General features: G+C 51.3%; 67 protein-coding genes and 1 tRNA gene (1 of these 68 cut by a window edge). 6 read left to right on the plus strand and 62 right to left on the minus strand.

The genetic code is table 11. The features are described 5' to 3' along the window. A partial coding sequence (locus BLQ59_RS09755) for an IS3 family transposase (protein ID WP_143005334.1) occupies nt 1–242 on the plus strand: 242 nt, incomplete at its 5' end. A gap of 101 nt (nt 243–343) precedes the next feature. Here the strand turns inward: BLQ59_RS09755 and BLQ59_RS09760 are convergent. From BLQ59_RS09760 to BLQ59_RS09780, 5 genes are all read right to left on the minus strand, one after another. Next, nucleotides 344–4,600, minus strand: a complete 4,257-nt coding sequence (locus BLQ59_RS09760; RefSeq protein WP_074572758.1) for a 2-hydroxyacyl-CoA dehydratase — start codon at nt 4,598–4,600, stop codon at nt 344–346. A gap of 186 nt (nt 4,601–4,786) precedes the next feature. After that, nucleotides 4,787–5,761 carry an alpha/beta hydrolase gene (locus tag BLQ59_RS09765; RefSeq protein WP_074572759.1) on the minus strand — a complete coding sequence of 325 codons (975 nt, stop codon included), beginning with the start codon at nt 5,759–5,761 and terminating at the stop codon, nt 4,787–4,789. 203 nt (nt 5,762–5,964) lie between these two features. Beyond that, nucleotides 5,965–7,632 (minus strand): 2-isopropylmalate synthase, encoded by a 1,668-nt coding sequence (locus BLQ59_RS09770; protein WP_074572791.1) that lies wholly within the window; start codon nt 7,630–7,632, stop codon nt 5,965–5,967. 166 nt (nt 7,633–7,798) lie between these two features. After that, nucleotides 7,799–10,984: an efflux RND transporter permease subunit gene (locus BLQ59_RS09775; protein ID WP_074572760.1), complete on the minus strand. Its 3,186-nt coding sequence runs from the start codon at nt 10,982–10,984 to the stop codon at nt 7,799–7,801. A 12-nt stretch (nt 10,985–10,996) separates the two neighbouring features. Continuing rightward, nucleotides 10,997–12,211, minus strand: a complete 1,215-nt coding sequence (locus BLQ59_RS09780) for an efflux RND transporter periplasmic adaptor subunit (protein WP_081342534.1) — start codon at nt 12,209–12,211, stop codon at nt 10,997–10,999. 183 nt (nt 12,212–12,394) lie between these two features. On the opposite strand from BLQ59_RS09780, the gene BLQ59_RS09785 reads away from it, so the two are divergent. Beyond that, entirely contained in the window at nt 12,395–12,829 is a 435-nt protein-coding gene (locus BLQ59_RS09785; RefSeq protein WP_074572761.1) for a MarR family winged helix-turn-helix transcriptional regulator, read from the plus strand. 124 nt (nt 12,830–12,953) lie between these two features. Here BLQ59_RS09785 and BLQ59_RS09790 read toward each other — a convergent pair whose 3' ends face one another. The 10 genes from BLQ59_RS09790 to fapR all read right to left on the minus strand — a co-directional run bounded on the left by BLQ59_RS09790 (nt 12,954) and on the right by fapR (nt 21,401). After that, nucleotides 12,954–13,760 carry an MBL fold metallo-hydrolase gene (locus BLQ59_RS09790; RefSeq protein WP_074572762.1) on the minus strand — a complete coding sequence of 269 codons (807 nt, stop codon included), beginning with the start codon at nt 13,758–13,760 and terminating at the stop codon, nt 12,954–12,956. 12 nt (nt 13,761–13,772) lie between these two features. Then, nucleotides 13,773–14,495: a ribonuclease III gene (rnc, locus tag BLQ59_RS09795; RefSeq protein WP_074572763.1), complete on the minus strand. Its 723-nt coding sequence runs from the start codon at nt 14,493–14,495 to the stop codon at nt 13,773–13,775. Between the two features lie 14 nt (nt 14,496–14,509). Then, the gene (fabF, locus tag BLQ59_RS09800) at nt 14,510–15,754 is read right to left on the minus strand and encodes a beta-ketoacyl-ACP synthase II (RefSeq protein WP_074572764.1); all 1,245 of its coding nucleotides are present in this window, start codon (nt 15,752–15,754) and stop codon (nt 14,510–14,512) included. Between the two features lie 42 nt (nt 15,755–15,796). After that, nucleotides 15,797–16,741: an NAD(P)H-dependent flavin oxidoreductase gene (locus tag BLQ59_RS09805; protein WP_074572765.1), complete on the minus strand. Its 945-nt coding sequence runs from the start codon at nt 16,739–16,741 to the stop codon at nt 15,797–15,799. 89 nt (nt 16,742–16,830) lie between these two features. After that, complete coding sequence (locus tag BLQ59_RS09810) at nt 16,831–17,058, minus strand: acyl carrier protein (RefSeq protein WP_014423880.1); 228 nt, start codon at nt 17,056–17,058, stop codon at nt 16,831–16,833. A gap of 41 nt (nt 17,059–17,099) precedes the next feature. Next, on the minus strand, nt 17,100–17,843 hold the full coding sequence (gene fabG, locus BLQ59_RS09815) for a 3-oxoacyl-[acyl-carrier-protein] reductase (protein WP_074572766.1): 744 nt from the start codon (nt 17,841–17,843) through the stop codon (nt 17,100–17,102). Nucleotide 17,844: 1 nt separating this feature from the next. Further along, nucleotides 17,845–18,789: an ACP S-malonyltransferase gene (gene fabD / locus BLQ59_RS09820; protein ID WP_074572767.1), complete on the minus strand. Its 945-nt coding sequence runs from the start codon at nt 18,787–18,789 to the stop codon at nt 17,845–17,847. Nucleotides 18,790–18,804: 15 nt separating this feature from the next. Further along, nucleotides 18,805–19,752 carry an enoyl-[acyl-carrier-protein] reductase FabK gene (gene fabK / locus BLQ59_RS09825; RefSeq protein ID WP_074572768.1) on the minus strand — a complete coding sequence of 316 codons (948 nt, stop codon included), beginning with the start codon at nt 19,750–19,752 and terminating at the stop codon, nt 18,805–18,807. A gap of 53 nt (nt 19,753–19,805) precedes the next feature. Further along, entirely contained in the window at nt 19,806–20,825 is a 1,020-nt protein-coding gene (gene plsX / locus BLQ59_RS09830) for a phosphate acyltransferase PlsX (protein ID WP_074572769.1), read from the minus strand. Between the two features lie 15 nt (nt 20,826–20,840). Next, nucleotides 20,841–21,401 carry a transcription factor FapR gene (gene fapR / locus BLQ59_RS09835; protein ID WP_074572770.1) on the minus strand — a complete coding sequence of 187 codons (561 nt, stop codon included), beginning with the start codon at nt 21,399–21,401 and terminating at the stop codon, nt 20,841–20,843. 522 nt (nt 21,402–21,923) lie between these two features. Between fapR and BLQ59_RS09840 the strand changes: the two genes are divergently transcribed. Continuing rightward, complete coding sequence (locus BLQ59_RS09840) at nt 21,924–23,432, plus strand: IMP dehydrogenase (protein WP_074572771.1); 1,509 nt, start codon at nt 21,924–21,926, stop codon at nt 23,430–23,432. A 201-nt stretch (nt 23,433–23,633) separates the two neighbouring features. Here BLQ59_RS09840 and BLQ59_RS09845 read toward each other — a convergent pair whose 3' ends face one another. From BLQ59_RS09845 to BLQ59_RS09865, 5 genes are all read right to left on the minus strand, one after another. Beyond that, nucleotides 23,634–24,476: a metal ABC transporter permease gene (locus tag BLQ59_RS09845; protein WP_074572772.1), complete on the minus strand. Its 843-nt coding sequence runs from the start codon at nt 24,474–24,476 to the stop codon at nt 23,634–23,636. Next, nucleotides 24,473–25,261 (minus strand): metal ABC transporter ATP-binding protein, encoded by a 789-nt coding sequence (locus BLQ59_RS09850; protein ID WP_074572773.1) that lies wholly within the window; start codon nt 25,259–25,261, stop codon nt 24,473–24,475. Before BLQ59_RS09850 ends, BLQ59_RS09845 begins: the two co-directional genes overlap by 4 nt. Before the next feature lie 15 nt (nt 25,262–25,276). Then, complete coding sequence (locus BLQ59_RS09855; RefSeq protein ID WP_074572774.1) at nt 25,277–26,014, minus strand: ABC transporter permease; 738 nt, start codon at nt 26,012–26,014, stop codon at nt 25,277–25,279. Nucleotide 26,015: 1 nt separating this feature from the next. Then, nucleotides 26,016–26,888 carry an ABC transporter ATP-binding protein gene (locus tag BLQ59_RS09860; RefSeq protein ID WP_074572775.1) on the minus strand — a complete coding sequence of 291 codons (873 nt, stop codon included), beginning with the start codon at nt 26,886–26,888 and terminating at the stop codon, nt 26,016–26,018. A 143-nt stretch (nt 26,889–27,031) separates the two neighbouring features. After that, complete coding sequence (locus tag BLQ59_RS09865) at nt 27,032–28,360, minus strand: WG repeat-containing protein (RefSeq protein ID WP_074572776.1); 1,329 nt, start codon at nt 28,358–28,360, stop codon at nt 27,032–27,034. A 165-nt stretch (nt 28,361–28,525) separates the two neighbouring features. On the opposite strand from BLQ59_RS09865, the gene BLQ59_RS09870 reads away from it, so the two are divergent. After that, nucleotides 28,526–29,035, plus strand: a complete 510-nt coding sequence (locus tag BLQ59_RS09870; RefSeq protein WP_074572777.1) for a DNA-deoxyinosine glycosylase — start codon at nt 28,526–28,528, stop codon at nt 29,033–29,035. On the opposite strand, the gene BLQ59_RS09875 is transcribed toward BLQ59_RS09870, so the two are convergent. Together BLQ59_RS09875 and BLQ59_RS09880 are read right to left on the minus strand one after the other, a co-directional pair. Continuing rightward, nucleotides 29,032–29,418 (minus strand): desulfoferrodoxin family protein, encoded by a 387-nt coding sequence (locus tag BLQ59_RS09875; protein WP_074572778.1) that lies wholly within the window; start codon nt 29,416–29,418, stop codon nt 29,032–29,034. The genes BLQ59_RS09870 and BLQ59_RS09875 overlap by 4 nt on opposite strands. An 85-nt stretch (nt 29,419–29,503) precedes the next feature. Beyond that, nucleotides 29,504–30,064: a methylated-DNA--[protein]-cysteine S-methyltransferase gene (locus tag BLQ59_RS09880; RefSeq protein WP_371118284.1), complete on the minus strand. Its 561-nt coding sequence runs from the start codon at nt 30,062–30,064 to the stop codon at nt 29,504–29,506. Between the two features lie 70 nt (nt 30,065–30,134). Between BLQ59_RS09880 and BLQ59_RS09885 the strand changes: the two genes are divergently transcribed. Continuing rightward, on the plus strand, nt 30,135–30,710 hold the full coding sequence (locus tag BLQ59_RS09885) for a BsuPI-related putative proteinase inhibitor (RefSeq protein ID WP_074572779.1): 576 nt from the start codon (nt 30,135–30,137) through the stop codon (nt 30,708–30,710). 243 nt (nt 30,711–30,953) lie between these two features. On the opposite strand, the gene BLQ59_RS09890 is transcribed toward BLQ59_RS09885, so the two are convergent. From BLQ59_RS09890 to htpG, 40 genes are all read right to left on the minus strand, one after another. Beyond that, complete coding sequence (locus BLQ59_RS09890; RefSeq protein ID WP_074572780.1) at nt 30,954–31,178, minus strand: HEPN domain-containing protein; 225 nt, start codon at nt 31,176–31,178, stop codon at nt 30,954–30,956. Continuing rightward, nucleotides 31,168–31,482, minus strand: coding sequence for a nucleotidyltransferase domain-containing protein (locus BLQ59_RS09895; RefSeq protein ID WP_074572781.1), 315 nt, complete (start codon nt 31,480–31,482; stop codon nt 31,168–31,170). Before BLQ59_RS09895 ends, BLQ59_RS09890 begins: the two co-directional genes overlap by 11 nt. A gap of 135 nt (nt 31,483–31,617) precedes the next feature. Next, a complete protein-coding gene (rplQ, locus tag BLQ59_RS09900; protein WP_014423862.1) occupies nt 31,618–31,956 on the minus strand; it encodes a 50S ribosomal protein L17 in 339 nt (112 codons plus the stop codon). A 14-nt stretch (nt 31,957–31,970) separates the two neighbouring features. After that, a complete protein-coding gene (locus BLQ59_RS09905) occupies nt 31,971–32,930 on the minus strand; it encodes a DNA-directed RNA polymerase subunit alpha (protein WP_014423861.1) in 960 nt (319 codons plus the stop codon). A 58-nt stretch (nt 32,931–32,988) separates the two neighbouring features. Beyond that, nucleotides 32,989–33,582, minus strand: a complete 594-nt coding sequence (gene rpsD / locus BLQ59_RS09910) for a 30S ribosomal protein S4 (RefSeq protein ID WP_074572782.1) — start codon at nt 33,580–33,582, stop codon at nt 32,989–32,991. Nucleotides 33,583–33,602: 20 nt separating this feature from the next. Next, nucleotides 33,603–33,995 (minus strand): 30S ribosomal protein S11, encoded by a 393-nt coding sequence (gene rpsK, locus BLQ59_RS09915; protein WP_014423859.1) that lies wholly within the window; start codon nt 33,993–33,995, stop codon nt 33,603–33,605. Nucleotides 33,996–34,009: 14 nt separating this feature from the next. Next, a complete protein-coding gene (rpsM, locus tag BLQ59_RS09920; protein WP_014423858.1) occupies nt 34,010–34,378 on the minus strand; it encodes a 30S ribosomal protein S13 in 369 nt (122 codons plus the stop codon). 26 nt (nt 34,379–34,404) lie between these two features. Next, nucleotides 34,405–34,518, minus strand: a complete 114-nt coding sequence (rpmJ, locus tag BLQ59_RS09925) for a 50S ribosomal protein L36 (RefSeq protein WP_014423857.1) — start codon at nt 34,516–34,518, stop codon at nt 34,405–34,407. A 148-nt stretch (nt 34,519–34,666) separates the two neighbouring features. Next, nucleotides 34,667–34,885 (minus strand): translation initiation factor IF-1, encoded by a 219-nt coding sequence (infA, locus tag BLQ59_RS09930; RefSeq protein ID WP_009645081.1) that lies wholly within the window; start codon nt 34,883–34,885, stop codon nt 34,667–34,669. 191 nt (nt 34,886–35,076) lie between these two features. Further along, on the minus strand, nt 35,077–35,721 hold the full coding sequence (locus BLQ59_RS09935; protein WP_074572783.1) for an adenylate kinase: 645 nt from the start codon (nt 35,719–35,721) through the stop codon (nt 35,077–35,079). A 16-nt stretch (nt 35,722–35,737) separates the two neighbouring features. Continuing rightward, a complete protein-coding gene (gene secY / locus BLQ59_RS09940) occupies nt 35,738–36,994 on the minus strand; it encodes a preprotein translocase subunit SecY (RefSeq protein ID WP_014423855.1) in 1,257 nt (418 codons plus the stop codon). A 1-nt stretch (nt 36,995) separates the two neighbouring features. Further along, nucleotides 36,996–37,445 (minus strand): 50S ribosomal protein L15, encoded by a 450-nt coding sequence (gene rplO, locus BLQ59_RS09945; RefSeq protein ID WP_014423854.1) that lies wholly within the window; start codon nt 37,443–37,445, stop codon nt 36,996–36,998. 24 nt (nt 37,446–37,469) lie between these two features. Then, nucleotides 37,470–37,655, minus strand: coding sequence for a 50S ribosomal protein L30 (gene rpmD / locus BLQ59_RS09950; RefSeq protein ID WP_014423853.1), 186 nt, complete (start codon nt 37,653–37,655; stop codon nt 37,470–37,472). Between the two features lie 13 nt (nt 37,656–37,668). Next, nucleotides 37,669–38,175, minus strand: coding sequence for a 30S ribosomal protein S5 (gene rpsE / locus BLQ59_RS09955; RefSeq protein ID WP_014423852.1), 507 nt, complete (start codon nt 38,173–38,175; stop codon nt 37,669–37,671). A gap of 27 nt (nt 38,176–38,202) precedes the next feature. Continuing rightward, complete coding sequence (gene rplR / locus BLQ59_RS09960; RefSeq protein ID WP_014423851.1) at nt 38,203–38,562, minus strand: 50S ribosomal protein L18; 360 nt, start codon at nt 38,560–38,562, stop codon at nt 38,203–38,205. Nucleotides 38,563–38,592: 30 nt separating this feature from the next. Next, the gene (gene rplF, locus BLQ59_RS09965) at nt 38,593–39,144 is read right to left on the minus strand and encodes a 50S ribosomal protein L6 (protein ID WP_074572784.1); all 552 of its coding nucleotides are present in this window, start codon (nt 39,142–39,144) and stop codon (nt 38,593–38,595) included. Between the two features lie 26 nt (nt 39,145–39,170). Then, on the minus strand, nt 39,171–39,569 hold the full coding sequence (gene rpsH / locus BLQ59_RS09970) for a 30S ribosomal protein S8 (RefSeq protein WP_014423849.1): 399 nt from the start codon (nt 39,567–39,569) through the stop codon (nt 39,171–39,173). 34 nt (nt 39,570–39,603) lie between these two features. Then, the gene (locus BLQ59_RS09975; protein WP_014423848.1) at nt 39,604–39,789 is read right to left on the minus strand and encodes a type Z 30S ribosomal protein S14; all 186 of its coding nucleotides are present in this window, start codon (nt 39,787–39,789) and stop codon (nt 39,604–39,606) included. 14 nt (nt 39,790–39,803) lie between these two features. Next, entirely contained in the window at nt 39,804–40,343 is a 540-nt protein-coding gene (rplE, locus tag BLQ59_RS09980; protein ID WP_014423847.1) for a 50S ribosomal protein L5, read from the minus strand. Between the two features lie 20 nt (nt 40,344–40,363). After that, the gene (rplX, locus tag BLQ59_RS09985) at nt 40,364–40,681 is read right to left on the minus strand and encodes a 50S ribosomal protein L24 (protein WP_173435952.1); all 318 of its coding nucleotides are present in this window, start codon (nt 40,679–40,681) and stop codon (nt 40,364–40,366) included. 33 nt (nt 40,682–40,714) lie between these two features. Next, nucleotides 40,715–41,083 (minus strand): 50S ribosomal protein L14, encoded by a 369-nt coding sequence (rplN, locus tag BLQ59_RS09990; RefSeq protein ID WP_014423845.1) that lies wholly within the window; start codon nt 41,081–41,083, stop codon nt 40,715–40,717. A gap of 29 nt (nt 41,084–41,112) precedes the next feature. Then, nucleotides 41,113–41,370: a 30S ribosomal protein S17 gene (gene rpsQ, locus BLQ59_RS09995; RefSeq protein WP_026767085.1), complete on the minus strand. Its 258-nt coding sequence runs from the start codon at nt 41,368–41,370 to the stop codon at nt 41,113–41,115. Between the two features lie 36 nt (nt 41,371–41,406). After that, nucleotides 41,407–41,601: a 50S ribosomal protein L29 gene (gene rpmC, locus BLQ59_RS10000; RefSeq protein ID WP_014423843.1), complete on the minus strand. Its 195-nt coding sequence runs from the start codon at nt 41,599–41,601 to the stop codon at nt 41,407–41,409. Further along, the gene (gene rplP, locus BLQ59_RS10005; RefSeq protein WP_014423842.1) at nt 41,591–42,034 is read right to left on the minus strand and encodes a 50S ribosomal protein L16; all 444 of its coding nucleotides are present in this window, start codon (nt 42,032–42,034) and stop codon (nt 41,591–41,593) included. Before rplP ends, rpmC begins: the two co-directional genes overlap by 11 nt. Continuing rightward, nucleotides 42,034–42,702, minus strand: a complete 669-nt coding sequence (gene rpsC / locus BLQ59_RS10010) for a 30S ribosomal protein S3 (protein ID WP_014423841.1) — start codon at nt 42,700–42,702, stop codon at nt 42,034–42,036. The genes rplP and rpsC overlap by 1 nt, the downstream gene beginning before the upstream one ends. Nucleotides 42,703–42,718: 16 nt before the next feature. After that, entirely contained in the window at nt 42,719–43,054 is a 336-nt protein-coding gene (rplV, locus tag BLQ59_RS10015; protein ID WP_014423840.1) for a 50S ribosomal protein L22, read from the minus strand. A 21-nt stretch (nt 43,055–43,075) separates the two neighbouring features. Further along, on the minus strand, nt 43,076–43,357 hold the full coding sequence (rpsS, locus tag BLQ59_RS10020) for a 30S ribosomal protein S19 (protein ID WP_014423839.1): 282 nt from the start codon (nt 43,355–43,357) through the stop codon (nt 43,076–43,078). 52 nt (nt 43,358–43,409) lie between these two features. Then, nucleotides 43,410–44,237: a 50S ribosomal protein L2 gene (gene rplB / locus BLQ59_RS10025; protein WP_014423838.1), complete on the minus strand. Its 828-nt coding sequence runs from the start codon at nt 44,235–44,237 to the stop codon at nt 43,410–43,412. 23 nt (nt 44,238–44,260) lie between these two features. Continuing rightward, entirely contained in the window at nt 44,261–44,542 is a 282-nt protein-coding gene (gene rplW, locus BLQ59_RS10030; RefSeq protein ID WP_014423837.1) for a 50S ribosomal protein L23, read from the minus strand. Further along, nucleotides 44,542–45,165 carry a 50S ribosomal protein L4 gene (gene rplD / locus BLQ59_RS10035; protein ID WP_014423836.1) on the minus strand — a complete coding sequence of 208 codons (624 nt, stop codon included), beginning with the start codon at nt 45,163–45,165 and terminating at the stop codon, nt 44,542–44,544. Before rplD ends, rplW begins: the two co-directional genes overlap by 1 nt. Before the next feature lie 23 nt (nt 45,166–45,188). Further along, nucleotides 45,189–45,833, minus strand: coding sequence for a 50S ribosomal protein L3 (rplC, locus tag BLQ59_RS10040; protein ID WP_014423835.1), 645 nt, complete (start codon nt 45,831–45,833; stop codon nt 45,189–45,191). An 18-nt stretch (nt 45,834–45,851) separates the two neighbouring features. Further along, entirely contained in the window at nt 45,852–46,163 is a 312-nt protein-coding gene (rpsJ, locus tag BLQ59_RS10045; RefSeq protein WP_014423834.1) for a 30S ribosomal protein S10, read from the minus strand. Between the two features lie 177 nt (nt 46,164–46,340). Further along, complete coding sequence (tuf, locus tag BLQ59_RS10050) at nt 46,341–47,528, minus strand: elongation factor Tu (protein WP_014423833.1); 1,188 nt, start codon at nt 47,526–47,528, stop codon at nt 46,341–46,343. 17 nt (nt 47,529–47,545) lie between these two features. Next, complete coding sequence (gene fusA, locus BLQ59_RS10055) at nt 47,546–49,624, minus strand: elongation factor G (protein ID WP_074572785.1); 2,079 nt, start codon at nt 49,622–49,624, stop codon at nt 47,546–47,548. Nucleotides 49,625–49,658: 34 nt separating this feature from the next. Next, nucleotides 49,659–50,129 carry a 30S ribosomal protein S7 gene (gene rpsG / locus BLQ59_RS10060; RefSeq protein ID WP_014423831.1) on the minus strand — a complete coding sequence of 157 codons (471 nt, stop codon included), beginning with the start codon at nt 50,127–50,129 and terminating at the stop codon, nt 49,659–49,661. A 41-nt stretch (nt 50,130–50,170) separates the two neighbouring features. Further along, the gene (gene rpsL, locus BLQ59_RS10065; protein ID WP_014423830.1) at nt 50,171–50,548 is read right to left on the minus strand and encodes a 30S ribosomal protein S12; all 378 of its coding nucleotides are present in this window, start codon (nt 50,546–50,548) and stop codon (nt 50,171–50,173) included. An 83-nt stretch (nt 50,549–50,631) separates the two neighbouring features. Then, nucleotides 50,632–50,880, minus strand: coding sequence for a ribosomal L7Ae/L30e/S12e/Gadd45 family protein (locus BLQ59_RS10070; protein WP_014423829.1), 249 nt, complete (start codon nt 50,878–50,880; stop codon nt 50,632–50,634). 232 nt (nt 50,881–51,112) lie between these two features. Then, a complete protein-coding gene (gene glmS / locus BLQ59_RS10075) occupies nt 51,113–52,942 on the minus strand; it encodes a glutamine--fructose-6-phosphate transaminase (isomerizing) (RefSeq protein WP_074572786.1) in 1,830 nt (609 codons plus the stop codon). A gap of 359 nt (nt 52,943–53,301) precedes the next feature. Then, a tRNA-Leu gene (locus tag BLQ59_RS10080) sits at nt 53,302–53,386 on the minus strand. 53 nt (nt 53,387–53,439) lie between these two features. Further along, on the minus strand, nt 53,440–55,404 hold the full coding sequence (gene htpG, locus BLQ59_RS10085) for a molecular chaperone HtpG (protein WP_074572787.1): 1,965 nt from the start codon (nt 55,402–55,404) through the stop codon (nt 53,440–53,442). 194 nt (nt 55,405–55,598) lie between these two features. Here htpG and BLQ59_RS10090 point away from each other — a divergent pair, with 194 nt between their 5' ends. Next, nucleotides 55,599–56,269 carry the 5' portion of an AbrB family transcriptional regulator gene (locus tag BLQ59_RS10090; protein ID WP_074572788.1) on the plus strand. Its footprint extends 355 nt past the window's final position, so the window shows 671 of its 1,026 coding nt (coding positions 1–671); the start codon lies at nt 55,599–55,601; the stop codon falls past the right edge of the window.

A 56,269-nucleotide genomic window follows, 5' to 3' on the forward strand; every position in this document is an offset into this window, starting at 1 on the left:
TGCAAAAACAGGGCATGACACAAAGTATGTCCCGTGTAGCCCACTGCATTGACAATGGGCCTATGGAAGGATTTTGGGGTATTCTCAAGCGTGAAATGTACTATGGCAGGCGTTTTACCAGCAAAAGTAGCCTCATGAATTCAATTAAAGCCTACATCCATTATTACAACAACAGGCGTGTGCAACGTAATCTCGGAATCCTAACGCCGATAGAGAAACACAGCTTGTATTTAGCCGCATAAAAAGACCGGCAGACGAATCTGCCGGCCAAAGAAATTTTATATTTTTTTATTGTCCTCTTGACGGGTAGCAGTTCAATTTTTGACTGGTCAATCTGCATTTCCTAGTGACTTGCCACCACGTTGTTATTATCTTTTTTCTCCTGCTTAGGCCCGCGTTCCTTGGCTACGGCCAGCATGAGTTTGATGCGGTTGAGCTGGTTGACTTCACTGGAACCGGCATCGCAGTCGATAGCAGTGATGTTGGCTCCCTTGTAGGCGTTGCGCAATTCGTGCATGACGCCTTTGCCCGTGATATGGTTGGGCAGGCAGCCGAAGGGCTGCAGGCAGACCACATTGGGCACGCCTTCGTCGATAAGCTTGACCATCTCGCCGGTCAGGAACCAGCCTTCGCCAGCCATATTGCCCAGGCTTACATGGCGGGAAGCCAGTTTCGCCGTGTCATAAATAGATTGGGGCGGCAGGAAGTGTTTGCTTTCCCGCAGAGCTTTCTTCATGGGACGGCGGAAGAATTCAATCATCTTGATGAACATCTTGCCGAATACCTCTTCCTTGTAGGAGCCCGCCAGCAGATTCCGCTTGGCAATGGCATCATAGGCAGAATAAAGGAAGAAGTCCACAAAGTCCGGCATAACCACTTCGGCCCCTTCGTCCATGAGTACCTTCTCGATATGGTTGTTGGCCACAGGATGATACTTCACGAGGATTTCCCCCACGATGCCCACCTTGGGCTTCCAGAGGTCTTCCTGCACGGGCAGATGGTCGAATTCCCTGACCATGGCCTTGATATTGTTGCGGAAGCGGAAGTAATTGCCCCGCACGATTTCTTCCTTGGCCCGTTCCATCCACTTGTCAAAGAGTTCCTTGGTAGAACCTTTGGTGATCTCATAAGGCATGGTGCGGTTGCGCACATTCATCAGTGTATCACCATATACTGCTGCCTTGATGGCATCCACCAGCATGCTGCGGCCCATATGGAAGGAATCCGTTTCCTCCTTGAGGCCGTGGACGGCGAATACCGGCACCTGTGGAAAACCAGCATGCTTCAATGCCTGCCGCAGGACGCTGAGATAGTTCGTGGCCCGGCAGGCACCGCAGGTCTGGAACAGCATGATGCTGGTATGGTCGGGGTCGCAAAGGCCATCCTTCAAGGCGGAAATCAGCTGGCCGATAACCACGATAGCGGGATAGCACATATCGTTATGCACATACCGCAGGCCTGTATCAATGGCATGCTTATCCGGCATAGGCGGAATCACAGCCTTGAGACCATGCTTTCTGAGTACGGTCTGAAAAAGTTCAAAATGAATAGGGGCCATCTGCGGTGCAAGTACCGTATGGGTTTTCTTGCAATCCTCCGTGAAATGCGGGCGCTCAATCTCCGCCACAGCCCGATAGGCCACAGGCTTCTTGCGGGCCAACGCAGCCATCAGGGAACGCAGGCGGATACGGGCTGCGCCGAGGTTGGATACTTCATCGAGCTTGATCATGGTGTAGATGCGCTGATGTTTCTCCAGGATATCCTTGACCTGCTCCGTGGTCAGGGCATCGAGGCCGCAGCCAAAGGAGCTGAACTGAATCAGGGTAAGGTTCGGATGCTCCGCCACGAACTGCGCCGCATGATACAGGCGGGCATGATAGCTCCACTGATTGACCACCTGCAAGCGCTGGGCCTTGACCGGCAGATGATAGACCGCATCTTCCGACAGGATAGGCAGCTTGTAGGACTGAATCATCTCGGGAATGCCATGGTTGATTTCCGGGTCCACATGATAGGGACGCCCCACCAGCATGATAGCCTGCTGGCCGGTGCGTTCGATATGCTCCAGAATCTTCTTGCCGTATTCCCGCACATCATCCCGGTAATGGGCGATTTCCACATAACCTGCTTCCACCGCGCCAGCGATTTCCTGCCTGCTGATGCCTTCTTTTTTGCCCAATTCTTCATACAGGCGGGCAATCAGGCGCTTCTTATCGTGAATGGGAACAAAGGGCTGGATGAAGTCAATGTTTTCCTGCCGCAGCACATCCATATTGCCCCGGATATTTTCAGCATAGGACGCCACAATCGGGCAGTTGAAATGATTGTCCGAATCATGCACCTCGTCCTCCATATTGTAAGGAGCACAGGGATAGAATATCTTCTTGATGCCCTTCTCTACCAAATCCATGATATGACCATGGGTAATCTTGGCAGGATAGCAAAGGGAATCCGAGGGCACGGTGGCCATGCCCTTATAATACATCTTTGCACTGGATTTACCCGACAGTTCCACCCGATACCCCAGGAAGGTCAGGAACGTGAACCAGAAGGGATAATCCTCATACATATTGAGCACGCGCGGGATGCCGATGGTGCCCCGGCTCGGATGTTCCAACGGCCGGTAGTATTTGAAGACTCGCTTGTACTTATAGGCATAGATATTGGGTGTCTCTTCCTCGGTCTGCTTCTGGCCGCCAATGCCCCGCTCACAGCGGTTGCCCGTGAAGTATTTGCCCCCATCGGGGAATTTCTGCATGGTGATCAGGCAGCTGTTGCCGCAGCCCTTGCAACGGTAAGAGCTGGTGTCCACATGGAATTCCTGCAATTTGTCAAAGGGCAGGATAGCCGATCGCTCCTGACCGCTTTCCAACGCCAGGATAGCAGCACCATAAGCCCCCATAAGGCCGGCGATATCGGGACGGATAACCTCCCTGTCCAGCAGCTTTTCCATACAGCGCAGCACGGCATCATTATAGAACGTGCCCCCCTGCACAACGATATGGTCGCCGAGTTCCCGCACATCCTTGAGCTGCATGACCTTGAACAGCGCATTCTTGATGACAGAAAAGGCGATACCAGCGGAGATATCCGCCACCTCAGCGCCTTCCTTCTGGGCCTGCTTGACCTTGGAATTCATGAACACCGTACAGCGGGTGCCCAAATCCACCGGTGCCTTGGACTTCAATGCCTTCTTGGCAAACTCTGCCGGTGTCATGGACAGGCCCTCGGCAAAGTTCTGGATAAAGGAACCGCAGCCCGCCGAGCAGGCTTCGTTCAGCGTGATATTGCCGATACTGCCGTCCTTGACGAAGAAGCACTTCATATCCTGACCGCCGATATCCAGCACGAAGGTAACCTCCGGACAGAATTCCTGCGCCGCCCGCAGATGGGCAAAGGTCTCTACCTCGCCGCCGTCCGCATGGAGCGCAGCCTTGACAATGGCCTCGCCATACCCCGTGGTCATGGTGCTGGCAATATAGGCAGAGTCCGGCATAGCCTGATAGAGGGCCTGCATCTCCCGCACCACGGTGGAGAGCGGCGATCCCTGATTGCTGCCATAGGAGGTATAAAGAATCTCCTTGTCTTTGCCAATAGCAGTTATCTTGGTGGTGGTGGAACCTGCATCAATGCCCACATAGACCGGGCCCTGATAATTCTGGAAATCCCCCCGCTTTACCTTATCCCTGTCGTGACGGGCCTTGAATTCCGCGTATTCCGCCTCGCTGGCAAACAGGGTAAAATCCGCTTTACGGGTTTCGCCAGCCGCCGCAGCCTTGGCCTGAGCAATGCCCTGTTCCAGACGGGCCACGTCGATTTCCTGCGCTTCCTCAGACAGAGCCGCACCCATGGCCACGAAATAATTGCCATAATCCACGCTGACCACATGGCCATTATCTAATTTGAGTGTTTCGATAAAACGTTTGCGCAATTCGGGCAAAAAATGCAACGGGCCGCCCAAGAATGCCACATGCCCATCAATCGGACGCCCCTGCGCCAGATTGCCAATGGTCTGGTTGACCACGGCCTGGAAGATGGACAGGGCAATATCGGCCTTTTCCGCACCATCGTTCATCAAAGCCTGGATATCCGTCTTGGCAAAAACGCCGCAGCGGGAAGCAATGGTATAGATCTGCCTGCCTTTCGCCGCCAGCTCGTTAAGGCCAGTGGCATCTGTCGAAAGCAGGGAAGCCATATGGTCGATAAAAGAACCGGTGCCCCCGGCACATACGCCATTCATGCGCTGTTCCGGCGCCTCGCCGAAGTAGGTGATCTTGGCATCCTCGCCGCCCAATTCCACCACGGTATCCGTCTGCGGAATGAGATTCTTCACCGCCGCCGCACAGGCAATAACCTCTTGCACAAAGGGCAGGCCAATACGCTGTGCAATGCCCATGCCGGCTGAACCCGTAAGCGCAAAGGTGAATTTCTTCTCGCCTACCAAGGACTTCAACTGCGTCAGGTTCTCCTGCAACGCATTGCCAATTTCTGAAAAATGCCGGGCATAGTTCTTGTAGAGAATATTCTTCTCATGATCCAGCACTACCAGTTTGATGGTCGTGGAGCCCACATCTATACCCACATTCAAAAGGGACTTCATAGTTTCACCACCTGAGATATTTACATAAAGCTAGATGAAAAAACCTCCGATTTTTCATCAGCCCTTGCACGAAATCTAAACGATTCTGCGCCTTACAGGCTGGACTCGCAAAGATTTCGTAGTAGAGAACCTCTTTTTCAGGTTCCTTTCATATTATATAAAATTCAATCCTTTGGTGCAAGGAAATTAATCACTTTGCATATAAGGAGCCGTGAACTCCCGTACCGTCTTGAAATACAACTCCTCATCCTTCTGACAGGCCACGCCGTGTACGGCATCGTGAATCAGCAGCAAACTCTTATCCGGGGCTTTAGCATCCCGATAGAGCTGTTCCGCCATAGCCGGCGGCACCAAGGCGTCTTTCGTCCCATGGATAAACAGGATGGGTACCTTCGCATGCATCACCGCCACTTCGGGCACGGCCTGATTCAGGCTGAAGCCCGCCACCTGTTGGCAGCGCCAGTCCAGGAGATTCATAGCCGGGAACGCCGGCAGACCTAAAGATTCGTGGATCTGATGCACGAGCAGGTCAAAAGCGCTAGTATAGCCGCTTTCCTCCACGCAAGCTGCTACGTTAGCAGGCAAGTCATCATCATCGCAGGCCATCATTACCGTGGCGGCCCCCATGGATACACCATGCATGATGATCTTGGCCTGGGGATAGTAGAGCGCAATACGCTTAGCCCAATCCACCATATCCTGACTTTCCTTATAGCCCATGGTCAGATAGCGTCCCTCACTCTTCCCTGCCGCCCGCAGATCCGGCGTCAGCACATGATAGCCCATGCGCAGGTAATACGTGGCAATGTAATAGGAATTCTCCTGTGTACCGCCGTAACCATGGACCACAATGGCCCACTTCTTTCCTCCATTATCTTCATCGGGATAAAAATGCGTGGCCTTGAGGATGAGATTATCCCGGGATGTCAGCGTCCATTCTTCATTGGTATAATCCGGCTTATCATAGTGACGCGCCTCCGGCGGCATCAACAGGGCAAAGGCCCGCGGCGGCTCCTGTGGATTTTCCACCGTACCACGTTCCAGCCCAAAATGCACCGCATAATTGCCGACAAAATATCCTGTTCCCAAAACAAAGGCCGTAACCAGCAGCACCGTGGTCACCAGCGCAGTCAGGATACAGGATAAAACTGTTTTATGCATGGAATCACCTTTCAAAATCAAACTCAAATCAGACAAATATGATTTTATTGTAACATTGTTACGAGCTTTTTTCCATAGGGCATGAGGGTACGAAAACAGCCCGGGGACAGATACTGTTTTTCCAGAGCGTTTGGCGCTTGCGTCTCAGCGTTGGAAAAATAGTATCCGTCCCCGGGCATCTTCATATATCGAACTAAACCGTATTACTTGCCTGCCTGCATCCGATTGATGGCACTGAAGAGTGCCTGAATGGACGCGGTGATGATATCCGTATCCATGCCGGCCCCCCAATGAGTTGTGCCAGCTTCATCTTTGATGCCGATATAGGCAATAGCCTTGGAATGCTGGCCTATTTCGAGTGCATGCTCACTGTAGGTGAGGTCCTTGTACTTCACGCCCAGATTCTTCTGCAGGGCGTTGGAAACAGCATCCAGCCGGCCATTGCCCTTGGCGACGAAAGTCTCCGGCTGGCCGTTGATCTTGAGGTCAACTGTACCGGAACGAGTGCCGTCCGGTTCTTTCTTGAGCAGGAAGTCCACGAGCTCATAAGGCTCGGCGATATTGACATACTCATTCTGGAAAATCTGATAGATCTCATCCGGCATAAGCTCCTTGTGCTTGTGGTCGGAAACAGACTTGACGCGGTAGCCGAAATCCTCACGCATCTTCTTGGGCATATCGATGCCGTATTTCTGCTCCATGATGAAGCCCACGCCGCCCTTGCCGGACTGGCTGTTGATGCGGATGACATCGCCATCGTACTCGCGGCCGACATCCTGTGGATCGATATAGAGATACGGCAAGGTCCATTTGTCCGGGTTCTTCTCGTCCTTCCACTTCATGCCCTTGGCAATCGCATCCTGATGGGAACCAGAGAAAGCGGCAAAGACAAGCTTGCCCGCATAGGGCTGGCGGTAGCTGACCTGCATGCGCGTCAGGCGCTCATATGTATCTACAAGGTCCGACATATGCGAAAAGTCCAGCCCCGGATCGACGCCTAATGCAAACATATTCATGCCCACAGTCACGATATCCACATTGCCCGTGCGCTCGCCATTGCCAAACAGCGTGCCTTCGACGCGGTCAGCACCGGCCAGCAGGCCCATTTCTGTATCGGCTACGCCACAACCGCGGTCATTGTGGGGATGGAGGGACAGCACCACATTGTCACGGTATTTCAGATGCTTGTTCATATAGGCAATCTGCATGGCATAGACATGGGGCATGGACATTTCCACGGTTACCGGCAGGTTGATGATGGCCTTGCGGTCAGCAGTCGGCTGCCATACATCCAGCACAGCATTGCAGACTTCAAGCGCATATTCCGGTTCCGTACCCGTGAAGGATTCCGGCGAATACTCGAAACGGTAGTTCTCGCCCGCTTCTTCCGTGAGCTCTTTGAGGAGTTTGGCACCTTCTACGGCAATCTGCTTGATCTCCTCCTTGGACTTGCGGAACACCTGCTCACGCTGTGCCACGGAGGTTGAATTATAGACATGTACGATGGCATTCTTGACGCCCTTGAGGGCTTCGAAAGTCTTGCGGATGATATGTTCGCGGGCCTGCGTCAGCACCTGGATGGTCACGTCGTCCGGAATCAGGTCATCTTCCACCAGACGGCGCAGGAATTCATATTCCGTTTCCGAAGCAGCCGGGAAACCAACTTCGATTTCCTTGAAGCCCACCTTCAGCAGCATCTTGTAGAATTCCAATTTTTCATCCAGATTCATGGGAATGATCAGGGCCTGATTGCCGTCCCGCATATCCACACTGCACCAGACTGGTGCCTTGTCGGGAGCATCTTTCTTCGCCCATTCCAGATCGATTTCCGGCGGCATGAAATAACCTTTGCTGTACTTCTGATAATTCATCATCGGCTTTCCCCTCCATATCAAAAAAAATCCCTTCGCCTCCCAGGCAGGGAGACGAAAGGATTTACTCTATCAGCTTACAAAATTTACGCGTTTCCCTGTGTCGTATACTACGATAACACACAGCGCATATTTTGGCAAGCATTTTGTATATTTTTGTAAACCATTACATGTAATCGGCGGAAGTTTTCTTCTTCTGCTGTTTGAACATGCCGAGTTTCGCCGCAATCCATTCCATGGCGACGAAGAACACCGGAATCAGGAAGATACCGAGAGCCGTAGCAAAGAGCATACCGCCCACTACCGCCACGCCCATGCCGTTACGGGCTGCCGCACCGGCACCACTGGCAATCGCCAACGGCAGACAGCCGATGATGAAGGCAAACGACGTCATGAGGATTGGGCGCAGACGCAGGCCAGCCGCTTCGATAGCCGCTTTGACCGGCTCCATGCCACGGTCCACACGAACCTTGGCGAACTCGACAATCAGGATGGCGTTCTTGGCTGCCAAACCGATGATCATGATGACACCAATCTGCATGTAAACGCTGTTCTGGAGGCCGGCATTCTGATGGCCGCACATAGCTTCCAGCATGGACAAGCCATATTCAGAAATCAGTGCGCCCATGATGCCTGTCGGCACCGTCAGCAGTACCGCAAACGGTACGCTCCAGCTTTCATAGAGAGCTGCCAGACACAGGAATACGAATACTAACGCGAGCGCCAGCACCTGGAAGGTGGAACTTGTCGCCTTGGCCTCTTCACGGCTCTGTCCGGACCATTCAATGTTGAAGCCGTTGGGCGCATTCTGCTCCACTACTTCCTTGATGGCAGCCATGGCCTGGCCGGAGGAATAACCTTCCCCGGCATTGCCCTGAATGTTGATAGCCCGGGCACCATTGAAACGGGAAATAGAGGTTGGGCCGGAACTTACGCGGGGTTTCAGCAGCGTATCCAGCGGTACCATGGTACCGGAGGAGCTCTTGACATAAACGAACTTCATGCCATCCGCTTCACTGCGATAGTTCATATCCGACTGCAGCATGACCTTGTAGGTACGACCGAACTGATTGAAGTCGTTGACCTGCGCGCCGCCAAAATTCACCTGCATGGCCGTGAATACGTCAGACATGCTGACGCCCAGTTGCTTGATCTTTTCGCGATCAATATCGTACTCATAGGTCGGTGCCGTCATCTTGAAGGTTGTACGCACGCCCTTGAGTTCCGGACGCTGGTTGGCTGCAGCGATGATCTTGCCCGTGATATCAGCCAGTTCCTGGTCTGTATGGCCGGACATATCCTGCAGCTGCAAGCTCCAGCCGCCGACAGATCCCAGACCGGGCAGAGCCGGTGGGTTCATGGCAATAACCGTCGCTTCCGGCGCAAGTTTGGCGCCAATGCCGAACATAGCACCTACGGCTGCACTAACCGACTCATCACCGCCGGGACGCTGCGACCAGTCCTTCATGCCCAGGACCACCAAACCAGCGCTGGGCTTGGAACCGCCACCCAGGATATCAAAGCCCGTGATGGCCATGACATTTTCCACGCCTTTGACGCCCTTGGCCGCAGTGGCCACCTTGTCAATGGTCTGCTGGGTGACGTTCATGGACGTACCCTCCGGCAGCTGCACTGCCGCAAAGAGATAGCCCTGATCTTCATCTGGAACGAATGTCGATGGCAGTACCTTGTAAAGCGCACCAGAGATGATGCAGACAATTACCATAAAGAGGATTGCCAGACGCGTGCGGCGTATGAACTTCGCTACCACGCCCATATAGCCGCGCTTCGTACGCTCAAACCAGGCATTGAATTTCACGAAGAACTGTCCCAGAACACCTTCATCATCCTTGGCCTCATGGCGCTTCAGGATCATAGCACAGAGTGCCGGCGTCAACGTCAAAGCGACGAAGGCAGAAAGTGCCATGGATACGGCAATAGTCAAAGCGAACTGACGATAAAGGATACCAGTCATGCCACCTAAGAAGGCTACCGGCACAAACACGGCTGCCAGTACGAAGGCGATAGCCACAACCGGGCCCTGTACTTCAGCCATGGCACGTTCCGTGGCATCAATCGGCGTCAGGCCTTCTTCCATATGCTTCTCGACGTTCTCGATAACCACGATAGCATCATCGACGACGAGGCCGATTGCGAGTACCATGGCGAAAAGCGTCAAGGTGTTAATGGAGAATCCCAGCAATACGAAGGCCGCCATGGTTCCAATCAGCGATACCGGCACAGCCAGCAACGGAATCAGCGTTGCCCGCCAGTTCTGGAGGAACAAGAAGATAACGAGTACCACCAGCAGGAGTGCTTCGGCAAAGGTTTCCAGCACTTCCTTGATGGAAGCATTGATATAGTTCGTGGAATCGAAGATCTGTGCCATTTCCAGTTTGGGCGGCAGAGTCGGTCTTGCCTTGTCCAGAACGGCACGGACACCGGCTACTGTCTGCATGGCATTGGCATCACTGGTGAGGTTGATACCGAAACCGACAGACGGATAGCCGTTGAATTTCGAGATGATGGCACTGGATTTTTCACCGGTTTCCACCCGGGCCACATCTTTCAGGCGGACAAACTTGCCATTATCCGAACGCAGTACGATGTTACCGAACTCTTCCGGCGTCACGAGACGGCCGGCAATCTTGCCCGTGTACTGCTTTTCCTGACCGTTGGCTACTGGCATAGCACCGACCGTACCAGCAGGTGCCTGTACGTTCTGTTCCTTGATGGCCGAAGTAACATCTGCAATCGTCAAGCCTAATTCTGCCAGCTTGTCCGGATTGAGCCAGACGCGCATGGCATAGTCAGAACCGAAGATCTGCACATCGCCGACACCAGACACACGCTTGAGTTCATCCAGCAGATAGATATCGGCGTAGTTTTTCATAAAAGCTCGGTCATAGCTGCCATCCGGTGAGTAGATGGAAAGCATGTAGGCCATGTCGTTGGAAGATTTTTTCGTGGTAACACCAACACTCTGCACGTCACTGGGCAAGCTGGCATTGGCTATGGCCACGTTGTTCTGGACTTTTACGGAGTCCATATCGCCATCCGTTCCTGTCTCGAAGACCACAGACAGGCTGTAACGGCCGCTGTCGTCCGAGTTGGAACTCATATAATCCATACCCTGAGTACCATTGACCTGCTGCTCGATGATCTGCGCCACAGTATCGTTGATAACCGAGGCATTAGCACCCGTGTATGAGGTGCTGACCGAAACCGTCGGCGGAGAAATCTGCGGATACTGCGCAATTGGCAGCTGGAAAGCAGCCAGCACACCAACGATAACGATGATGATCGAGATAACAATGGCAAATATCGGGCGGTGAATAAAGAACTTAGACAAATCGCCGCCTCCTTATTGTTCCGATTTATCCGAAGAACCAGCAATCGCGTTGGAATTGAACTTGGTCATATCCGAAATCAGGGAGAAGCCCATATCCTCAGCTGTTACCATCGTAACATTGAGGGGAACACCTTCCTGCAGGTTAGACAGGCCTTCCACAACCACCATATCTGCAGCCGTCAAACCATCTTTGATGACATAGTAGCTGCCGACCTTTTCACCGAGCTGCACCGTACGGGCTTCGGATTTGCCATCGCCATTGACGACCATGACAAAGGACTTGCCCAGGAGCTGCTGCACAGCACGCTGCGGCACGAGGATGGCATTAGGAATGGTCTGGCCAGAGAGCTTGACTCGGGCAAACATGCCAGGAATCAGCATGCCATTCGGATTGTCAAAAATGGCCTTCATGGTCAGCGTACCCGTATTTTCCGACAGGGAACGGTCCGATTCCACGATTTCCCCTTCCAAAGGATATTGGGTGCCATCGGACAGGGTAATGGTCACCACCGGCTTTGTCTGGCTGCCTCCCTGTACTGCGGCATTCATATAGCTCAGATAATCCGTCTCTGACACATTGAACTTGGCATAGACCGGGCTTGCCGAACCGATGGTCACCAGATTGGTGGAACCGGCACTGGCAAAAGTACCTACGGCCACATCATCCACGGCCAGCTTGCCGCTCATCGGTGCATAAATCGTGGTATCAGCCAAATCCTGTTGCGCTTTGATCAGCATCGCATGATTAGCATCAGCAGCAGCCTGATAGGCGTTTACATTAGCCAGCTGATTGTCATAGGTCTGACGGGAAATCGCATTGGACTGCACGAGCTGCTGATAGCGCCCCAAATCATTCTGTGCATTGCTTAGCGTGGCCTGTGCCTGCGCCAGGTTAGCCTGCGCCTGCCATACAGCAGAAGTATACTGGCGGTCATCAATGCGGTAAAGCGGCTGGCCGGCTTCCACCCATTGACCGCCCTGCACATATTTTTCCACCACATTGCCGGACACCTTGGACTGTACTTTGACTTCGTCCTTCCCCACGATCTGGCCGGCAAATTCACTGGTCAGCGGCGTATCCTGCTGCATGACCTGCATAACTTTGACCTGCGCGCCCTGCATCTGAGCCTGCTGCTGCTTATTACCACAGCCAGCCACTACGAAGCTTGCAGAGATTGCCAGGGATACGCCCAACAGCAAAGCTTTTGTCTTCTTGTTTTTCGGCAAAAACAATTTATGAACCTCCTTTTTCTACATAAACAGAAAGTAAGAGAGCATACTGCTCCCCTCCCATGTCTATGATAACATTTCATTCCTAATCCCAACGGAATAGTAAATAAATGTTTACTATTTATGATATATATAGTATATTATAGTTAAGCAAAAGTCAAGAAATAAAGGAGTTTTATCATGGAAGCCCAAGACAAACCACGTTTATCTCAGCAATTTGTGGAGATCATGGTGCTCTTGCATAATAATTTCGGCCGGCAGACGCAGGTGCCGCTGCCGCTCAATCAATTCGGGGTGCTCTGCACATTGATGGATACCGCTGGCATGACCATCACGGATATCAGCCGCCAGCTCAACATCTCCAAGCAGCAGATGACCAATATCATCGATAAGTTGGTTTGCGCTGATTATGTGAGCAAGGAGCCGGATGCCAAAGACCGCCGCCGCATCGTGATTACCATCAATCCCAAAGGACAGAAACTGCTGGAAGACCATATGGAGCTGTTCCGGCAAAGGTTCGACCATCACGCCCAGAACCTGACGGAAAATGAGCGGCAGGAACTGGCACAGATCCTGCGCCGTTACTATGATCTGATCAATAAGATGTTTACTTAAAAACGTACTATATATACACTAAGCCCGTGGGGCTGGTGATGTTTTTCCATAGCTTTTGACAAGCTTGTCTATGGCGAAGGAAAAATATTACCAGCCCCACGGGCGTCTTATTATCACGAATTATTTATAGCTCGATTACGTCAAGGTCATCCGGCACAAAGATATTGCCATGGTAATATTCTTTCGCCTCGGCGGTGTAATCCGCTTTGCGCGTGGCAATATGCTTGTCTTCTGTATGATAGAGCACGAGATTCTTCACGGCTAGTTCTTCTGCCAGTTCGCTGGCTTCTTTCACCGTACTGTGATTTTTCTCGTAAGGTTTGAAAATATCCCTGTCCTTGTACTGACAAAAGGCCTCGGCCAGCAGCCAATCAGCATTCTCGGCATAGGAACGGGCATGTTCATTGTAAGGCTCATCACCTAAGCAGGTAAATTTCAAGCCATCTGCAAACTGCAGTGCATAACCAAATTGCTTGGCCTTCGTGGACATGATATCGAAAGCCGTAAGCTTGAACTGGGGCAGGTCAATACTCTCACCATCCTTGACTTCCTGCAGGATGATATTTGTGCCCACCCGGGCAAAATCCTTTTTCTTCAAAGTCATTTCCGACATTTTTTCGAGCATATCCTTGACCACATCGTGGCAGTAGATATGAAAAGTCCCCTCATACTTGCCCTTATTCATCAAGTCAGCTACCTTGCGGATAATCCAGACTACCCCCAGAACGTGATCCGTATGACCATGGGTTACGAACATATGGTGGCACTTGTTGTAGTCGAAGTTCGTTACTTCGAGCTGGCGCAGGATGCCGTTGCCGCCGCCGGCGTCGGTAAGGAACAGGCTGCCGTCCTCCAACTCCAGAAAGAAACAGGTGTTAAAGCATTTCGTGGCCATGGCAAAGCCAGTGCCTAAGATAACCAGTTTGCGCATAACAATCTCTCCTTATTTCTTGTTTGTCAACTTTTCTAAAGCCTGACGGGCAGCTTTTTGTTCGGCCTCTTTTTTGCTTCTGCCGGTGCCTGTGCCCATGACTTTACCGGTAACAAGTACGTTGAACGTAAAGGTCTTGTCATGGTCAGGGCCGGATGTGCCGACAAGCTCATAGCTCACGGTCTGCTGGGCTTCCTGATAGACGACTTCCTGCAGGATGGTCTTATAGTCCTTGAGGATTGCCCCCTGCTCTACCTGCTTGAACAGCGGCATCAGCTGGCGGGTAACATAGTCCTTGGCTGTATCCCACCCCTGATCGAGATAGATGGCGCCAATCACGGCTTCAAACACGTCTTCGAGATTCGTCTGCCGGTCACGGCCGCCGCTCATCTCCTCGCCATGGCCGAGCAGCAGATAATCGCCCAAATGAAGCGTCCGGGCAAGTTCCGCAAGGCTGGTCGAGCAAACGATGCTGGCTCTGGTCTTGGTCAGCTGTCCTTCAGGCATTTGCGGAAAGTGCATATAAAGATAGGTGCTGGAGGCAAGCTCCAGCACCGCATCTCCTAAAAATTCGAGACGTTCATTATGGACGATGTTTTTTTCTTTGGCTTCATTGGCATAGGAGGAATGGATCAGAGCCTTGTGAAGCAGGGTTAAATCCCTGAATTCCACGCCCAGCCGTGCGGTAAGCTCCTGCAATTCTCCTTTGCGCTTAGCCGTTAATACTTCTCCCATCGCCCATTATCCTCTTATTCTGCGAACTTCTTCAGCAGCAGGCAGGCATTGTGGCCGCCGAAACCGAAGGAGTTGGACATAGCGGCACGAACCGTCTTGGCTTTGGCCTTGTTGGGCACATAGTCGAGGTCGAGGCCTTCGTCCGGAGTTTCATAGTTGATGGTCGGGGGCAGCATATCGTTTTCGATAGCCATAGCCGTAGCGATAGCTTCCACACCGCCGGCTGCACCGAGCATATGACCGGTCATGGACTTGATGGAGGACACGGAAACGTCCTTCGCAGCTTCGCCCCATACCGTCTTGATGGCTTCGGTCTCACCCTGGTCGTTGAGATGCGTGGAAGTACCATGTGCATTTACATAGTCGACTTCCTCAGCCTTCATGCCGGCATCGTCGAGAGCCAGCTGCATGCATTTCGCCTGGAATTCGCCATGCGGAGCCGGGCTGGTCATATGGTAAGCATCGGAGTTTGCACCATAGCCGACAACTTCTGCGTAGATATGTGCGCCACGAGCCTTGGCATGTTCGAGGCTTTCGAGGATCACGAGTCCTGCGCCCTCGCCCATGACGAAACCGCTGCGGTTCTTGTCGAACGGACGGGATGCATGAGCAGGATCATCATTGTGGTCCATGCACAGAGCCTTCATGGCAGCGAAGCCTGCCACAGCAGCTTCGGAAACAGCAGCTTCCGTACCGCCGGCTACCATCACATCAGCATCGCCACGCTGGATTACGCGGAAAGCATCACCGATGCAGTTGGAACCCGTAGCACAAGCCGTCACCGTGCAGCTGGAAGGACCATGGAGCTTGTAGGTGATAGCAACCTGACCAGCAGCCATGTTCGCAATCATCATCGGCACGAAGAACGGGCTGATGCGGGAAGGTCCCTTGGCAAAGAATTTCTCGTACTGGCTGTGCATGGTCTCGATACCGCCGATACCCGTACCAATGAACGTGCCAATGCGGTCGAGATTCTCTTTCTCGAGGTCAAGACCGGCATCTTTGATAGCGAGGTCTGCTGCAGCTACAGCAAACTGCGTGTAACGGTCCATACGCTTGGATTCTTTCTTGTCGATATACTGGGTAGCATCGAAGTCTTTTACTTCACCAGCAATCTGTGCCGTGAACTCGGAAGCATCAAAACGGCTGATCTTGTCAATACCGTTGCGGCCTTCCATCAGGCCATTCCAAAATTCATCCTTGCCAATACCAATCGGGGTAATGGCACCTACACCAGTGATAACTACGCGATTACTCAAAATGAATAACTCCTCTCATCTATTCATAGCAAGGTGCTACGCTTAGTTGGCAGCTTCGGCCTCTGCTTTCAGCTGCTCGAAAATCTCATGCACGGTCATGATCTTGTCAATGCGTGGCATATATTCACCCGTAAAGACCAGACCTGTTTCCACATCGCCCTGCTGTGCTCTTGTCAAAGCGCGGATGATGCAGAAATTGTGCTTGCACGCCTTCAGGCAGGCATCACACTGCGTCGGAGGCACAGGCCCTTCCATAACCTGAGCCGAGAACGGCGTGCGCACAGCACGGCCCGGCAGGCCAACAGGACTATGGATAACCACGATATCCTCCGGTTTGGATTTCAGATAATATTCTTTGAGGGCAGGTGCTGCATTGCTCTCCTCGCAGGCAGCGAACCTGGAACCCATCTGGACACCTGCGGCGCCCATCTTTATCAAATCAACGATGTCCTGGCCATGAAGGACGCCACCGGCTGCGATGACCGGGATATTGACTGCGGAGCTGACATCCGAAATCAAATCGCGCACGGATGTATCCGTACCCAGATGACCGCCAGCTTCCTTGCCTTCAAGGACGATTGCCGTAGCGCCAAGACGCTCTGAAATTTTAGCTAATTTAACAGAAGAAACTATAGGAACGATAGGTGTCCCGGATTCCTTCCCCAGTGCAAACATATCACGGGAAAAACCAGCTCCGGCTACCACGAGGTCAATGCCCTCATCGATAGCGACTTTGACGACTTCCGCAAAGTCATTGGCTGCCACCATGATATTGATGCCGATGATACCAGACGTAAGCGAACGTGCGAGCCGGATTTCATAACGCAGTTCGTCATGGCTCATGCCGGATGCCGCAATGAGGCCGATACCGCCTTCATTGGCAACTGCTGCCGCCAGACGGGCTGTGGACAAGCGAATCGCCATACCGCCCTGTTGGATAGGTACACGGGCGACTTTATTGCCTATTTTCAGCTCTGGAAGTTTCAATGTTACTCCTCCAATCATTCTTACCCTACCTTGAAAAATCCCGCGAAAACAAGTTTCACGGGATTTTCAAACAGGTAAGACGCTCAAACTTATTTGTTCTGGTCTATGTAGGTAACTACGTCCTGAACGCTCTTGATCTTCTCAGCAGCTTCGTCCGGAATTTCAATGTTGAATTCTTCTTCGAAAGCCATGATCAGCTCAACAATATCCAGGGAATCAGCACCCAGATCATCGATGAATGTGGACTCGAGGGCAACCTCGTCAGCCTCAACACCTAACTGCTCAACAACGATATCTCTTACTTTATCAAAAGTCATGAAGTTTCACCTCCTTAAATTGATGTCCATCTATAGTTATATCACATAACCATGCCGCCGTCTACATTGATGACCTGGCCCGTGATATAGGATGCATTATCTGATACGAGGAACGCAACAGCGTTTGCTACGTCCTCCGGCGTGCCCATGCGGTTCAAGGGAATCCCCGTCAGCGTCATTTCCCGTGCCTTGTCCGTCATAGCTGCCGTCATATCCGTATCGATGAAGCCCGGTGCCACCATATTCACCGTAATGCCGCGAGCTGCCAGTTCCTTGGCTGCGGATTTCGAGAAACCAATCACACCAGCCTTGGCTGCCGCATAGTTGGTCTGACCGGCATTGCCCATCAGGCCGACAACCGAAGCCATATTGATGATACGGCCGCTGCGCTTCTTCATCATGAGCTTGGACACAAGCTTCGTGCAGTAGAACACGCCTTTGAGGTTCGTATTGATGACCGCATCGAAATCTTCGTCTTTCATGCGCATCATGAGACCATCACGCGTGATACCGGCATTGTTGACCAGGATATCAATCTGGCCAAAAGCCTCAACCGTGGCATTTACCATGGCTTCTACAGCCGCAGCATCTGCTACGTCAGCCTGCACGAGAATGGCCTCGCCGCCATTCTTCTCAATCTCAGCCTTGACCTCTTCCGCCTTGGCCGTGTTGCCCGCATAGTTAATGGCAACCTTGGCGCCTTCAGCGGCTAATTTCAGGGCAATGGCTCTGCCAATGCCGCGGGAAGCACCCGTTACGAGGGCAACTTTTCCATCTAAAAGCATATTAGCGAACCTCCTTGAAATAGTCAAGAGTTTTTTGCAGGGATTCGAGATTTTCTACGTTCATGCTCGTGAGGCTCTTGTCAATGCGACGGTTGAAACCGCAGAGCGTCTTGCCCGGGCCGGCTTCTACGAAAGTATCAGCGCCGAATTCCTGCATGGTCTTGACGCAGTCAATCCACTTGACCGGATGGTCAGCCTGAGCAACAAGATTAGCCTTGATATCAGCTGCGCTGGACTCCAGCTTGCCCGTATAGTTGGATACCACTGGAATCTTGGCATCGCGGATGTCAACCTTGTCCAGTTCAGCAGCCAGCTTAACCGCAGCAGGTTTCATCAGCGTGGAATGGAACGGTGCGGATACCGGCAGGATAACTGCCTTCTTGGCACCAGCTTCCTTGAGCATTTCTACAGCAGCTTCAACGCCAGCCGTCGTGCCGGCGATAACCGTCTGCCCTGGGCAGTTGAAGTTAACGGCCTGTACTTCGCCGGCAGCTTCCGTAGCCTTGGCGCAGGCATCGACAATCACTTCATCAGCCAGGCCGATGATAGCAGCCATGCCGCCCTGGCCAACAGGAACAGCTTCCTGCATAAACTGACCGCGCTTGTGCACGAGCAGGACTGCATCCTGGAAGTCCAAGACGTCTGCAGCAACCAGAGCGGAATATTCGCCCAGGCTGTGACCGCCAACCACATCCGGCTGGATGCCATGTTCCTTCAGAATCTCGTTAGCAATAACGCTCATGGTCAGGATAGCGGGCTGCGTGTTAGCCGTCAGCTTCAGGTCTTCAGCCGGGCCTTCAAAGCACATATCCTTGATGGAATACCCCAGTGCCTCATCAGCCTCTTTGAAGAGCTTTTTGGCTACTTCATACTGCTCACAGAAATCCTTGCCCATGCCTACGGCCTGAGCACCCTGTCCCGGGAATACAAATGCTAATTTATTCAAGACTATAACCCCCAATTACTTGCAATTCCCCTGAATAGACTCTATTACAGTCGGCAAACCGCCAACAATGTCTTCAATAATCTGTTTTACCGGCTTGATGTCATTGAGCATGCCGGAAATCTCACCAATCATTACCGAGCCGTTTTCTACATCGCCTTCATGGGTTGCGCGATGCAGGCTGCCTGCGCCCAGTTTCTCGAGTTCTTCCGCAGAAGCACCGGCAGCTTCCATTTCCTCATACTTACGGGAAAGCTTATTGGCAATGATACGTGCCGGATGGCCAAGGCTCTTGCCCGTAACCACCGTGGAGCGGTCCTTAGCCTTCAGGACCAGTTTCTTATAGTTCTCATGGGCAATGCACTCTTCGCTGAGTACGAAGCGGGAACCCATCTGGATAGCCTGTGCACCCAGAGCAAAAGCTGCTGCCATGCCGCGGGAATCACCGATACCACCAGCACCGATTACCGGTACATCCACAGCATCCACTACCTGCGGCAGCAGAGCCATCGTGGTGATCTCGCCGATATGGCCGCCGGATTCCGTACCTTCGGCAATAACGGCATCGGCACCAGCGCGCACGAGGCGCTTAGCCAGGGCTACAGAAGCCACCACAGGGATGACCTTCGTGCCGATTTCCTTAAGGGCCGGCATATATTCACCAGGGTTACCAGCACCAGTCGTGATAACCGGTACACGCTCATCGATAACAACCTGCATGACTTCCTTAACGAACGGGCTCATGAGCATGATGTTCACGCCAAACGGCTTATCCGTCCAGCCCTTGCACTTCTGAATCTCTGCCCGCAGAACATCGGGGGGCATGTGACCAGCACCGATAAGGCCCAGACCGCCGGCATTGGAAACTGCCGAAGCCAGTTCTGCCGTACCAATCCAAGCCATGCCGCCTTGGAAAATCGGGTACTTTATGTTCAGTAACTTACAGATTGCATTGTTTTCAAACATTAAATACGTCCTCCTTAGCCTCTCTCAATGCTGGATTCCTCGTCCGGCCACGATTAAGACTCTTTCATTAACACTTCTTCTTGCTCCAAAGTTTCCTTGATATGCTCCAGGACCTTGCCGTTCACATAATCATTAGCCACTCCGATAGCACTGCAAATGGACTTTGCGTTCGACGAACCATGACTGATGATGCAAACGCCGTTGACACCCAAGAGCGGTGCACCGCCGTATTCGGAAGCATCCAGCCGCTTGCCCAGCTTCTTGAGCGTTGGCATCAGCAGCAATGCTCCGAGCTTTGCCAGGATACCGCCATCTTTGATGGCTTCCTTGATCAGTTTCATGATGGTCTTTGCTAAGCCCTCTGCAAATTTTAACACAACATTGCCTACAAATCCATCACAAATTACAACATCGAAATTTCCCTTCGGAATATCCCGGCCCTCTGCATTGCCGCAGAAGTTGATGCTGTGCAGTTCCTTGAGCAGCGGATACGTCTCTCTGGCCTGCTCATTGCCCTTGGTCTCTTCCTCGCCGATGTTCAGCAATCCCACACGGGGATTCTTGATCCCGAACACATATTCCGCATAGATGGAACCCATCATGCCGCTCTGAACCAGATGGATGGGCTTTGAATCCACATTGGCACCGGAATCGAGCATCAGCGTAACGCCCTTGGTCGTCGGAATCGGCGTCGCTATGGTCGGCCGGCCAATGCCCTTGATGCGCTTCAGGATCAGCTGCGCTGCGGTGACGGCAGCACCAGTACTGCCAGCGGAAAGCACGGCATCGCACTCACCGTCCTTGACCAGTCTGGTTGCTACCACCACGGAAGAATCTTTCTTCGTCCGTACCGCATCAGCAGGATGTTCATCCATCTCAATGACCTGACTCGTATGGTGAATGGTAATGCCGAGATTTTCCCAGCCCCGTTCACGCTTCAGGACCTCGCGGATCTTCTCTTCATCACCTACGAGGACGATCTCACAACCATATTTTTTCGCCGCCCGCACGGCACCGAAAACGATCTGCTCGGGAGCAAAATCGCCTCCCATTGCATCTACTGCAATTTTCACGAATCCATTTCCCCCTTATCTGTCTCCCCAGGAAACCACGATGAATTTCGCGCGGAAAACTTCTTGGGTTTCATTATGGGTTTTTACCCATATAAAATATTTATTGCCTCGCACTTTGACGATTTCCGCCTTGGCAATCAGCTTTTCACCTACATGAACAGGCACCTTGTACTTCACATTAGCTACGCCGGTGACCGCCATAGGTGCATCCACAATGGCCATGGCCAGGGAATCTGCCTGAGAGAACATATAATGTCCCTTGGCAATCTGCGTCTTGGCAAAGACCATATCCTCCGTAATTCTCAGCAAGGAAATGCCCGAATGACCAAGTTCGAGGTCAATGAGTTCACCGACCACTTCACCACTTTGGATGGATTTTACCTTGTTCTGGGCATTTTCCGCCATCTTGCGAATGCGGCCCCGCAGTTCCGGAATTCCGAGTTCCAAACGATCCAAACGGATAGTCTGCACGCTGACATCCAGCTGCTTGGCCAGTTCCTCATCCGTCAGGAATGGTTTCAACTTTACCTTCTCAATCAATAGTTCCTGACGGATTTTTTTCTTGACTCTTGCCATTCGTACACCTCCTTCCAAATTTAGTACCTGCTATTACGTTCTCATAACATTGCCTATTATACGTTGTACATCCTAAAAATGCAAGGGACAAATGACATTTTTTCGTACCGCACTCTTTTGTAAAAAGCTTCAGAAAATTATTGACTTTAACGCTTTTCTATGCTATCATATCTGTAAGTTAGATAAAGAAGCAACTCGAAAAAGGTAATAGCTAGCCGTAGAGAAGCTTCATCTAATAGCAGTTCTGGCTCGTGAAGGAGGGGAGTCCAATGGGCCCGTAAGACTGGTTCCCATGAAAAAGATGAAAATAGAATACGTGATGATTAACTAGCAGCTTGACCGGGTAAGGCAGGCTGCTAGTTGCATTTCCTTATTATATAAGTGTAAAGTTGTAACATGAATTTTATTTTCTGATTGACACGAGGTTACCATATATATTAAGATATAAAACAATATACATGGCGGTATATGCCGCCTGTAGCTTTATGTAGATTCCATAGTATCAAGAAAGAAGGGGTTAAGTTGGCATTCTATTTTGAAGAACCATCACACACTTTTGGCGAGTATCTCCTCGTTCCCGGCTATTCCTCGGACAAATGCATCCCGGCAAATGTTTCCTTGAAAACACCGCTGGTCAAGTTCCGCAAGGGTGAGGAACCGAAGATCACCATGAACATCCCTATGACCTCTGCAATCATGCAGGCGGTTTCCGATGACAACATGGCTATCGCACTGGCCAAAGAGGGCGGTGTGTCCTTCATCTACGGTTCCCAGAGCATCGAAAATGAAGCCGCTATGGTTTCCCGTGTGAAACATTATAAATCCGGTTTTGTCAGCAGCGACTCCAACATCAAGCCCTCCACTACCCTGGGCGAAATCCTCGACCTGCTGCAGGATACTGGCCACTCCACGATGGCTGTAACGGAAGACGGCACGGCCAATGGCAAGCTCCTGGGTATCGTCACGAGCCGTGACTACCGTGTTTCCCGCATGTCCATGGATACACCGGCCAGCGAATTTATGACGGCCTTCGAGAATCTGGTTTATGCTAAGGCCGAAGAAGTCACCACGATTGGTCAGGCCAACGATATCATCTGGGAAAACAAGCTGAACATGCTCCCGATCATCGACAAGAACCAGCGTCTCCTCTACATGGTTTTCCGTAAAGACTACAATGCCAACAAAGACAATGAGCTCGAACTCATTGACGACAACAAGCGCTACATCGTTGGTGCTGGTATCAACACCCGCGATTACGCTGAGCGCGTGCCTGCCCTGCTGGAAGCTGGCGCCGATGTTCTCTGCATCGACTCCTCCGAAGGCTTCTCCGAATGGCAGCGCATCACCCTCAAATACATCCATGAAAACTTCGGCGAAGATGTTAAAGTCGGTGCCGGCAATGTCGTTGACGCCGAAGGCTTCCGCTTCCTGGCTGAAGCTGGCGCAGACTTCATCAAAGTCGGTATCGGCGGCGGCTCCATCTGCATCACCCGCGAAACCAAGGGTATCGGCCGCGGTCAGGCTACGGCACTGATTGACGTTTGCCGTGAGCGCGATAAGTATTATGAAGAAACCGGCATCTACATTCCGGTCTGCTCCGATGGTGGTATCGTCCATGACTATCACATGACGCTGGCTCTGGCCATGGGTGCAGACTTCCTGATGCTGGGCCGCTACTTCTCCCGCTTTGACGAAAGCCCGACGGATAAGGTCAAAGTCAACGGCACCTACTACAAGGAATACTGGGGCGAAGGTTCCAACCGTGCCCGCAACTGGCAGCGTTACGACCTGGGCGGCTCCAAGAAACTCTCCTTCGAAGAAGGCGTTGACTCTTATGTTCCTTACGCCGGCCCGCTCAAGGACAACGTTGGCACGACTCTGGCCAAGATCCGCAGCACCATGTGCAACTGCGGCTCCCTGTCCCTGCCCGAGTTCCGCGACAAGGCAAAACTCACGCTGGTATCTGCTACGAGTATCGTCGAAGGCGGTTCCCATGACGTAATCCTTCGCGATCGTCTCGGCCGCGAGTAATAATATCCATAAGAAAAATCCTCTTTTTCTCAGAAAAAGAGGATTTTTTTAATCGTATCGCGAAATATACACTTAGGTTACCAATCGAATGTGTGTTAATCCTTCTTCCCCTTGAAACACAGTAAAGAAGGTTAATGCACGGCGTTCCCCTTCTGCATTGCGCTGCGGCTTTGCCCGCAGCGCCTTTTTTATTGCGAACGCTCAGCGCACGAAACGCGCCTTCAGCATCAGTGTCACAAAGAAAATCAATGCGGCCAGCACCACGATGGTTGCCCCGGCTGCCATATTGCAGTAATAAGCCAGCAGCAGACCGCTGAAACCAGCAGCCATCGCGATGATTACGGAAATGAGCTGGTACTCCTTCACATTATTGGTCACATTGCGGGCAGCGGCCGCAGGCAGAACCAGCAGGGCATTGATGATCAGGATGCCCACCCATTGGATGCTGATGGCCACCACGACCGCCAGCAGGGCCGCAAAGACACTTTCCACCCAGAACGTACTGATGCCACGGCTGCGCGCAAAGGCTGAATTGATGGAAAGGACCAGCAGGCGGTTAAAGAGAAAGCCCCAGCCGGCCAGCACCAGCACAAAGACCAACAGCAGCGCCTTCAGATCATCTGCCGTAATGCTCAGCACATCACCAATCAGAAAGGAAGAAAATTTATTGAAGCCGCCCCCATGGCTCATGATCATCAAGCCGATGGCAATGGCCGTGGACGAAAACACACCGATGATCGTATCGGTGGAAGCCGTGCTCCGGTTCTTGATATAGGTGATAAACACCGCAAAGGCAATGGAAAAGATAATCAAGGACAGCAAGGGCGAGGTCATCCCCAGCAGAACGCCGATGGCAATACCGGTAAAGGCACCATGTCCCAACGAATCCGAGAAGAAGGCCATGCGATTGGATACCACCATGGTACTGAGCAGGCCAAACAGCGGCGTGATCAGCGAGATGGCCAGAAACGCATTCTTCATGAAGGTATAATGCACCCAGTCAAAGGGCAGCAGCATATCCATCAGGTTATAGATTTCCGTCATTCTGCCCCCTCCTTTCCTGCGCTGGCCAACATGCCAAAGATCTGCCGGGTGCGCTTATCGGCAAAGACTTCCTCCGGCGTACCGCTCATCACCACGCCCTTGTTCAGCAGCACCACCTGATCGGCATGTTTGGCCACCATATTGAGGTCATGGGAAATCAGCAGGATGGCCATATCCTCTTTCTCGCGCAATTCCGCCAAGATCTCATAGAAGAGTTCCAGGCCGTTCTGGTCCACACCGGAAACCGGCTCATCGAGCAGCAGCAAATCCGGCAGAGGATCAAGCGCCAAGGCCAGCAACACCCGCTGCAACTCACCGCCTGACAAGGCTCCTAACCGCCTGTCCAGCAGATGCTCGGCATGTACCCGGGCAAGACTCTTCACGATCCGCGCATTGAGCTTGCGGCCCGAAGTCAGCCACACAGGCTTCTCGCCTAAGCAGGCCAGAAAGATATCCTTGACGCTTATCGGCGCACTCACATCGAAATTCAGATACTGCGGCACGTAGCCAATTACCGGCTGGTTGCCCCGCCGTCCCTCGGCATCGGCATAGTGAAGCCTGCCCTTATGCGGCACCTCTCCCAGGATGGCCTTCAGCAGCGTACTCTTCCCCGCTCCGTTCGGTCCAATAAGCGCCGTCAGCTGACCGCAATGCAGATGGATGTTCACATCCTCAAATATCGTAAGGTTCCCCGCCTGCACCGTGAAATTCTCGATCTTCGTGCAGCAGAGCTTGGCACAGTCCGAGCAGGACGAGGCCTTATGATGCATGATATTCCGAAACAAAACTCCTTACTCCTTTCACCGCACCAGATTGCGGAACGCTCGGCTGCCCAAATAAAAGCCGCCAACAGCATAAACGCCCAGCACCACCAAAGATACAAGCTCTACACCATTGCCGCCCGCAAGGCTCCTAAGCAGGAAGCTCGTATGGGTAAGCGGCAGGATTTCGATGAAATACCGCAATAGAGCCGGCAGGGCATGGGTGGAAAAAAATGTACCGCACAAGAACGACATGGGCAGCAAAATATAGGTATTGACCTGACTCATTTCCTCATAGGTACTGATCTTCATCGCCGCAAAGAAGCCGATTTCGGCAAAGATAATGCAGTTCAGCACAAGCACAAGCAATAACAGCGGCGATAACTGCAGGTTCGCCCCAAACAGGAACGCCAGGACGACAATAATCGCACTGGAAATCAAGCCTCTGAGCACTGCCGCCAGCACCTTGCCCAGTACATAGGCTTCCGGCACAATTGGCGCGATCAGATATTCTTCCAGGCTCTTATGGTAGATGCGCTCGGCATGCACCGGCGTAATGCTGTTGAAGCTGATATTCATGGAATTGAGCGCCAGTATCCCCGGCACAAGAAAATCCAGGTAACTTCCCCCGCTGACCTGAATACTGCGCCCCAAGCCCCAGCCAAAGGCCACGAGATAAAGCATTGGCGCGACCATGCGTGCCAGGATGAATTTCGTCAGCCGCCGTTTTAGAACCACCCAGTCCCGCCAAAAGACGGTCCAAACATCATATAGCAAATCACAAGCCCTCCTTGCGTCCCGTAAGTTCCACAAAAACATCCTCCAGGTTCGTGGGGCGGATCAATATGCCGCCAGCCGCTTCCTGCTCAGCCGCAAATTCAGCAGCCTCTTTCTTATGGGCGAAAAACTGATAGGCCCGACCCTGTTCCTCATCCCATTCCACGGTAAATTTCCCGAGCTTCTCCTTGAGACTTTCCGGCGTATCCAAAGCCGTCAATTTTCCCTTGTCCAGGATTGCCACCCGCTGGCAGAGAGCTTCCGCCTCCTCAATATAATGCGTGGTCAGGAAAACCGTCACCTGCTCCCGCGAAAGCTGGCGGATGAGATCCCATATCTTACGGCGCACCTGCGGATCAAGGGCTACTGTCGGTTCATCCATAAACAGGATCTTCGGCCGGTGAATCAAGGCCCGGGCCAGCAGCAGCCGGCGTTTCATACCACCGGACAGACGGCGGACGCCATCGTTTGCCACATCTTCCAAATCCACATAGGCCAAGAGTTCAGCAATCCGTTCCTGCCGCTCCTTTGCCCCCATATGATGCAGACGCGCATGCAGTTCCAGATTCTCCCGCACCGTCAGGTCCTGATCGAAATTGACATGCTGCGGCACCACGCCAATCAGCTTCTTGATGTCCTGCGCCTTCTCCAACACATCCTGCCCGCCATAAAAGATGCATCCTGCAGTCGGCGCCAGCTGCAAGGTCAGCATGCGGATGGTCGTGGTCTTGCCGGCACCATTCGGCCCCAGCAGCCCAAAGACTTCCCCCTGTCCTACCCGGAATGAAATCCCATCCACAGCCGTCTTTTCCCCCTGCGTCCCAGCCTTGGTACGATGGGGGAATTTTTTAGTCAAGTTCTCTATTACAATCATATACCTGTCCTTCATCTAAAATTCGCTATAATCCTATTCTAGCAAATGTGTCAATCCCCCTGAATACAAGCGCAGCCAAGCGGCAAGATCTTACCGGTTGGCTGTCTACAGATCCTATTTCAGGAAACCACGCTGCCTGCCGTTCACTTCAGCTCATAAAAACTGCCTGCCTTCATGAACCTGGGCGCAACCACCAAGGCTCCATCTTTGCCCATATAGCCCCACTTCCCGTCAATGCAGACCGGCAGCAGGCCTTCTGCCATAACACCGGCATCCGTAACCGCAGCAGGCAGTTCCCTCACCAGCTGACCGGCTTTATCGATGAGTCGCCAGCCGGCTTCCGTGCGAACCGCTGACACGCCGTTGCCGAAGAGGCGCATGGCTAGATATTGGGGACGGATCGTATTCATGCCATCCATACTCACCGCTCCCCACTTCTTATCCTTGCGTACCAACGCCATCCCATCCGTAAAAGGCAGTACTTCATCGTAACTGGTCGATACGATTTCCTTTCCCTGTCGGTTGATAAAGCCGCGCTTTTCATTGCTCTTCAATAAATCCTTGGGCGGCAGGCCAATCCCTCCCAAGGCAATGCTCGTTCCATAAGCCAGCGAGCGCCATACATTCACTTTTTTCTTTACTTCATGGATTTCTGCCACACCATTCTGAAACGGGCCGATATAGCGCGAATCACGCGGAATCAGCAAATTCCCCCTCTTATCGATATAGCCCTTTCCCTGCGAGGACTGTACGGCAGCCAGCCCTTCCGAATAACCTGAGAAAACTTCACGATATTGCGGCTTTATCCGGATGATGCCCTGCTCATCGACAAACCCCCATTTGCCCTGCTGTTTTATGGCAGCCAGCCCATTGGAAAAGTTTTTGGCCCCATCAAATTGGCAGCTTATAACAATTTTGCCACTGGCTGCGGCATAGCCCCACTTGTCCTGCTGTTTTATGACAGCCAGCCCATCTTCGCTGAATTCGCCGATATACTCAAATTCCTCCGCACTGACAGGCGTACCATCCCTGTGCACAAACTTCCAGACGGTCCCCTGGCGCACACCAAAGCAATCATTGTCCTTGGTAACCGCCGTTATCTCATCATAGATGACAGGCAGGAGCAATTTCCCCTCGCTGCTGTATGCGCCCCAATGAGCTTCATTATTTTCCACGAGATAAGTTTTGCCATGGCTGGGGATAAGGATATTCAAGTACTCCACAGGCACGATGACCTGCCCATCCTGCCCCAGGACGCCGCAAAGATCTCCCTTCTTCAGTATCAACGCACCATTCGTCCACGGCACGATCTTGTCATAACTCAGCGGTATGCGGAAATTTCCCTGCGTATCAATCACGCCGCACAAATTGCTTTCCTGCACCACAGCCAAAGATGCCGCCTGCAGGTTATTTGCACCCAACAAGATCATACTCATGGATAACAGCGGCAAAACTTTTTTCCAGATTTTCATTCTTCCGACCTCCACTCCCTGCCACATAGCCTGTTGCTTTTTTATTCTACAATGGTTCCCGCATTCCCTTCCAGCATCCTTGCCGCATATATCTGCCAAATAGCATTATAATTTTCCCCGGAGCATGGTATGATAATAGCAAGCAAACGATCAGGAGGTAATCCCATGTCTACTTCAATTTCTTACTGCACCGGTTTCCGTCCCAACATCGATGAAAGCTGCACCCATCTTATCCTTGGCTCCATGCCCAGCGTAGCTTCCCTGGATGCCCAGCAGTATTACGCCCATCCCCAGAACCGCTTCTGGCCGCTGATGGCCCGCATCCTGGAACAATCCGCAGCCCCGACAGCATATGAGGAACGCCTGTCCATGCTGCTGCGCCATCATATCGCCCTTTGGGATTCCATCGCAGCCTGCGAACGCCCGGGCAGCCTTGATGCCGATATCAAAAACGAGCAGGGCAATGATTTCACTGCCCTGCTCGCACAATACCCCCGTATCCATACCATCTGCTTCAACGGCGGCAAATCCTTCCAATGCTTCAAAAAGTATAACAAGGAACTCCTAAGCCGCCAGGACATCCATTTCTACAAACTCCCCTCCACCAGCCCAGCCAACGCCCGCTGGAAGATGGAAATGCTGGAAGAAGCATGGAAAGTCCCTTTTAAATATTAAATATCAGCTTTCCACAGACCATGAAGATTGCAGTACTCAAACACCGTCACCGGCGCATCTCCATCCGCAATCTTGAACACCGCTTCTGGTTTGTCCTCCGGCGTCAAATGGCGCATCTGACCGCCATTTTTCGTCTGGACATGAATCCACTCAATCAGATGCTCCGGTGTCATGGGATGCGCTACGGAGCCTACGCTAACCTTCAGCACACCCGCAGCCTGGTCAAACTCCACAACCGGCACATGCTTCTCCTGTGCCGCATCCGTGGTGTTGGCCGTCAGTTCCGTCATCGGCTGACCGCAGCATACCATCTGCCCCTGGCCTTCATGAATCAGGCCCACGAGATTTCCACAAATACTGCAACGATAGAATTTGCCTGCCATACCTTTTCCTCCTCATATAATACACAATAAAACTATCTGCTATATCATTCTAGCTGCGCAACACTAAATCCTGCTCAAGTCAAGTTTACTCAAAAAAACCTTCATGTCTGAGCAGCCATTCCTTTCGCTGCAAACCGCCCGTATATCCGGTAAGGCTGCCGTCCTTCCCAATAACTCTATGGCAGGGAACGATGATGGCTATCGGATTATGTCCTAATGCGCCGCCCACAGCCTGCGCAGACATCTTGGGCACACCCCTTTTTTGGGCTATCTTGGCCGCAATTCCTCCGTATGTTGTCGTTTGACCATAAGGAACGGTACGCAATATGTCCCAAACAGTTTTGCGGAAAGTCGAACCCTGCAAGGATATTTGCGGCGTAAAATCCGGCTTCTTCCCCGCAAAATACAAATCCAGCCAACGGCAGGTATCTGCAAAAACCGGTAAACAAAAAGAAACGTTCTGCCTATCGGTTATATCTCTGCCATAAGAATCCATAAAATCCAATTCAGTCAAAGCCTTGCCATCACTAACCATAAGCAACACGCCCAAGGGCGAATCATAATGATAATGGTATTTCAATTCTCCCATCTGCATCAATCCTTTCTCAATTAAACTTTCGTCATTTAAACAGGCAAATCCTGCCATGATAGCAGGAATACAGCCTGACAAAATTGAATTACATTACGAGTAAATAACGTCAGGAGGATGATTTCTTATGCGCCAACTATTAATATCTATTATACTTGCTTCCAGCCTTCTCGTCCCCACCATTGCCAATGCCAGCTTCGGCACAGGCATCGGCATTACCTTCCCAGCCTCACGCTCCGCCACAAGAACCATCAGCAATACCTATGCCGCCCTGCAGTTCGAACAGATCACCGAGGAACTGACGTTGCAGGAACGCCATGGACGGCTGCTTATGGAACTGAAGGTCAGCAACAACGGCGATGTGCCCTACACCATCAGCCACCGCAATGGGCAGGTCTATGACTTCCTCATCACGGATAAAAACGGCAAAAAAATATGGCAATGGTCAGACGACATGGCCTTCACGCAGGCATTATGCACCACCACCATTGCCCCACATAGCTTTGAAGTCTACAAAGCCGAACTGGATAGCAAAGATTATCGCAAAATAAAAGACGATGCCATAATCGCCACCGCCTATATATTAGATACCCCCTGCAAACTCTCCGCTAAGCTTCCCACCACCATCGCCAGCAATAGCACCCCCGTGCTTATCCACGGTGGCGTGATTTTAGGAAACCGAGCAATTGCTGAAGATCATTGAACTTCTCCCACTTTAATAAAGTTTGAGCTACCTCAGAAGTTACACAGCTCTCAAACCTCAAAATTTTGAGCAACCAGCCAGCGTGCCAGGTCGTGAACTTCTTAGATGCTATATCTCACATAAATCTCTATCGATAATCCGCCGCTTTTCCAGCGGCATTTATTTCCTTTTCTTTTTCACAGCAAAAAGTCTCAGTCACTTGACTGAGACTCAATTATTACGATATGCAACTATCTGCCCACTTTACAAACGCATCAGCCATTTCAATTGCTTTTTCAGCATGCCCCCCTGACTGCCATATAGAACAATCAACGATTTTACCGCTTTCTCTGCCGCCTGTTGGCAATGGTAGCAGATAATCGACAACGGCTTCGGATAATATGTGTTAAAGAGGTGCTTTGCTACTCCCAAATCATCTTCCGCATAACGTAACCACACTTTAGCATCATCCATATTCTCATGCGGCATAAAGCAAGACTCCCTTATTCATTACCTCGTTCTCAATTCCCAGCTTCATCTTACGTCCTTCAAAGCTGCTTTCCGTACCGATAATAATATCCACAGCCAGACTTCTGACATGACGTATGGATTTATAGGCTTCGACTGTTAAGTCAACGAGGTTTGCAGTGCCGTCTGCTACTATGATGTAGAAGTCGAAGTCACTATCCTCTGTCTCATTTCCTTCAGCAAATGAGCCGAACAGATATATTTTCTTGGGAGATAAGCTATTTACAAGCTGATTTTTTATAAGTTCAATTTCGTTTGTCAGCATAATACACACCTCACCCGTCAGCCTTCCCCTCAAGTGTAAGGCTTTTTCTTTATTCTATCTTGATTCTACCATATTTACTCACGTAAAAAAAGCCCTGGCCATCCGGCCAGGACTTTTGCTTGCTGTAATATTGAATTACACCAGCTCGATGATAACCATCGGAGCTGCGTCGCCGCGGCGTACGCCGAGCTTCAGGATGCGGGTGTAACCGCCCTGACGGTCTGCGTATTTTGCTGCGATTTCGTCGAACAGCTTTCTTACTACATCTTCATCAGCAAGGGATGCGATTGCCTTGCGGCGGGCGCTCAGGTCACCGCGCTTTGCCAGCGTGATGAGCTGCTCTGCGAACTTGCGGAGCTCTTTGGCCTTTGCTTCCGTCGTTTCAATGCGTCCATATCTGAAGAAGGAAGTAAGAATGCTAGTGAACAGCGCCTTACGGGCTGCGGAGTTACGTCCTAATTTTCTGTAGCTCATTTATTTCCCTCTCTTCAATCGTTGTTTACTCTCAGTGCTAAACCGAGTTCCTCGAGCTTCTTCTTGACTTCTTCAAGAGATTTGCGGCCGAGGTTGCGGACCTTCATCATGTCATCTTCCGTCTTTTCAGCAAGGTCAGCGACCGTGTTGATGTTAGCACGCTTCAGACAGTTGAAGGAACGTACCGAAAGGTCGAGGTCTTCAATGGTCATTTCGAGGACCTTGGAAGTATCATCCTCTACCTCTTCGGGGAAGGTTGCTTCTTCCTCTTCGATTTCTTCCGGCAGACCGTCCATGCTCTGGAACAGCTTCAGGTGCATCACGAGGATACCGGCTGCTTTGCTGACAGCTTCTTCCGGACGCAGGGAACCATCGGTCCATACTTCGAGAATCAGCTTGTCATAGTCGGTCTCGTTACCTACACGCGTGTCCTGCACGGTGTAGTTTACACGCTGTACCGGGGAGAAAATCGAGTCAATGGGAATTACTCCAATCGTGTCATCCGGCTTTTTATTGCGTTCTGCCGGAATGTAGCCACGGCCACGGGCAACCGTCATCTCAATCTTGAGTTTGCCGGTTGCGTCAACCGTTGCAATGTGGAGGTCCGGATTGAGGATCTCAATGTCGGCATCACAGATGATGTCGGCAGCCGTAACTTCCTTTTCGCCTTCCACGTCAATGCGGATCACCTTGGGCTCGCTCCCTGCCATCTTGAGGCAGAGCTGCTTCAGGTTCAGAACGATGTTGGTCACGTCATCCCGGACACCCGGAATGGTGGAGAACTCATGGAGAACTCCATCAATGCGAATGGAGGTAATTGCAGAACCTTCCAGGGAAGACAGAAGCATACGGCGCAGGCTGTTGCCGAAAGTCGTACCGTAACCACGTTCAAGGGGTTCGCAGACGAACTTGCCGTAACGGTTGTCTTCACTGATTTCCACAATTTCAATTTTCGGTTTCTCGATGTCTATCATCTGAAATGAACCTCCTCAATAACTAATCGAACACTATGCACACAGGCACAAATATTCATTATTTGGAGTACAACTCGACGATAGCCTGCTCGTTAACAGGAACATCGATTTCTTCACGGTTCGGGAAACGCGTTACCGTACCCGTGAGGTTAGCCTGGTCAGCCTGGAGCCATGCCGGAGCGGACAGGGCATTGCTGCTTTCCTTCAGTTCTTTGAAGAAAGCATTGGACTGGCTCTTTTCGCTAACTGCGATGACATCGTTAGCGGAAACCAGAGCGGACGGAATGTCCACACGATGACCGTTAACGGTGAAGTGACCGTGACGAACGAGCTGGCGAGCCTGACGACGCGTATTAGCGAGGCCAAGACGGAAAACAACGTTGTCCAGACGGCGCTCAAGAAGACCCAGGAGGTTTTCACCCGTTACACCCTGCATCTTCTTAGCTTTATCGTAGTATCCACGGAACTGCTTTTCCAGTACGCCGTAGATGAACTTTGCTTTCTGCTTTTCCTTCAGCTGCATGCCGTATTCGGAAACCTTGCGGTTCGTGCGGCGCGGCTGACGTTTGGATTCTTTGGAACGACCGATAACAGCCGGTTCAATGCCGAGGGCACGGCATCTTTTCAGGGCTGGTACTCTATCAATTGCCATACTATCTATTGCACCTCCTATTAAACTCTTCTACGCTTCGGCGGACGGCATCCGTTGTGCGGAATCGGAGTAACATCTTTGATCATGTTTACTTCGAGGCCAGTTGCCTGCAGGGAACGGATTGCGGCTTCACGGCCGGCACCAGGACCCTTAACGTATACTTCGACCTGCTTGAGGCCATGTTCCATAGCTGCCTTTGCAGCCGTTTCAGCTGCCATCTGTGCAGCGAACGGCGTGCTCTTACGGGAGCCGCGGAAACCAAGGCCGCCTGCGCTGGCCCAGGAAAGTGCATTACCGCTCTTATCGGTAAGCGTTACAATCGTATTGTTAAACGTAGAACTGATATGGGCTACGCCATATTCGACGTTCTTACGAACTTTTTTCTTCGTGCGGACTGCTTTCTTAACTGCCACCAGTTAACCCTCCTTTATTTCTTCTTGCCTGCTACGGCCTTTTTCGGGCCTTTACGGGTACGGGCGTTGTTCTTGGTGTTCTGACCACGAACGGGCAGACCAAGACGGTGGCGACGACCACGGTAGCAGCCGATATCAACGAGTCTCTTGATGTTCATCTGGCGCTCACGGCGAAGGTCACCTTCAACCAGAACGTTCTTATCGATGGCATCACGAAGTTTTACAACTTCATCCTCCGTGAGATCACGAGTACGGGTATCCGGATTGATACCAGTCTCCTTCAGCAGGTCCTTGGAAGTCTTCAGACCAATACCGAAGATGTACGTCAAAGCAATTTCAATTCTCTTGTCACGGGGTAAATCTACACCGGCAATACGTGCCATTAATAAAGCACCTCCTTATTTCTTAATTAACCTTGTCTCTGTTTATGCTTGGGATTTTCGCAGATGACCATTACACGGCCTTTGCGCTTAATGACTTTGCATTTTTCACAAATCCGCTTTACTGACGGTTTTACCTTCATTTTTGTTGTGCCCCCTTTTCCTTATTGTCAGTCTCATTTTGCTAGTATAGCATGTTTGCCTTCCCTTGCCTAGTGGCAAAATGAAATTTTTATAAAAAATTTTAAATGATAACAAACACAGCAAACTATAAGCAAAAGCGGAGATGACTTACTTGAATCGGTAGGTTATACGGCCACGCGTTAAGTCATACGGCGTGAGTTCGATAGTGACTTTGTCTCCCGGAAGGATACGGATGAAGTTCATGCGGATCTTGCCGGATACATGCGCCAGTACAACATGACCATTCTCTAGCTCAACCTGGAACATTGCGTTTGGCAGTGCTTCCAGGACTTTGCCTTCTACTTCAATAACATCTTGTTTCGACATGTGTTTCTCCTCTTATAGATGTATAAATTGGTTGGGCCAAAGTCATCTAAGGAGCTTTTGCATTTCTTAGAAATGCCATGCCCAACAACAGGTTGTTAATCCATATAGCATTGTAATAGGCGGCAAATACTGCCGCCCTTACAACAACTTCTATCGTTCAGTGGATCTCAACGACCACCAACGGTTTTGACTCAGCCCTTCAGAACTGCAACGAGATCTGCGGTAACTTTGTCAATCGCCTGTCTGCCATCCACTTCCGTATAGAGACCAGCTTTTTGATAGTAATCAATCAGCGGGCGCGTGGAATCTTCGTATACGGAAAGACGGCTTTTCATCGTTTCTTCCGTATCATCAGCACGCTGGAAGAGTTCGCTGCCGCACTCATCGCAGATCCCTTCCGTCTTGGACGGATTGAACTTCACGTGATAGGTAGCACCGCACTTCTTGCAGATGCGGCGGCCCACAGCACGCTCGATGAGGTCAGCTGCCGGAACATTGATGTTCAGGACACGCGTCAGGCTAAGCCCGAGGTCTTCCAGAATACCTTTGAGGGCATCAGCCTGCTCAACGGTACGGGGGAAACCATCGAGGATAAAACCTTTCTTGCAGTCATCTTTGGCAAGACGCTCACGGACAATGCCGATGGTAACTTCGTCAGGAACGAGTTTGCCAGCGTCCATGCAGGCTTTCGCCTGCTTGCCGAGCTCAGTGCCTTCCTTTACAGCCGCACGGAACATATCGCCCGTGGAAATGTGAGGAATACCAAACTCTTTGACCAGTTCAGCCGCCTGCGTGCCTTTACCGGCACCCGGGGGGCCCATTAACAGGATATGCATAATGTTTGCCTCCTTATTATTTCATGAACCCTTCGTAGTGGCGCATAACAATCATGGCTTCAATCTGCTTCATGGTCTGTAAGGCAACGCCCACGACAATCAGCAGGGCTGTACCGCCAAAGTATACACCCTGAATATTAGTAGCGGCTGCTACCATATTCGGCAGTACGGCAATGAAAGCCAGGAAAATCGAGCCAGCAAGCGTGATACGAGTCATGACATGATCTAAATAATCTGCCGTTGGCTGTCCCGGACGGATGCCCGGGATGAAACCACCGTATTTTTTCAGATTCTCTGCCATATCCGATATCTTTACAGTAACCGCAGTATAGAAGTAGGTAAAGAAGATTATCATGCCTACATATAATGTAGTCTGTAACGGTTTACCCCACTCCAGATAACTGGCAACGGTCTTTACCCAGGGAATCTCAATGAACTGGGCAATGGTTACTGGAAACATCAGCACGGATGACGCAAAGATAATTGGGATTACGCCCGCCTGATTGACTTTCAGGGGAATGTGGCTGGAATGACCACCATAGGTGCCACGAGCACCAACCCGTTTCGTATAGGAAATGGGAATGCGGCGGAAGCCGTTTTCCACGTGTACTACGAATACCACCATCGCGATGGCGATGAGGGCAAACATGAACACGGAGAAGTAGCTGATCGTACCAGCCTGGACGTAATGATAGATGGTGCCGATGTTCTTCGGCAAAGCTGCTACGATACCAGCGAAGATGATAAGGGAAATACCATTACCAACACCGTTGGCCGTAATCTGCTCACCGAGCCACATCAGGAACACCGTACCCGCCGTCAAGGTGATCGCAATGATCAGGATGTTGACGGGACTTGGATTTAAGATAGCTGCCTTCAGGCCGATGGACATGCCAATTGCCTGAAGGAAAGCCAATACTACCGTGAGGTAGCGGGTAACCTGGGTGGTCTTCTTATGTCCTTCCTGACCTTCTTTGGACCATTGCTCCAATGTGGGAATTACCACATTCAGCAGCTGAATGATAATCGCCGCATTGATGTAAGGAGTAATGGACATCGCGAAGATGGAGAACTTACTGAAAGCACCACCCGAGAAGAGATCTAACAGACCAAAGAGGTTGCCGTTTGCGAACAACTGCTCAATCGCTGTCGGGTCAACCCCCGGAACGGGGATATGAGTCCCCATCCGGAAGATGGCAAACATAATCAAAGTAAAGGTTATTTTCTGCCTAAGCTCCGGAATTTTCCATACGTTGCCAAGGGCTGAAAGCACCTTACTTCACCTCAATTTTCTCGATCTGGCCGCCTGCAGCGGTGATCTTCTCTTCAGCGGACTTCGTGAAGCCGTTAGCGCGAACCGTCAGCTTCTTCGTCAGTTCGCCGTTGCCGAGAATGCGGATACCATCCTGAACGTTCTTCAGGATGCCTGCTTCAACGAGAACAACGGGATCAACCGTCGTGCCGTCTTCGAAGCGGTTCAGGGATTCAACATTCACTTCAGCGAAGGTCTTAGCCCAGATATTCTTGAAACCGCGCTTCGGGAGACGACGGTACAGAGGCATCTGGCCACCTTCGAAACCCGTGCGAACGCCGCCGCCGCTGCGGGAGTTCTGGCCTTTCATGCCCTTACCGGAAGTCTTGCCGTTACCGGAACCCAGACCGCGACCTACACGGTTGCGAACCTTGCGGGAACCAGCTGCTGGCTGTAATTCATGTAATTTCATCTGCGTGCACCTCCTGTTCTTATCTTATTCTGCGATTTTTTCTACGGTAATCAGATGCTCTACTTTGTGGAGCTGACCGCGGATAGCCGGGTTGTCCGGCAGTTCAACAACGGAGTTGAGCTTGCGCAGGCCAAGAGAACGAACAGTCTTGCGCTGCGTTTCGGGACGGCCGATCAGGCTTCTTTTAAGAGTTACTTTAATTTTTGCCATTGTCGTGCCCTCCTTAACCTAAGATTTCCTGAACCGTCTTGCCACGGAGTTCAGCAACCGTCTCAGCACGCTTGAGGGCCTTGAGGCCTTCCATCGTAGCGCGTACCATGTTGTTCGGGTTGGAAGAACCCAGAGACTTGGTCAGAATGTCGTGGATACCAGCCAGTTCCAGTACGGCACGAGCCGGACCGCCAGCGATGACACCAGTACCTTTGGCAGCCGGCTTCATCATAACCTTACCAGCACCGAAGATGCCGAGCATCTCGTGCGGGATCGTACGACCGTCGAAGAGTGCAACCTCGATGAGGTTCTTCTTTGCATCTTCAACACCTTTGCGGATAGCTTCGGGAACCTCAGCAGCTTTGCCGAGACCTACGCCAACCTTGCCCTTCTTGTTGCCAACAACAACGAGAGCACTGAACGAGAAACGACGGCCGCCCTTGACGACTTTCGCAACTCGATTTATGTATACAACTTTCTCCTCGAACTCTGGAGTTTCGTTGTCCATATTTCTAGCCATTCATTTACCTCCTTCAGTATTGATGATTTAGAACTTCAGACCTGCTTCGCGAGCAGCTTCAGCCAGAGCAGCCACACGGCCATGGTACACATAACCGCCACGGTCGAAAACGACTTCGCTGATGCCCTTTTCGAGAGCACGCTTAGCAACTTCAGCACCGATAGCCTTAGCTGCTTCGATGTTGCCGCCGTAGTTTTCAAAACCCTTGTCCTGAGTGCTTGCGGAAACGAGCGTTACGCCCTTTTCATCATCAATGACCTGAGCATAAATGTTTGCCAGGCTGCGATATACGTTGAGGCGCGGACGAGCTGCCGTACCTGCGATATGGTTGCGGACACGCAGATGACGTTTCTGACGTGCCTTGTTTTTATCTGCTTTAACCAGCACAGAGATTCACTCCTTTCTCGAATCAGTTCCTTATTTCTTGCCCTTAGCGCCAGCTTTACCTTCTTTACGACGGATATGCTCGCCAGCGTATTTGATACCCTTGCCTTTGTACGGTTCGGGTTCACGGAAGCTGCGGATTTCAGCGGCAATCTGGCCGACAACTTCTTTGTCGATACCAGAAACCGTGATAGCGTTCGCAGAGGGGCATTCGAACTTGATGCCCTGCGGCGGCTCAACAACTACCGGATGGGAGAAACCAAGGGACAGGTTCAGCGCGTTGCCCTTGAGCTGAGCACGGTAGCCGACACCATTGATTTCGAGGTTCTTGGAGAAACCTTCCGTAACACCAACAACCATGTTGTTGATGAGCGTACGGGAAAGACCATGGAGAGATCTGTGCGTCTTATCGTCGGAGGGGCGTTCTACTTTCAGAACGTTACCTTCAACGGTTATTTTCATTTCCGAGCTAATCTGGCGGGAAAGTTCACCTTTCGGGCCTTTAACACTTACCAAATTGTCATCGCCAACAGTGACGGTTACGTTTGCTGGGATTTCAATCGGTGCATTACCAATTCTTGACATCTGTACACCTCCTGACTACTTTTCGATTACCAAACGTATGCAACAACTTCGCCGCCAAGACCAGCTTTGCGAGCCTGCTTGTCGCTCATGATGCCCTTGGAAGTGGAGATGATTGCGATGCCGAGGCCGCCCAGAACACGCGGAAGTTCGCTCTTCTTTGCGTACTGACGAAGACCAGGCTTGGAAATACGTTTGATACCGGAAATAACCTTCTCACGGTTCGGGCCGTATTTGAGGGAAACAGAGATCATGCCCTGCTTGCCATCTTCAGTGAAGGTGTAGTCCTTGATGAAACCCTCTTCCTTCAGAACTTCGGCGATAGCCGTCTTGATCTTGGAACCCGGGATTTCAACACTTTCGTGGTATACGTTGTTTGCATTGCGCAAACGAGTCAGCATATCTGCAATAGGATCAGTCATTGCCATTGAATCGATATCCTCCTTTTACTTTAAATCAATCTTACCAGCTGGCTTTGGTTACGCCAGGGATAGCGCCTTTGTAGCTCTGCTCACGGAAGCAGATACGGCACATATCGAACTTACGCATATAACCATGCGGACGGCCGCAAATCTTGCAACGGTTGTAACCGCGAGTGGAGAACTTCGGTTCTTTGCTCCACTTTTCTACCATAGCTTTCTTAGCCAAGTTTCCTTACCTCCTTATGCTTTGAACGGCATACCCATGAGTTTCAGGAGCTCTCTGGCTTCTTCATCCGTCTGTGCCGTCGTAACGATAACAATGTTCATACCGCGGAGCTTGTCGATCTTGTCGTATTCGATCTCCGGGAAGATGAGCTGCTCTTTCAGGCCGATAGCGTAGTTGCCGCGACCGTCAAAAGCCTTGTCGCTTACACCGCGGAAGTCACGTACGCGGGGCAGAGCCACGTTCATGAACTTGTCGAGGAACTGGTACATGCGCTGACCGCGAAGAGTAACTTTGCAGCCGATGGGCATGCCTTCACGCAGTTTCCAGGCAGCGAGGGATTTCTTTGCACGGGTCAGGAGCGGCTTCTGGCCAGCGATGATGGTGAGATCAGCCACTGCAGAATCCAGAGCCTTGGGGTTGCCAACGGCTTCGCCCACACCCATGTTGATGATGATCTTTTCGATCTTCGGAAGCTGCATCACGTTCTTGTAACCGAACTTCTCGGTCATAGCCTTGCAGACTTCGTTCTGATATTTTTCCTGTAATCTATCCACTTATGCTCCTCCTTTCCTGATTATTTCGTCTGGTCGATAACTTCGCCGCACTTTTTGCAGGCGCGAACCATCTTGCCATTGACTTCTTTATGAGCAACGCGGGTTGCTTTGGAGCATGCCGGGCAAACCAGCATAACTTTGCAAGCGTGCATGGGCATTTCCTTCACCAGGATACCGCCCTGGGGAGCCTTCTGGTTCGGCTTCGTGTGACGCTTAACTTTGTTAACGCCTTCCACAACAACCTTACCGTGCTTGGGCATAGCCGTGATAACCTTGCCCTGCTTGCCTTTATCTTTGCCGGACAATACAACGACCGTATCGCCCTTCTTAACGTTCATCTTAACGAATGCCAAAATCGCACCTCCTCACAATTAAAGTACTTCAGGAGCCAGGGAAACGATCTTCATGAAGTCTTTATCGCGAAGTTCTCTAGCTACCGGTCCGAAGATACGCGTACCTTTCGGAGTCTTGTCTTCTTTGATGATAACTGCGGCGTTTTCATCGAAACGGATATAGGAACCGTCTGCACGGCGCAGGCCTTTCACGCTGCGAACGACAACTGCCTTAACGACATCGCCCTTCTTCACCGTGCCACCCGGAGCAGCGGATTTAACTGCAGCTACGATAATGTCACCAATGTTGGCATACTTGCGGTAAGAACCACCGAGAACACGGATGCACATGATTTCTTTTGCACCAGTGTTGTCGCCAACCTGCAGGATTGTTTGCTGTTGGATCATTGTTGGACCTCCTTCTTCTTAATTTTGGCTTATTTAGCGCGTTCGATAACTTCCACAACTCTCCAACGCTTTGTCTTGGACAGCGGGCGAGTTTCCATCAGGGAAACCTTGTCGCCTACGTGAGCATCGTTCTTCTCATCGTGAGCATGGAATTTAACCGTTCTCTTAACCGGCTTCTTGTAGAGCTTGTGCTGTTCGAGCTCTTCAACTGCTACAACAACCGTTTTATCCATCTTGTCGGAAATGACTTTACCGACTTTAACTTTACGTACGTTTCTTTCGCTCATTAGGGAGCCTCCTTCCTTCTGCATATCAGTGTGCGATTAGGCCTTCAGTTCGGCTTCGCGCTGGATCGTCTTAATACGGGCGATCGTCTTCTTTACTTCTTTGATACGCATCGGGTTCTCGAGCTGGCCAGTAGCGAGCTGGAAACGGAGGTTGAACAGTTCCTCTTTGAGCGAAGTAAGTTTCTGGTTAAGCTCATCAGCGCTCATTTCACGGATTTCATTAACCTTCATTTACTTCACCGCCCTCTGCTTTAACATCTTCTTTAACAACGAACTTCGTCTTGATCGGCAGCTTGTGGCCTGCAAGACGCATTGCTTCCTGAGCAACTTCACGGGATACGCCGTCCATTTCGAACAGAACGCGGCCCGGCTTAACTACAGCTACCCAGTACTCCGGCGAACCTTTACCGGAACCCATGCGGGTTTCAGCCGGTTTTGCCGTTACCGGCTTATCCGGGAAAATTTTGATCCAAACCTGACCGCCACGTTTGATGTAACGGGTCATTGCGATACGAGCAGCCTCGATCTGACGGTTCGTGATCCAAGCGGGTTCCAGAGCAACCAGACCATATTCACCATGGCTAACGGTGTTGCCGCGATGAGCCTTGCCCTTCATACGGCCACGGAACTGCTTACGATATTTAACTCTCTTTGGTAATAACATTAAGCTTCGCTCCCTTCAGCTACAGCCTGACGCTGCTTTCTTTCCGGAAGAACTTCACCCTTGAAGATCCATACTTTTACGCCGATACGGCCATAAGTCGTATGTGCCTCTGCCGTACCGTAGTCGATATCAGCGCGAAGCGTGTGCAGAGGAATGCTGCCTTCACGATAAGCTTCCTTACGAGCAATTTCGGCACCGCCAAGACGGCCGCTCAGAGCAACCTTGATACCCTTGGCGCCAAGACGCATCGTACGGCCAACAGCCTGCTTCATAGCGCGGCGGAAAGCGATACGGCGTTCGAGCTGCTGAGCGATGTTTTCAGCAACCAGCGTTGCATCCATATCCGGCTGCTTGATTTCAGCGATATTGATGTCAACCTTCTTTTCCGTGTACTTCTTCAGACCTTCTTTGATCTGTTCGATACCGGAACCACCGCGACCGATTACCATACCCGGTTTAGCCGTGTGAATCGTGATCTTGAGGCGGTTCTTGCTACGCTCCGTCTCAATGCGAGAAACACCAGCTGCCTGAAGGCTCTGCTTCAGATAATCGCGGATTTTAATATCTTCATGCAGGTTATCTGCAAAATCTTTGTCTGCATACCACTTAGCATCCCAAGTCTTGACGATGCCAAGACGAATACCATGCGGATTTACTTTCTGACCCAATCCGTTTCCCTCCTTCTTAGTTCTTCTCGTCTACGACGATGGTTACATGGGACGTGCGCTTCAAAATCTTGAAGGCCTGCCCACGGGAACGCGGATGGATGCGTTTCATCGTTGGGCCGTCATCAGCGAAAGCCGTCTTGATGACGAGCTTGTCAACGTCCATATCATAATTGTTCTCAGCGTTTGCTACAGCAGAACGCAGAACTTTTTCAACTACTACAGCGCCAGCTTTCGGCGTGAATTTCAGGATCGCAAAGGCCTCTGCGACGTTCTTGCCACGGATGAGATCCAGGACAACACGAACTTTGCGCGGAGTGATGCGAACGAACTTAGCTACTGCTTTAGATTCCACAAGGATTCTCCTTTCGCAAAATTACTTGAGTCCGGTCTTGCGCTCTTCACCAGCATGACCTTTGAAGGTACGGGTGGGAGCGAACTCACCGAGTTTGTGGCCAACCATGTCTTCCGTTACATAAACGGGAACATGCTTGCGGCCATCATGAACAGCAATCGTATGACCTACGAAGTCCGGGAAAATCGTGGAGCTTCTGGACCAGGTCTTTACAACTTTTTTATCGTTAGCTTCGTTGAGAGCCGTGATTTTCTTCATGAGGCTTTCTGCAACGAAAGGTCCCTTTTTAATAGATCTTGACAAAGTGTATCCTCCTTCCGTCAGGCGGCTTTATGCTGCCTGCCCGATTCTATGATTATTTCGTGCGGCCTCTGACGATGAGACGATCGGAAGCTTTCTTGCGACGAGTCTTGGCACCCATAGCGCATTTGCCCCACTTCGTAACAGGGTTCTTGCGGCCAACAGGGCTGCGGCCTTCACCACCACCATGCGGATGGTCGTTCGGGTTCATAGCAGTACCGCGGTTCTCCGGACGAACGCCCAGCCAACGGTTACGGCCAGCCTTACCAATCGTAATGTTTTCATGCTCCAGGTTGCCAACTTCACCGATGGTTGCACGGCAGTTGATATGCACCTTGCGAAGTTCGCCAGACGGCATACGGAGGAGTGCGTAATCGCCTTCCTTTGCCATGAGCTGAGCAGAAGTACCAGCACTGCGAACCAGCTGGGCACCCTTGCCAATCTTCAGCTCTACGTTGTGGATCGTCGTACCAACGGGGATGTTCTTCAAAGGCAGGGCATTACCAACCTTGATATCGGAATCCGGACCGGATACAACTTTATCGCCGACTTTCAGACCGTTCGGAGCGAGGATGTAGCGCTTTTCACCATCAACATAGTTGAGGAGAGCGATACGTGCGCTGCGGTTCGGGTCATATTCGATGGTAGCCACGCGAGCGGGGATACCGTCCTTGTTGCGCTTGAAGTCGATTACACGATACAGACGCTTGTGGCCGCCGCCCTGATGGCGAACGGTCAGTTTGCCCTGCTGGTTGCGGCCGCCTTTTTTCACCAGGCGCTCAGTCAGGGATTTTTCAGGTTTGCTTGCCGTAATTTCGTCGAAAGAAGCGACGGTCATGAAACGGCGACCTGCAGAGTAAGGTTTAAAACTCTTTACTGCCACTTAAATTTCCTCCTTGCAAGGGTTTACGCTTCGAAAAGCTCAATGCTGTCGCCAGCAGCGAGTTTCACGATAGCCTTTTTATAATCAGCGCGCTTGCCAACGTTGCGGCCCATGCGCTTCGTTTTGCCAAGTACGTTAACCGTATTGACCTTTTCAACTTTTACGTTGAAGATTTCAGCAACTGCTTTAGCAATTTCAATCTTGTTGGCTGCTTTCGCCACAACGAAGACGTATTTGCCTTCAGCCATGAGCTGAGTCGTTCTTTCCGTAATCAGCGGACGGATCAGGATATCACGTGCTTCCATTATGCGAATACCTCCTCGATACGGGTAACGGCATCCTTCGTGATGAACAGCTTGTCATGATTCAGGATATCATGAACATTGAGGCCCATCATGCTGATTGCCTTCACACCCGGAATATTGCGTGCAGACTTTTCTACGTTTTCTGCTTCATCTGCAGTGATAAGGAGAGCCTTCTTCTCAACGGAGAAATCGCTCATCATCTTAACAACCTGCTTCGTCTTAGCAGCTTCGAATTCGAGGCTGTCGAGAACTACCAGTTCGCCATTCTTCACTTTATCGGAGAGAGCGCACTTGATAGCCAGACGGCGCTGCTTGCGGGGCATGCTGAAAGCATACTTGCGCGGATGCGGACCAAATACCGTACCGCCGCCTACCCACAGCGGGCTGCGCGTGGAACCAGCACGAGCACGGCCGGTGCCCTTCTGCTTCCAAGGCTTGCGACCGCCACCGCGGACGAAGCTTCTCGTCTTCGTAGCATGCGTGCCAAGACGCTGTGCTGCGAGCTGCATAACAACGGCCTGATGGAGAAGACCTGCGTTCATCTCTACGCCGAAGATATTGTCATTGAGTTCGATATCGCCAACCTGCTTGTTGGTGATGTCATAAACTGCTACTGTAGCCATAATTTAGGTTATCCTCCTTCCAATTAGTTTTTGCCCGGTTTAACGGTGTTCTTAATCACAACGAAGCTCTTCTTCGGGCCCGGAATAGCGCCCTTGATGAGGATCAGGTTGCGGTCTGCATCTACACGGACAACCGTGAGGCGCTGAACCGTAACGCGTTCGCCACCCATGCGGCCAGGCAGCTTCTTGCCTTTCAGCACGCGTCCGCCAGGACCGGAAATCATCGCACCAGTGGAACCCGGCTCACGATGAGATTTGGAACCATGGCCCATGGGACCACGAGCAAAGTTGTGACGTTTGATACCGCCGGCAAAACCTTTACCCTTGGAAGTACCAGTAACATCGACTAACTCGCCTTCGCTAAATATGTCAACGCCGATGGAATCACCGACTTTGTATTCAGAAGGATCCTGAAGACGCATTTCGCGGATAAACTTGACCGGCTTAACACCAGCTTTGTCGAAATGGCCCTTCATCGGTTTGTTTACCTTATGTTCTTTAACTTCACCGAAGCCAAGCTGAACAGCGTTGTAACCGTCGTTTTCAACCGTCTTGTTCTGGATAACGATGTTGTTGCCAGATTCTACAACAGTAACGGGGACAACCTTGCCCTCTTCCGTGAAGATCTGGGTCATGCCCAGTTTTCTACCTAAAATTGCTTTAGACATTCATTCCACCTCCTCGGATTATAATTTGATTTCGATGTCTACACCAGCCGGAAGGTCGAGACGCATCAGTGCATCAACCGTCTTGTTCGTCGGCTGCAGGATGTCGATAAGACGCTTATGAGTTCTCATTTCGAACTGCTCGCGGGAATCCTTATTGACATGCGGGGAACGCAAAATCGTGTAGATATTTTTCTCCGTCGGCAGTGGAATCGGACCAGATACCATAGCACCAGTCTTCTTTGCAGTATCCACAATCTTTACTGCGCTCTGATCGAGGGCTTTGTGATCATAAGCCTTCAACCGGATTCTAATCTTTTGGTTCTTAGACAATTTGTTTTCCTCCTTATCGTCCGGACTCTTGGCCCAAACATTTCTCCGTAACAGTTCCCTCGGACAATGCCGAGCCATCTGCCACGTCATCGCGTTGGGGGGTACCATATTAATTCAAACCTTTAAATAAGAGCGACGCGAGCGCCGCTCTTATTTTATAGGTTTAATAACTGTAAATTAGGCTTCTACGTCAGTTACGCGGCCTGCACCAACAGTGTGGCCACCTTCGCGGATAGCGAAACGCAGACCTTTTTCGATAGCGATCGGAGTGATGAGTTCAACATCCATCTCGATGTTATCGCCAGGCATAACCATTTCCGTGCCAGCCGGCAGGGTAACTACGCCCGTAACGTCAGTCGTACGGAAGTAGAACTGCGGACGATAGTTCGTGAAGAACGGAGTATGACGGCCGCCTTCTTCCTTAGTCAGAACGTAAACCTGACCTTTGAACTTCGTGTGCGGGTTGATGGAACCCGGCTTAGCCAGAACCTGACCGCGTTCGATTTCCTTACGGTCGATACCGCGGAGCAGAGCACCGATGTTATCGCCAGCAACAGCGCTGTCGAGCATCTTACGGAACATTTCGATACCAGTTACAACCGTGGATTTCGGTTCATCCTGGAGACCAACGATTTCAACCGTGTCGTTCAGCTTCAGTTCGCCACGTTCTACACGGCCCGTAGCAACGGTACCACGACCAGTGATCGTGAACACGTCCTCAACCGGCATCAGGAACGGCTTATCCGTATCACGGGTCGGAGTCGGGATGTATTCGTCAACAGCATCCATCAGCTCATAGATCTTAGCCTGCATGTCAGCATCGCCTTCCAGAGCCTTCAGAGCGGAACCAGCAATAACAGGGATGTCATCGCCAGGGAATTCGTAGCTGGAGAGCAGCTCGCGAACTTCCATTTCAACCAGTTCGAGCAGTTCAGGATCGTCAACCTGGTCAACCTTGTTCAGGAAAACAACGATTGCAGGAACGCCTACCTGACGAGCGAGCAGGATGTGCTCACGAGTCTGGGGCATCGGGCCATCAGCAGCGGAAACTACCAGGATAGCACCATCCATCTGAGCAGCACCAGTGATCATGTTCTTTACATAGTCAGCGTGGCCCGGGCAGTCAACGTGTGCATAATGACGTTTTTCCGTCTCATACTCAACGTGTGCCGTGTTGATGGTGATACCGCGTTCACGCTCTTCCGGAGCCTTATCGATATCAGCGTAATCCTCGAATTTTGCCATGCCTTTTTCAGCCAGGCACTTCGTGATTGCAGCCGTCAGCGTCGTCTTGCCATGGTCAACGTGACCAATGGTGCCGATGTTAACATGCGGTTTAGTTCTCTCAAACTTTTCTTTAGCCATTTGTGTTTTTTCCTCCCTTATTCGCCTTTGTTTTTAGCAATAACCTTTTCGGCTATATTTTTAGGAACTTCATCATAGTAAGCTACTTCCATGCTGTAGTTCCCTCGGCCCTGAGTCTTGGAACGAAGGTCCGTGGAATAACCGAACATTTCGGAAAGGGGCACGAACCCGTTGATTACCTGAGCACCGTTGCGTGCTTCCATACCATCGATACGGCCGCGACGGGAGTTCAGGTCGCCGATGACATCGCCCATGTATTCTTCCGGAACGGTGACTTCGACTTTAACGTACGGTTCAAGGAGAACCGGGTTGGCTTTCTCTGCACCGCTCTTGAATGCCATGGAACCGGCAACCTTGAACGCTGCTTCAGAGGAGTCAACTTCGTGGAACGAACCATCGTAAACGATAGCTTTGATGTCCACCATCGGATAACCGGCAACAACACCAGTTTCCATAGCCTGCTTAACGCCGGCTTCGATCGGGTTGATGAATTCCTTCGGAATTGCACCACCGACAACTTTATTTTCAAAGCTGAAGCCTTCACCCGGTTCCTGCGGAATGAGTTCGAGCCAGCAATGACCATACTGACCGTGACCACCGGACTGACGAACGAACTTACCTTCGGACTTAACAGTCTTGCGGATCGTTTCACGATAAGCAACCTGCGGTTCGCCAACCTTGCAGTCCACTTTGAATTCGCGGAGCATACGGTCAACGATGATCTGGAGGTGAAGCTCACCCATGCCGGAGATGATGCACTGACCAGTTTCCTGATCGGTACGTACACGGAAAGTCGGATCTTCTTCAGCCAGTTTCTGGAGAGCTACGCCCATCTTTTCCTGGTCGTTCTTCGTAGCCGGTTCAACAGCAACGGAGATAACGGGATCCGGGAATTCCATGGATTCAAGGATGATGGGATGTGCTTCGTCGCACAACGTGTCACCAGTCGTGGTGTCTTTGAGACCAACAGCAGCAGCGATATCACCGCTGTAAACCTTTTCGATTTCCTTACGGTTGTTAGCGTGCATCTGCAGGATACGGCCGATACGCTCTTTCTTGCCCTTCGTGGAGTTGAACACGTAGGAACCAGCATCGAGCACACCGGAGTAAACGCGGAAGAATGCCAGCTTACCAACATAGGGGTCGGTCATGATCTTGAAGGCCAGAGCGGAGAACGGCTCTTCGTCGCTGGAAGGACGATGGTCTTCTTCACCGGAATCCGGGTTGATGCCCTTGATAGGCGGAATATCTACCGGGGCCGGCATATAATCAACGATGGCGTCGAGCAGGGGCTGAACGCCCTTGTTGCGATAGGAAGTACCGCAGGTTACCGGAACGAGCTTGCACTCAACGGTGCCCTTACGGATGACTTTCTTGATCTCTTCTTCAGAGATTTCTTCGCCACCGAGGTATTTCTCCATGAACTCGTCATCGAGTTCGGAAAGAGCTTCGAAGAGTTTCTCGCGATACTCTTCAGCTTTTTCCTTCATGTCATCAGGAATAGCAACTTCGTCAGCAACCTTGCCGAGGTCGTCTTCATAAACGATGGCTTCGTTCTTGACGAGGTCGATGATGCCTGCGAAGGTATCTTCAGCACCGATCGGCAGCTGGATAGCTACAGCGTTGGCCTGGAGACGCTCATGCATCATGTTGATAACATTGTAGAAATCTGCGCCCGTGATGTCCATCTTGTTGACATAAGCCATACGAGGAACATTGTAACGCTCAGCCTGACGCCATACGGTTTCAGTCTGAGGCTCAACGCCGCCGCGGGCAGTCAGAACTGCTACGGTACCATCGAGCACGCGCAGGGAACGTTCAACTTCTACCGTGAAGTCCACGTGACCCGGAGTATCAATGATGTTGATACGATGGTCTTTCCAATGACAGGTCGTTGCAGCAGACGTAATCGTGATACCGCGTTCCTGCTCCTGAACCATCCAGTCCATGGTAGCAGCACCGTCATGAACTTCACCGATCTTGTGGTTTACACCCGTGTAGAAGAGGATACGCTCAGTAGTAGTCGTCTTACCGGCATCGATGTGTGCCATGATACCGATATTACGAGTTTTTTCAAGGGAATACTCTCTTGCCACTTTTAATATCGCTCCTTATAAATCAGAGAAAAGATTACCAACGATAATGAGCGAATGCCTTGTTGGCCTCGGCCATCTTGTGCGTATCTTCCTTCTTCTTGATAGCTGCGCCAGTGTTGTTGGCAGCATCCATGAGTTCGCCGGAGAGACGTTCATCCATGGTCTTTTCGCCACGGAGACGTGCGTAGTTGACGATCCAGCGAATGCCCAGCGTCATGCGACGGTCAGGACGAACCTCAACCGGCACCTGGTAGTTAGCACCACCGACGCGGCGAGCACGAACTTCGAGAACCGGCATAACGTTCTTCAGAGCCGTCTCAAAAACTTCCAGAGGATCCTTGCCCGTTTTAGCACGGATCGTTTCGAACGCATCATATACAACGCGTTCAGCAACGCTCTTCTTACCGGAAAGCATTACTTTATTGATGAATTTCGTAACCGTTTTGCTGTGGTACACCGGATCCGGCAGTACATCACGCTTAGGTACGGCACCTTTTCTTGGCATTGTTTTACCTCCTTATCATAGTCTTCATTTGCGAAGCTGTATTATTTTTTCTTTGCGCGTTTCGCACCATACTTGGAGCGGCCCTGAGCACGATCCTGCACGCCGGCAGTATCGAGAGAACCACGGATGATGTGGTAACGAACACCTGGCAGGTCCTTTACACGACCGCCGCGGATCAGAACAACACTATGCTCCTGAAGATTATGACCAATGCCCGGAATATATGCGGTAACTTCGATGCTATTCGTCAGACGAACACGAGCTACCTTACGCAGTGCCGAGTTCGGCTTTTTCGGCGTAGACGTGTAAACACGAGTGCAAACGCCGCGTTTCTGCGGGCAATTCTTAAGTGCTGGTGCTTTGGACTTTTCCTGCATGCTCTTTCTGCTCTTACGAACTAACTGGTTGATAGTAGGCATACATGCACCTCCTTCCTTCATATTGAGAATTTATTATTTATTAAAACCTCAAAGCAAAGCTTCAAGGTTTTTAACAAATAGACTTACTGACCGATAACTGCCGCTGCCGCCGCACCCACCTCAATGCCACAAGCTGTCCCCAGCTCCTGCATCGTGGATTCCTGACTCACTGGCACCTGCTGTTCTTCACAGAGGGCCATCAGCGGTTCCGTTACCCTTGCCTCAGCATCTTTCGCGATGAAAACCTCTTTGGCATTTCCTCGCTTCACTGCCTTGGCAACCTGCTTGATACCAATCACCCGATTGGCATTTTTCAGTGCTTCCAGTGTCATTGTTTTCACTCCCCTGTATCACTAAATCATGCGCTCGCATCAGGCACTTCTATATATTAGCACCCCCCAAAACCCCTGTCAACACTTATTTTACAAAGTTTTTCGTGTACACGTTGCCTAGCGTATCATAAATAGATTTTTTTTCTAAAATGCCATTCAAACCATAAAAAATATGTATAAAAAAGATGCCGCAGTACGACAAACTGCGACATCTTCGTTCAATATTCCATTATTACTCGACGGTAACAGATTTAGCCAGGTTACGCGGCTTATCCACATCGCAGCCACGGGTGATGGCGGCATAATATGCCAGAAGCTGCAGCGGAACAACCGTCAGGATCGGGATGACCAGTTCATCCGTCTCCGGAACCTTCATCACATGATCCACATATTTCTCCAGTTCCTCATCGCTTTCGGTAGCGATACCGATAACCACAGCATCACGGGCTTTGACTTCCTTGATGTTGGAAAGCGTCTTTTCATAGACACTCTTCTGGGTTGCCAGGGCGATAACCGGTACGCCTTCCACAATCAGTGCCAGGGTGCCGTGCTTGAGTTCACCAGCAGCATATGCTTCTGCATGGATATAGGAGATTTCCTTGAGCTTCAGGGAACCTTCCAGCGCTACATGGTAGTCCAGGCCACGGCCAATGTAGAACACATCATCATTGAAGCCATAGCGCTTCGCAAAGGTCTTCAAGGGTTCCACATCAGACAGCGTTTCGCTGATCTGTGCCGGAATCTTCTGGAGCTGGCCAATGAGTTCAGCTACGCGTTCAGCAGCCACCGTCTTCTTGATCTCAGCCATGTAGAGGGCCAGCATGAAGAACAATACGATCTGCGTCGTGTAAGCCTTCGTGGAAGCCACGGCGATTTCCGGGCCAGCCCAGGTGTAAAGCACCTGATCTGCCTCACGGGCGATGGAAGAGCCAACCACATTGGTGATGGCAAGCGTCTTGGCGCCAAGACGCTTGGACTCCTTCATGGCTGCCAGCGTATCACTGGTCTCACCGGACTGGGAAACCGCGATGAACAGCGTGTTCTCATCCACAATGGGTTCACGATAACGGAACTCGGAAGCAACATCTACTTCCACCACCGTACGGGCCAGTTTCTCGATATAATATTTACCCACCATGCCGGCATGATAAGCCGTGCCGCAGGCCACGATATAAATCTTGTTGAAGGAATTGAGATAGTCTGCATCCCATTTCAGCTCATCCATGACGATAGTCTTGCCGTCCTTGGAGATGCGCTGGCTCATGGTGTCACGGACAGCCTTCGGCTGTTCATGGATTTCCTTGAGCATGAAATGCTCGTAGCCGCCCTTCTCGGCAGCTTCCGCATTCCAGTTGACCTCGAAGATCTTCTTGGTCACAGGCTCACCCTGACGGTTGGAGATCTTGATGCTGTCCTTGGTCAGAACAGCCAGTTCGCCATCGTTCAGGATGTAAGTGCGGCGGGTACGCTGGATGATGGCAGGGATATCGGAAGCGATGAAGTTCTCGCCCTCGCCCACGCCGATGACCAGCGGGTTGTCCTGCTTGGTGGCAATCAGGGTGCCCGGATGCTTGCTGCTCATGAACACCAGGGAGTAAGAGCCTTCAATCCGGCGCAATACCTCCCGTACAGAAGCCACAAAGTCACCATTGTAGACTTCTTCCAGCAGATGAGCCACTACTTCCGTATCCGTCTCAGATTTGAAGTTATGACCTTTCTCGATCAGGTCTTCCTTCAGGGACAGGTAGTTTTCGATGATGCCGTTGTGAACCACCACGAAATCCCCGGAGCAATCCGTATGGGGATGGGAGTTCTTGTCGGACGGACGGCCATGGGTTGCCCAGCGGGTATGACCGATACCCATGGTGCCCTTGAGCTCGTGACCTTTCAGCTTGTCACGCAGAGCGGCCAGACGGCCTACACTCTTCTCCACGCCGATCTTCTCTCCGTCAAAGACAGCAATACCAGCAGAGTCGTAACCACGATACTCCAGCTTGGCCAGACCTTCCAGCAGGAAGCCTGCTGCCTCTTTGTCACCGACATAACCTACGATACCACACATAATAGTACCTCCTATGAAATTGTTGTACTATCCTGTCGTGCTCTCCTAGGGCCTGTCTCCCATCTCGCAATGGGGCTTTCGCCGTATTCTATCGACCGAGCCGGCCGGAAGGCATCCGCTGACGTTTCGACAACCTTCTCCTCGTCTTCTGAAAGCACGCACTGCTTTCAGAACTTGCGCTAGAACTTGCGTCCTTTTACTACACCAGAACAACAGGATGATTTTCTCTGGATTTCCTCTCTTCTTGTGCTTTATTCCTTAGCACCCGTATATTGTAACCGATAGGAAGCAATAAGTCAATACACGATAAAATTTGTACCAAAAAGCGATAGTCCAAAGACTATCGCTTGATATTCCTATGGTGCGGATGAAGGGGGTCGAACCCATACGCCTTGCGGCACTGGATCCTAAATCCAGCGCGTCTGCCAGTTCCGCCACATCCGCAAAAACAATAAATAGTTTAACACAGAAACTGGCTTATGTCAAATTTCCCCGGCTTACTTCGCCATCAGCTTGGCAACCTTATTGGCAAATTCCACCGGATTTTCCGGCAGGATGCCTTCGATAAGGAGTGCCTGGGTGTAGAGCAGATCGCAGTAATCCTTGAAGTCGGCGCTGTCCTTACCAGCTTCATGGAGGCCCTGCAGTCTCGTGAAGAGCTCATGATGCGGGTTGATTTCCAGAATACGCTGAGCCTTGAACATGGGGTTGTTCATTTCCGCAAAGGTCTGTTCCATGGACAGGGACGGGCCGGCTTCGTCGGCCACGAGGCAGACGGCACTGGATTTCAGGCGGGCAGAAACCTTAACATCTGCGACCTTATCGCCCAGAGCTTCCTTGATGTCCTTTAAGAGATCATCATTCTTCTTCTGGATGTCTTCCGTTTCCTTCTTGACTTCCTGACTTTCAGCATCGTCGAGGTCGAGATCGCCACGGCTGATGGAATGGAAGCTCTTGCCCTCGTATTCCCGCAGGGTTTCGATGCAGAACTCATCTACCGGATCCAGGAGATAGAGCACTTCCAGGCCCTTGTCACGCAGGGTTTCCATCTGGGGCAGATGCTCGATGGTTTCCTTGTCCTTAGCCGTAGCATAGTAGATTTTCTTCTGGCTTTCCGGCATACGTTCCACGTATTCCTTGAGAGTTACCAGCTTGCCTTCCTTGGAGCTCATAAAGAGCAGCAGGTCTTTGAGCTTGTCGATGGTATCGCTGCCAGCATACATGCTGTTATAAACACCGATTTTCAGGGACTTGCCGAATTCGTTCCAGAACTTCTCATAGTCCTCACGCTTGTTCTTAAGCTTGCGGGCCAGGGATTTCAGGATGTTCTTCTCCAGCGCCTTGCCGATAACCTTGAGTTCGCGGCTCTGCTGCAGGAGTTCACGGGAAATATTCAGGGAAAGATCCGGGGAATCCACAAGGCCCTTCATGAAGCGCAGGTAATCCGGCAGCAGATCCTTGCACTTGTCCATGATGAACACATGACGGGAATAGAGCTGCACGCCCGGTTCATAATCCGTATGATAGAGATTGAAGGGTGCACGGGAAGGGATAGCCAGGAGGGCCGTATATTCCACGGAACCTTCGGCTTTGGTATGGAAGACTTCCATGGGCTTTTCCCATTCATGGAACTGATTCTTGAAGAACTCGTCGTATTCTTCCTCTTTGATATCGGACTTGTTCTTCGTCCAGAGAGGCTGCATGGAGTTCAGGGTGCGGCATTCGATGGTCTTGATCTTCTCAGCGCCTTCGATTTCCTTGCCCTCATCGTCCTTCGGTGTTTCCTCATGCTCGAAGTTCATCTTGATGGGGTAACGCACATAGTCGCTGTACTTCTTGACCAGGCGTTCCAGCGTATAGTTTTCCGTGAAGTCGGATTCAGCATCGTCACCGAAGAATTCCTTGCCCAGGGTGATGGTGATGCTGGTGCCGCGTTTTTCCTTATCGCATTCTTCGATGCTATAGGAACCGTCGCCTGTGGATTCCCAACGGGTGCCTTCTGTTTCGCCGGCCTTGCGGGTTTCAATCACCACCTTTTCTGCCACCATGAAGGCAGAATAGAAGCCGACACCAAACTGGCCGATGAGTTCCTTGTCCGTATTGCCCTCGCCGCCTTCACTGGCTTCCTTGGCCTTCTTGAGCTGTTCCATAAAGGCCTTGGTGCCGGATTTGGCGATGGTACCGATATTTTCGATGACTTCCTGACGGCTCATGCCGATACCGTTATCGCGGATGGTCAGGGTATGGTTTTCCTTGTCCGGCTCGAGGAATATCTCGTAGCTGTCGTCCCCTTCCAGGATATCGCGGTTTGTCAGGCTTGCAAAGTGTACCTTATCAATGGCGTCTGACGCGTTGGAGATAAGCTCCCGCAGGAAAATCTCGTGGTTGGTATAGATGGAATGAATCATCAAATCCAAAAGCTGTTTTGTTTCCGCTTGAAATTCATGGGTTTCTTTAGCCATTTGTCATTGCCTCTCTTTATAAAAAATATTTGTTTGCCAGATGATTAGCACTCCATTCATCTGAGTGCTAACGTACAATGCTTAGTATAACGCAAAAACAACAAAAAGTCAAAAAAAGTTAGCATTGCTTCCTGGCAATGCTAATGCTACAATCAAAGATATATTAACTTTATTTATATAGAAAGACGTGTACCATGCAGGATTTTATTCTCACCATAATCATTGCCGCCTGTGGCGGTTTTTTGTTAGAACAGGTAAATGCTCCGCTGCCTTGGACTTTAGGGCCAATCATTGCCGTTTCCCTTACTTCTATGCTGTTAAAGCGGAAACTCAACTGGCCGCTCTGGCTCCGCAATATCGCCCTAATTCCTTTAGGTTATTCCATGGGGCGCCCCTTTACGCTGGAAACCGGGCAGGCTATCTTAAACCAGCTGCCCTTTATGCTGCTGGCTACCTGCGTCACCATCTGTGCCGGAATCTTTTCGGCCTGGCTGATGTTCCGCCGGACGAAGATCAATCTGACCAGCTGCCTTTTGGGATGCGTACCAGGAGGACTGTCCCAGATGGTCATCCTGGCCGCAGAAATGAAAGACGCAGATCTTACGGCCGTGACCATCATGCAGACCATGCGGATGCTGTCCGTAGTATTCGTGATTCCGTTCCTGGCCATCCATGTACTGCCCTCGGCAGGTCCATCGGCCCACCTTATGACGATTGCGCATACGGGAAACCTTGTCATCTTTGCCTTGGTGGCCATTGCCGGAGCCGTCATCGGCAAAGCTGTCCGCCTGCCCACGGCCACGCTTTTGGGGCCATTGCTGGCTACAGCTGTCTATATCGTTGCTTCCGGCCACACTGCGCCTGT

This window comes from Pseudoselenomonas ruminantium (assembly GCF_900104055.1).
GTDB classification, from domain to species: Bacteria; Bacillota; Negativicutes; order Selenomonadales; family Selenomonadaceae; genus Selenomonas_A; species Selenomonas_A ruminantium_C.

Bases quoted from the DNA above. Each gene is read 5' to 3' on its own strand.
- BLQ59_RS09760 (WP_074572758.1), bottom strand. From the start codon at position 4,600: ATGAAGTCCCTTTTGAATGTGGGTATAGATGTGGGCTCCACGACCATC.
- BLQ59_RS09765 (WP_074572759.1), bottom strand. From the start codon at position 5,761: ATGCATAAAACAGTTTTATCCTGTATCCTGACTGCGCTGGTGACCACG.
- BLQ59_RS09770 (WP_074572791.1), bottom strand. From the start codon at position 7,632: ATGAATTATCAGAAGTACAGCAAAGGTTATTTCATGCCGCCGGAAATC.
- BLQ59_RS09785 (WP_074572761.1), top strand. From the start codon at position 12,395: ATGGAAGCCCAAGACAAACCACGTTTATCTCAGCAATTTGTGGAGATC.
- BLQ59_RS09790 (WP_074572762.1), bottom strand. From the start codon at position 13,760: ATGCGCAAACTGGTTATCTTAGGCACTGGCTTTGCCATGGCCACGAAA.
- rnc (WP_074572763.1), bottom strand. From the start codon at position 14,495: ATGGGAGAAGTATTAACGGCTAAGCGCAAAGGAGAATTGCAGGAGCTT.
- BLQ59_RS09810 (WP_014423880.1), bottom strand. From the start codon at position 17,058: ATGACTTTTGATAAAGTAAGAGATATCGTTGTTGAGCAGTTAGGTGTT.
- fabG (WP_074572766.1), bottom strand. From the start codon at position 17,843: ATGCTTTTAGATGGAAAAGTTGCCCTCGTAACGGGTGCTTCCCGCGGC.
- fabK (WP_074572768.1), bottom strand. From the start codon at position 19,752: ATGTTTGAAAACAATGCAATCTGTAAGTTACTGAACATAAAGTACCCG.
- fapR (WP_074572770.1), bottom strand. From the start codon at position 21,401: ATGGCAAGAGTCAAGAAAAAAATCCGTCAGGAACTATTGATTGAGAAG.
- BLQ59_RS09845 (WP_074572772.1), bottom strand. From the start codon at position 24,476: ATGACGGAAATCTATAACCTGATGGATATGCTGCTGCCCTTTGACTGG.
- BLQ59_RS09860 (WP_074572775.1), bottom strand. From the start codon at position 26,888: ATGATTGTAATAGAGAACTTGACTAAAAAATTCCCCCATCGTACCAAG.
- BLQ59_RS09865 (WP_074572776.1), bottom strand. From the start codon at position 28,360: ATGAAAATCTGGAAAAAAGTTTTGCCGCTGTTATCCATGAGTATGATC.
- BLQ59_RS09870 (WP_074572777.1), top strand. From the start codon at position 28,526: ATGTCTACTTCAATTTCTTACTGCACCGGTTTCCGTCCCAACATCGAT.
- BLQ59_RS09875 (WP_074572778.1), bottom strand. From the start codon at position 29,418: ATGGCAGGCAAATTCTATCGTTGCAGTATTTGTGGAAATCTCGTGGGC.
- BLQ59_RS09880 (WP_371118284.1), bottom strand. From the start codon at position 30,064: ATGGCAGGATTTGCCTGTTTAAATGACGAAAGTTTAATTGAGAAAGGA.
- BLQ59_RS09885 (WP_074572779.1), top strand. From the start codon at position 30,135: ATGCGCCAACTATTAATATCTATTATACTTGCTTCCAGCCTTCTCGTC.
- BLQ59_RS09890 (WP_074572780.1), bottom strand. From the start codon at position 31,178: ATGCCGCATGAGAATATGGATGATGCTAAAGTGTGGTTACGTTATGCG.
- BLQ59_RS09895 (WP_074572781.1), bottom strand. From the start codon at position 31,482: ATGCTGACAAACGAAATTGAACTTATAAAAAATCAGCTTGTAAATAGC.
- rplQ (WP_014423862.1), bottom strand. From the start codon at position 31,956: ATGAGCTACAGAAAATTAGGACGTAACTCCGCAGCCCGTAAGGCGCTG.
- BLQ59_RS09905 (WP_014423861.1), bottom strand. From the start codon at position 32,930: ATGATAGACATCGAGAAACCGAAAATTGAAATTGTGGAAATCAGTGAA.
- rpsD (WP_074572782.1), bottom strand. From the start codon at position 33,582: ATGGCAATTGATAGAGTACCAGCCCTGAAAAGATGCCGTGCCCTCGGC.
- rpsM (WP_014423858.1), bottom strand. From the start codon at position 34,378: ATGGCACGTATTGCCGGTGTAGATTTACCCCGTGACAAGAGAATTGAA.
- rpmJ (WP_014423857.1), bottom strand. From the start codon at position 34,518: ATGAAGGTAAAACCGTCAGTAAAGCGGATTTGTGAAAAATGCAAAGTC.
- infA (WP_009645081.1), bottom strand. From the start codon at position 34,885: ATGTCGAAACAAGATGTTATTGAAGTAGAAGGCAAAGTCCTGGAAGCA.
- BLQ59_RS09935 (WP_074572783.1), bottom strand. From the start codon at position 35,721: ATGCATATCCTGTTAATGGGCCCCCCGGGTGCCGGTAAAGGCACGCAG.
- rplO (WP_014423854.1), bottom strand. From the start codon at position 37,445: ATGAAATTACATGAATTACAGCCAGCAGCTGGTTCCCGCAAGGTTCGC.
- rpmD (WP_014423853.1), bottom strand. From the start codon at position 37,655: ATGGCAAAAATTAAAGTAACTCTTAAAAGAAGCCTGATCGGCCGTCCC.
- rpsE (WP_014423852.1), bottom strand. From the start codon at position 38,175: ATGGCTAGAAATATGGACAACGAAACTCCAGAGTTCGAGGAGAAAGTT.
- rplF (WP_074572784.1), bottom strand. From the start codon at position 39,144: ATGTCAAGAATTGGTAATGCACCGATTGAAATCCCAGCAAACGTAACC.
- rpsH (WP_014423849.1), bottom strand. From the start codon at position 39,569: ATGGCAATGACTGATCCTATTGCAGATATGCTGACTCGTTTGCGCAAT.
- rplX (WP_173435952.1), bottom strand. From the start codon at position 40,681: ATGAACGTTAAGAAGGGCGATACGGTCGTTGTATTGTCCGGCAAAGAT.
- rplN (WP_014423845.1), bottom strand. From the start codon at position 41,083: ATGATCCAACAGCAAACAATCCTGCAGGTTGGCGACAACACTGGTGCA.
- rpsQ (WP_026767085.1), bottom strand. From the start codon at position 41,370: ATGAGCGAAAGAAACGTACGTAAAGTTAAAGTCGGTAAAGTCATTTCC.
- rpmC (WP_014423843.1), bottom strand. From the start codon at position 41,601: ATGAAGGTTAATGAAATCCGTGAAATGAGCGCTGATGAGCTTAACCAG.
- rplP (WP_014423842.1), bottom strand. From the start codon at position 42,034: ATGTTATTACCAAAGAGAGTTAAATATCGTAAGCAGTTCCGTGGCCGT.
- rplW (WP_014423837.1), bottom strand. From the start codon at position 44,542: ATGGAAGCACGTGATATCCTGATCCGTCCGCTGATTACGGAAAGAACG.
- rplD (WP_014423836.1), bottom strand. From the start codon at position 45,165: ATGGCTACAGTAGCAGTTTATGACATCACCAACAAGCAGGTTGGCGAT.
- rplC (WP_014423835.1), bottom strand. From the start codon at position 45,833: ATGTCTAAAGCAATTTTAGGTAGAAAACTGGGCATGACCCAGATCTTC.
- tuf (WP_014423833.1), bottom strand. From the start codon at position 47,528: ATGGCTAAAGAAAAGTTTGAGAGAACTAAACCGCATGTTAACATCGGC.
- rpsG (WP_014423831.1), bottom strand. From the start codon at position 50,129: ATGCCAAGAAAAGGTGCCGTACCTAAGCGTGATGTACTGCCGGATCCG.
- rpsL (WP_014423830.1), bottom strand. From the start codon at position 50,548: ATGCCTACTATCAACCAGTTAGTTCGTAAGAGCAGAAAGAGCATGCAG.
- BLQ59_RS10070 (WP_014423829.1), bottom strand. From the start codon at position 50,880: ATGACACTGGAAGCACTGAAAAATGCCAATCGGGTGATTGGTATCAAG.
- glmS (WP_074572786.1), bottom strand. From the start codon at position 52,942: ATGTGTGGTATCGTAGGTTATGTCGGTGACAAAGAGGCAGCAGGCTTC.
- htpG (WP_074572787.1), bottom strand. From the start codon at position 55,404: ATGGCTAAAGAAACCCATGAATTTCAAGCGGAAACAAAACAGCTTTTG.